Raw genomic sequence first — 57671 nt, forward strand, 5'->3', positions numbered from 1 at the left:
AATGCTGGGACAGGTTACCCAAATGGGAAAAGGAGCCGGAATTGATTTCAACTTCGGAAAAACATTGATCACCAATACATTCAGTGCTCATAAATTGCTTCATCTGGCTAAAAAGCATAACAAATCCAATGAAATGGAAGAGGCATTATTTATCGCTCATTTTATTGAGGGCAAAAATGTAGGAGATACTGAAGTTTTGACAGCTCTTGCTGAAAACTTAGGGATTGACAGAGAAGAAGCACTGCAGGCTATTACAACAGATCAACTGGATTATGAAGTCAACCAGGATATTCAGGAGGCAAGAAACAATGGCATTTCCGGAGTTCCTTTCTTTGTTCTGAACGGTAAATATGCTGTTTCCGGAGCTCAGCCTGCAGAAGTATTTGAAAATGCACTCCAGCAGACTTATAAAGAGACGGTGAGCCCGTTTAAGGATCTTTCCGGTGAGAACGGAGCTTCCTGTGATGCAGACGGATGCAGTATTTAAGATATCAGAACCCCAAAATAAAACTATTTTGGGGTTTTTAATTAGGTATATAATTGAATATTTATATATTTGAAAAACTTCAATGAAATCCTTTAAGATTTAAGAAAATGAACATTAACATTTTTAGATATGCCTCAATTATTTCTTACCTGTTCATTATTTTAATGGGACAAATGATAGGATTACCATTTATTTTTTGGCTTCTATTTACTGCTTTTGATTTCTGGAATATAGAGCAAATTTTTGCTGTATTAGGGCTTTTAGGTGCTATACTTAATGTTACAAGATGGAAAAATAAAGTACCCATAACAATCTTAAGTTTTATGATGATGCTTTCACCAATTATGAGCAGGATAATGCAAACTCCTATAGAAAAGTTTAATTATTTTGCATTCAAGATTCCTTTGTTTCTGTTTATTGTATGTTATTTAATATTTATCGTTCTTAATGCAAAAAAAGGAAAACCTGTTGTATCTTTGTAATACAGTGTCAATAGCTGTATAAATCTGATTTCTCAATGATAAAAATTAACAACAACACCCATTACTCAATTGATGATACCCTTTTTGTTTTTGCATTAGATTCCGAAGCAGGAACTGTTTTCGACGATAAAAACAAATTGATTACCGGTATCGGAAAAGTAAATGCGGCGATTGAATTAACCAAAGAAATTCACACAAGAAAACCTAAGCTGATCGTAAATTTAGGTTCTGCCGGAAGCAAAGGATTTCACAAAGGAGAAGTCGTATGCTGTACAAAATTTATTCAACGTGACATGGATGTAAGAGGGCTTGGTTTTAAACTATATGAAACTCCATTATCAGGAGTACCACCTGTACTGGAATATGGTCTTAAAATGGATACTTTGAAAGAAGGAATCTGTGGTAGCGGTGATAGTTTTGAAATGAACCACTCCGAAACAGATTACAATATTGTAGACATGGAAGCCTATCCGCTGGCATTGATTGCCCAAAAAGAAAACATTCCGTTTTTATGCCTGAAATATATTTCTGACGATGCAGGAAGTGATGCTGCTGATGACTGGAGTGTACAGGTACATCTGGCTTCCGAAGCATTTAAGAAAATTCTTTTTTCATAACATTTATTCTTATCATTATGAGTTCAATTATCATTAATAAAGCCTCCGCCGAAGATGTAGAAATTGTACAAAATTTAGGAAGACAGACGTTTTCCGAAACTTTTGCAGAAAATAATACGGAAGAGGCTATGAAAAAGTATCTGGAAGAAAGCTTTAATACGGAAAAAATAAAGTCAGAGTTGAATAATCCTGATTCATTTTTCTATATTGCCTGGGAAGAAGACAATCCGGTTGGTTACCTGAAAGTCAATTCCGGAAAGGCACAGACCGAACTTCAGGATGATACCGCCCTTGAAATTGAAAGAATCTATGTAAAGAAAAGCCATCACGGTAAAAAAGTGGGCCAGCTTCTTTATAACAAGGCTTTGGAAACAGCTGAGCAACTTAAGAAATCTTATTTGTGGCTTGGGGTTTGGGAAAAAAACCTGAGAGCTTTACAATTTTACAGAAAAAACGGATTCGTTGAGTTTGATAAGCATATTTTCAGGCTTGGGGAAGAAGAACAGACGGATCTGATGATGAAAAAAGTATTGGAATAATTTTCTTCAAAATAGGAAGATTGTATGTAACCACTGATTACGCAGGGTTTCACAGATGATTATGCAATACAATCCTTTATACTTTCCAAATACCAAAATGAAGCATTCAGAATTTGTAAAACATATTAATCACTATTATCCTTTATCTGAGGAAACGATTAAAGATTTACTGGATATCTGTACAGAAGAATATTACCGCAAAAATGATCTTCTGCTGGAATCCGGTTCTATGGCGAGATATTATTACTTTCTAAAGTCGGGAATAATAGGATATTATACAGTAGATGAACAGGGAAATAATATCTATAAAATTTTCTTTGAAGAAAACAGCTTCATAGCCTCTACAGCAGCCATTATTAAAAACGAACCCAGCGATTTCAATATGATTGCACTGGAAGACTGCTCAGTAATACAATACCCCGCAAAAGCTTACCGTGAGCTGCTGGAAAAACACCATGATCTGGCTCTTTTTCACCTGCATTATCTGGAAAAAAACTGGGTGGTAAAAAAAGAACCTTTGGAAGTCTCTCTGAAGTATGAAACAGCAAAAAAAAGATATTTGCAATTGCTTGATAATGCATCTCTTTACAACCGATTGAAACAGCATCACATCGCTTCTTATCTGGGCATAACACCTACACAGCTTAGCCGGATCAAAAAGGAAATTAGCGGAGATAAGCACTGATTAAATTTACCATCCATTTTTAATAATCACCCATAAAGTGATTTATTTCATGTTTCTGGGATATATCCTGTTATTATGTTAAATTTACATTATATCACAAATAAGAGATATAATTTAAATATTAACCAGACATGAAGTTACATCACACGTATTTCTATCATCCTGATTTTGTAGAAAATAATACAGCTGTTATTGAACATTTTGAAAACCAGGAAATTTCAATGCAAAAAATCCAGAATGCCTTAGGCAGGGCAGAACGTTTTATTGTTCCGCAGAATTCTTTTGAAACAACACTTTCTATGGGAATTGAAGCTGCAAGAGGGGTTCTTAATGAAAGTAATATTTCTATTCTCGATATAGATATTATTATTTTTGTAAGCAGCTCTCCTGAACATCATATTCCCTGTGATGCCATCCAGATCCATCATGCATTAGAGGGAAAACCGGATACCTTATGTTATGATATTAATGCCAACTGTATTGGAGCATTTATAGCGCTGGATCAGGTATCAAAATATTTAAAAGGAACGCGGTCCGGAACAAAAGCTTTGGTAGTTTGTGCCGAAAAATTTTCGGGGATATTAGATCCTGCTAATCCTACGACAGCTTTTGGTTTTTCAGATTCTGCTTTTGCCTTCATCGTAGAAAATGATGGAGACGACACGTCAGGGTTAATAGATGTATTATATCATACAGACAGCAGCTTTTGTAATACCGTGCTCTACCCACCTAAAGGAAGTTCAGGTCATCATCATGGCGATCTGACAACCTGGGATCGTATTTTCGACGGAATGGGAAGTGTCAATTTTGCACTGGAAAATATCCCTCTGTTCTTAAAGCGCAATCAGATAAGTCTGAAGCAGATTGACTTGTTTTTATTTTCACAGTTTTCTATCAAGAATATCAATATTATCCGCGATTACTTTCAGTTGCCGGAGGAAAAAATTCCTTTTTACTCTAAAGAGCTTGGGTATACCGGAGCATCCAGTCCATTTTTAGCTTTAGACCAATATCAAAAAGAAGTAAAATCATTGAAAAAAGGAGATTATATTCTTATATGGACACTGGGAACAGGCTATCAGGCAGGATTAATGCTTTGGAAATATTAATCATTGACTGATCTAATTTTATGAAAAGAATTAACAAAAGCTTCAACATAGGTTGAGGCTTTTCTCTTTTTTATGCTACAATTTTGCTCTGTCAAAGATGCATTGGTACACAATATGTTTTAAAAAATACAATACCAGTGATTATCATTAATTAAAATTTTTTTCAGCATGAAGAAGCTTATCAACATTGTAGTTGTACTGACAGCACTTGTACAGTTATCAGCCCAAAAAATTATTCATCAGGAAATTTTCAGTCCGAAAATGAATAAAAAAATCAAAACAGTGATCATCACTCCCAATTTACAACCTAATACCAGATATCCGTCCGTTTATATTCTTCACGGCTTCAGCGGTAATCCGGACAGGATTATCAAGCAGGATATTCCCGATCTGGTTAAAAAAGCTCAGCAATTTAAAACCATTTATGTCCTTCCGGATGGAAACTACAGTTCATGGTATGTAGACAGCCCGATTGTTAAGGATTCCCAGTATCAGACCTTTATTGGAAAAGAGCTGGTAGAATTCATTGATAAAAACTATCCTGTGAAAGCTGAGAAAAAATTCCGCGGGATTTTAGGATGGAGTATGGGAGGCTATGGAGCTACCAACATCGGGGTTACGTACAACAAGACATTTGGAATCGTTGGAAGTTCATGTGGAGCACTGGACTTCAACTCGTTCGGGGAAGGATATCAGAAATATATGGTGAATAAAGTCTTAGGACCACTCGAATCCATCAATCCCAGTTTCCTTACCGACAGCAAAATAAAACTGATGGCAGGAGCAGATCAGCAATATATTTTCGACTGTGGTACAGAAGACACTCAAATGATTACTATGAACCGGAATTTTCATAGAAAGCTGACTGAAATGAAGATCCAGCATCTCTACACAGAATCTTTAGGCGGGCACGTTCCGGAATACTGGAGCAGATCATTATCTGAACAGTTGTCTTTGTTTGACAGATTTTTTAAACAGTAAATTACTCCACAAAAGACACAAAGTTTTTAACCAAATAAATTTTTAGAGCAAATTTTTATGCGGAATAAGTACGCATAAGTTTTGCTAAAATCTTTGATTTTCAACTTAGTGTGAACTTTTTTTGCAGCATCATTTTAAACTTGCTTCATTGAACTAAAATGTATTAATATATAAGCTTTTGTGACTTTTGTGGTTTGTAAAGTTTTAAAATTTATAAAAAACCTTTTTGAGCAATGCCCAAAAAGGTTTTCGATTGATTGATGTTCAAAAATGCCAACTAACCAGGCATTCTATTAAAAATGTTGAAAGTTTTTCCCCAAATGCTCCTCTATCACAAAGAACGGATCTTCCGTAAGGGTGTGTGCTCTCATATCGATAAGACTTACTTTGCTCATCATACGAAGCATGATCCTTCTTTCACATGGCTGTTCTACACCGTCAATATTTCTTATTCCCGCACGGAAGGCCGATCTTCCATGGGCACATAAGTGATTATTTACCAGAATAACATCTCCTGCCTGAGGCGTAAATCCTGAATAAATCAAATGTCGGGCTTCTTCCCAGAATTCATGCAGTGTATGCTGCGCTTCATCAGACTGTCTGATGCTGGAATTGAAAAGCTGTTCAGCAGCATCGAATCTCATGAAAGGAAGGCTGTAATTGCCATACAATACAGAATCCAGGGTTTCTTCTTCACTGTTTCCCGTTTCCAGGTTGGCGTCTTTCGGAATTTTATAAATAGGATCAAAAAGAGCTCTGTACTTTTCCCCGATAGACTCATGAGAACGGATGGAATATAGCGTTGAAGGAACCTGCTCTTCGTTTCTCACATACATAAAGCTTAAAAAATCAGCCTGATGTTTCAGAAAAGCGTCTTCCGTATGGACGTATAAATCTGTAGAAGATCCTGATCCGGTTTGCGTTTCCTTCATTTTTTCATCAGGAATGATGGCATGGATCAGTCCGCCGCCTTTACGCTGTGAATAATATTGTACCGGTTTTGATGGAAGTGCGCCATGGATAAGGGCACATGCAAAGCCATATAAATTAAATTTTGAATAATCGGCCGCCTGCCAGTTGGGAGGAGTAGAGCCTATATTCTCCTGATCGATATCCATGAGTCCGGTAAAGATCAGTGCACCATATTGATTTTTTGAAAAGTCACTCGCAAAATCAGCCGCTATATTTAAAATTCTCTCTGGTAAAAAATAAGACGCCAGCTGATGTACATGTTTTATAAAATCACGGTTTTCATAAGTGTCATACTTTTTCTGAAGATGCAAAGCTGCATCTTTTATCATTCTTCTTTCCTGAGAGGTGACTTCTATGACCGTAGGAAGCAGTTTTACAGCTGTTAAACAGTCTTTATCTAAAATTTCTGTAGAATTCATTAAAAAAAATTTGGTGTTAAGTAATAATTTTTATCTTTGTTTTTAATTATTCTAAATAACAATAGCCGAGTCAAATTTAGTAATAATTATGTAATCACCAAATAAAATATAATAAAAAATGCAAAATTTAAAAACCTGACTATCAGATATATATAATCATATATCGAAAAAACCACAACAACTTAAAGATTTAAAAAATCACATTACAAAACATTTATGAACAACAATTTAATATCCCTCGAAGAGTCTTCAACTGCTGCTTCACCTCGCATTTCGGGGAATTTTGGGAATATTTTTCATCCTGACAATTATGATCATTATCGTAATGCTGTCAGCAGTACTTTAGACCTGGTTCAGGAATTTCTTTACAGGAACAACAAGCCTTTCAGTGGTATAGAAGCCAAAACAATGAAAGGAATGGTACAACAGATTGATCTTAATCAAAAACTTTCCAACTATAATGAACTGCTGGCTGAAGTAGATGAAATCTATGTGAAACATGCCACCGCTTTTCACCTTCCACAATATGTAGCGCATCTTAACTGCCCTGTAGTCATTCCGGCATTGGCAGGAGAAATCCTTGTAAGTGCCATCAATTCTTCTCAGGATACTTATGATCAGAGCGCGGGAGGAACATTTATGGAAAGAAAGCTGATCGACTGGACTGCGGGTCAGATTGGATACAATACCAATGAAAGCGATGGCGTTTTCACCGCAGGAGGATCACAGAGCAACCTAATGGGATTGGTGATGATGCGTGACTGTTTTTCTCAGAAAAGATATAACCACAATATTAAAATGGATGGTCTGCCAGCGGAGGCAAGCCGTTTCAGGATATTTGTTTCCGATAAATCTCACTTCAGCAATCTGAAAAATGCTTCCATTATGGGATTGGGTGAGAAAAGTATTGTTAAAGTTCCGACCGATGAACGTTTCCGTATGGATATTTCTCTTTTAAAAAAATACATTAAGAGGGAAGAGCAGCTAGGAAATATTCCTATCGGAATCGTAGCGACAGCCGGAACGACAGACTTTGGAAACATTGATCCACTGGATGATATCGCCAATATTGCAGAACATTATAACATCTGGATGCATGTAGATGCCGCTTACGGTTGTGCTTTATTATTAAGCGAAAAATACCGTGATCTTATCAATGGCATTGAAAGAGCCGACTCTGTAACGATTGATTACCACAAATCATTCTTCCAGCCGATCAGCAGCAGTGCTTTTATTGTGAAAAACAAAAAAGAACTGTTGATTCTTAAACACCATGCAGATTATCTGAATCCTAAGGAAATGGACGAAGAAGAAATTCCTGCACAGATCAATAAATCCATTACGCAAAGTACCCGAAGATTTGATGCGTTAAAACTTTGGTTTACCCTAAGAATGATGGGGAAAGAACAATTGGCAGAATATACAGATACCGTGATCGATCTTACCAAAGATGCTGCAGCGATGATCTCTGAAGATGCTGATTTTGAACTCCTTTCAGATTCCGACTTGAGTGTTCTTGTTTTCAGGTATGTAAATCCGGAAATCAGTGATCTGAATGCCTTGAATCAATACATCAAGATGAAATTGTTCTATAGCGGAGAAATCCTTGTAGCCAGTACAAAAGTGGATGGGAACTTCTATCTGAAGTTTACCTTCCTGAACCCGATTACGACTACGGAGGACATTCATCAAATTCTCACCACAATCAAAAATCATGGAAAAGACTTTAATTCAGAAAAATAGAACAGGAGAAAAAGCCCGGGAAATTACTTTCAGGATTCTGTTGAACGGAATGCTGAGAGAACTGGGAAACGGAAAATTCTATCAGGGCGTTCCGAAATATGATCTTCTTACGGCAAAAGCTCTTCAAAACAGCGATTATTCATTGTTTATGAGATTTGAAATGAAGAAAAGTGGACTGTTTTTATTTGCTCCGGTTTCCTATCGTTCAGAAACTCTTTTTCATGAATACGGACCTGTTTTGTGGGCGGTTGATCATCAAAATCAGGAAGTTTTTGAAGTGAATGATCAAAAACTTACTGAACTGGTTTACAGAGAACTATCTGAGACTACCAATGAAACGGGTTTCAGAAACTTTGTAGAAAGAATTCAAAGCAGTCTAAGAAATCTGAAACTGACGACAGAAGCCTGTCTTCAGGACGATCAGTTGTTGACCTATTCTTTTCTTGAATCTGAGCAAATGCTTCCTGCAGGCCACAATCTGCATCCTTTCACCAAATCAAGAATGGGATTCTCTGAGGAAGAACAGCTTTTATACGGTCCAGAATTCGGGAAAGGATTTCAGTTGGATTATTTCCTGATCCATAAAGACTGCATCACGGAAAAATCTCTTCCGGGAATCTCGGCCAAAGAAATCTTCGAAAAATGGACTTCTTTACCGGAAAGCTACGATTTTGAAAACATCAATGACTTTTACATCGTTCCATGCCATCCATGGGAGGCACAATATCTTTTATCAACAGCAGAATACCCTGAAATGCTGGGTTCCGGGAAAATCATTCACATCGGACCATTAGGTGAGGATTTTTATGCAACATCCTCCATAAGAACGGTATACAATCCTGATTTCAGCTGGATGTTAAAATTCTCTCTGCATGTTTTAATGACTGGTTCTGTGCGAACAAACAGCTTAAAAGATCTCAACAGAGGATATGCTTCCGCTATCTGGTGGCAGCAGGAAAAAGCCTCATTTGAAAATGACTTTCCGAATTTTAAACTATTGCTGGAGCCTTCCACATTAAGCGTTCATTATGAAGGGAATAATATGGACAGCCTGAATATTCTGCTCCGTGAAAATCCTTTTTCCAATGAAGATAAAGTGATTCTATTGGCAAGGCTTTGCCAGGATGAATCTAAAGATGGTTTCAATTTTACGACGCACTTCTTTAAAAATGTTGCCAATCACCTGGGTGTAGATGCAGAAAAAGCAGCTATAATCTGGTTTGAAAAGTATGTAAACCTATTGCTTTCTCCTTTGAACAGATTGTACAATCAATTAGGCATGGCTCCTGAAGTTCATCAGCAGAATCTGCTTGTACAATTGGATAATCAATTGCTTCCTCAATCTATTTATGTGAGAGATGGACAAGGTTATTTAATCAAAGAAAGTTTCAAAGGACAATATGAATCTTTGATCAAAGATTATCCTGAAGTGGAAGACCTTTTCATCAGGGATGAGCGTCTTCTGGATATTATTTCTCACCATCTTCTCGTAAGCAATCTAAGTGCTCTGATCGCTTCAATAGGTAAAACAGGATTGGTGAAAGAAAGAAGATTAATCCATATTCTGTACAGGGAATTTGAAAATCTTCATGACAGTGAACCTTCATCTTTAACGGATTATGCTTTGAATCAAAGATATTGGGCCGTAAAATCAAATCTTCAGTCGGCAGTTGCTGATGTAGACGGCGGTGTAAATGCTTCTTCAATTTCTTATGCTAAAGTTCCGAACCTTCTTCACAAACATTTCTTTTCGGATCAGTTAATCAATCCGCAGGGAACAGAGGTTTTCTTCAAAAGGTATTTCCAGAAAGAGGATGTTACTATGAGTATGCGTCCTATAGATCTTGAAAATGACCTTGAAATGCTTCATGAATGGTTCAACCGTGAACATGCCGTAAAAATCTGGCAGATGAACTGGCCTATTGATGAGCTGGAAACCTATTACAGACTGATGCTTCCAAGTGATGAAGCCCACAGTTACATCATCGCAGGAAACGATGAGCCTTCCTGCAATATAGAGGTGTATTGGGCTTGCAGAGATATCGTAGGCGATTATTACGAAGTATTGCCAACAGATTACGGAACGCACCAGTTTATTGCACCGACTGATCCAAAGAAAAAATTCGTCTCTCCATCCACCCAATCTATGGTTGATTATGTTTTTGCACAGCCACAGGTAGGAAAAATGGTAGGCGAAGGATCTGTAGACTCGCTTGCTTCTATGATGAACAAAGCCCACGTAGGCTTCAAAGTAGAAAAAGTAATTGAAATGCCTCATAAAAAAGCCAATCTGAACTTCTGTTACAGAGAATGGTACTGGGAAAAATTCCCACAGAATAAAGAGGTACAAATCACCACAAACATCACAAAAAATGACTAACGAAGCCGTATACAATGTAATAGGCATCGGTATAGGCCCTTTCAATCTGGGGCTTGCCGCATTATCCAATCCGATTCCGGAACTGAAAACCCTTTTCCTGGACCAGAGAGATGGTTTCGACTGGCATCCGGGACTAATGATCGACCATGTAACCCTGCAGACTCCATTTTTATGCGACTGCGTATCCATGGCCGATCCAACGAATCCTTTAAGCCTTTTGAATTATCTGAAAGAAACCGGAAGACTGTATAAATTTTTTATCAGAGAAGATTTTTTTATTCCGAGAAAAGAATATAACCGTTACTGCCAATGGGTCATCGAACAGCTTCCACAATGCCGTTTTTCTACTCAGGTAGTGGATATTACGTATGAAGACGGTTTATATCATGTGACTACGATTCACACCAAAACCAAAGAAACTACGATTTTCAAAACGGAAAGACTGATTTTGGGAACAGGAACACAGCCTCATATTCCTTCTTTCATTCCGAAAGATGATTCCAGAATTATTCATACGAGCTCTTATCTGTACAGAAAAGAGGAATTATTATCTCAGGGAAAAAAGATTGCGATTATTGGTTCAGGGCAGAGTGCTGCAGAAGTATTTTATGATCTTCTTCAGAACAGAAATGAAGAAACACATCTTGGCTGGTATTCCCGTCCCGACAGGTTTTTCCCTATGGAATATTCTAAACTGACACTGGAGCTTACTTCACCAGATTATGTAGACTATTTCTACAACAGAAGTGAATCTGCAAGGAAAACCATTTTAAGCAAGCAGCAAGCTCAGTTTAAAGGAATCAATTACGATCTGATCAATGATATCTACGATTTTATTTATGATCTGAATATCGATAATGCGGATCCTAATCTTACAATTATTCCTAACAGCCAGCTGAACAGAGTAGACAACAGCAATCCGGATTTCATCAATCTTGAGTTTACCCAACTGGAACAGGAAGTTCCTTATGATCAGGAAGCTGATTATCTGATTCTGGGAACAGGATACCGTTATCATGAACCTGCATTCTTAAAGAATATTCAGGATAGAATAAAGAGAGATTCCAGCGGATTGTTTGATGTCAACAGAAATTATTCAATAGATCACAACGGAGGAGAAATCTATGTTCTCCACGCTGAAGTACATACCCACAGCTATATTTCTACAGATCTTGGAATGGCTGCGTACCGTAATTCCTACATCATCAATGATATTCTGGGAAGAGAGCATTATAAAATTGAAAAGAAAATTGCTTTCCAGGATTTCGATGTTGAAAAATATGCTGATTTACCAACTGCCAAAATTTAATCAAAAAATGAACACCAACTTAAAAAATACAGTAAGCCAGGAAAACTGGAATCAGGCCAACAGAAATCTAATGGCCAAAACCATCGCAGAACTGATGCACGAAGAGCTTCTGAAACCTGTCGTAACCTTTGAAGATCAGGACGGATATACAGTTTTCACGCTCGAAACAGGATTTGAAAATATTTCATACAGCTTCCGCGGGCAGGAAAGAATGATGGATTATTGGCACATCGATAAAAACAGCATTACAAAAATAGAAAACGGTGAAGATTTATCTTTAGTAGATGTGGCGGCTTTCTTCCTGGAAATGCAGTCTGTTTTTGATTTAGATCCTTATACTATTGCAAGATATACGGAAGAATTACTGCATACGCTGTATTGTGATGCTTTAATTTTATCCAAAGGAGTAATGTCTTCAAAAGACCTTGCTGATGCGGATTATCAGACGGTAGAGCACAATATGACCGGACATCCTTGGGTAATCGTGAACAAAAGCCGATTGGGTTTTTCTCCAAGAGACCTGAAAACATTTGCCCCTGAAGCAGATAAGAATTTAAAGGTAATCTGGCTGGCTTCCCATAAAAGCAGATCTTCATTCCAGTCTCTGGAACATATTGACAGAGAGCAGTTTTATCGTTCCGAAATAGGAGACCTGTTGTATAATGATTTTCAGCAACAACTGATCAGTGAAGGGAAAATTGTTGAAGATTATCATTTTATTCCTGTACATCCATGGCAGTGGGAGCATAAGCTTCAGATTCATTTTTCCGGGGATATTGCTTCCGGACTTTTAATCCAATTGGGTGAGGGTAGTGATACGTACAGTCCGCAGCAGAGTATCCGTACTTTATTCAATGTAGATCATCCGAAGAAAAGATATCTGAAAACAGCTGTTTCTATTCTGAGCACGGGAAATATCAGAGGATTATCGCCTAAACAGATGAAAATTGCTCCTGCCATTACAGATTGGGTAAAAGGTTTAATAAAAGATGACGCCTATCTGGAAAATAAAGAAACGATTTTCCTGGGAGAAGAAGCTGCTATTACTTATCTGCACCCTCAATACGGAGCTATTGCCAGCGTTCCTTATCAGTATAATGAATTCCTCGGAGCATTATGGAGAGAAAGTGCTGAAAACTATCTGAAAGAGGATGAACAAATGGTGACGATGGCTTCTTTACTGTACGTAGATGAAAGTGGAGTTCCATTGGTTCAGGCATTTGCAGAAAAAGCAGGAGTGAGTATCAAAGAATGGATTGAAAGCTACCTTGATGCCTATCTTACGCCTTTGCTACATATCTATTACACGCATTCATTATGTGTAACACCACACGGTGAAAACATTATGGTGGTTTTGAAAAACGGAGTTCCGAAGAGAATTGTCATCAAAGACTTTGTGGATGATATTGTACTTACTACAGAGGCCAGAGAAAAACTTCCTGCACACCTTGCAGATGGTTTGATCCAGTCTTCCAACAAAGAAAATATTCCGCTATTTATTTTGCTTGGAGTTTTTGATGCCTTCTTCAGATATCTGTCGAATGCTTTGCATACGTATTCCGGTTTTAAAGAAGAAAAATTCTGGGAATTGGTTCACAACTGTGTAGAAAACTATAAAGCTGAGAATACCCACCTTCAGGAACGATACGAAAAGTATGACCTGTATGTTCCGGCATTCAAAAGATTCTATATCAACAGTCTGCGTCTGAAAAATAACGGTTACAGTGAAAATAAAGCATTTGCCATTCCGAGAAAAGACGGAGCACTGCCCAACCCGCTGTATCAGATTGCCAATAGAAATCCAGTAGCAGCAGTATGAGGAAATTCCTTCATATCTTAAAAGAAGGAGCGGTTTTTGCCTATGGGGCTGTCGCCGGGAAAAAAGTCGAGCTGACTTCCGGAAGCATCAACCGTTCCATCTTTAGCCTTGCCATTCCTATGGTGATGGAGCTTGTAATGGAGTCTGTCTTTGTAAGCGTCAACCTGTTGATTATTGCCAGATTAGGAGATAAAGTTCTGGGTCTTGTAGGGATCACAGATAACTATATCAATTTTGCTTATGCTATCGCAGTAGGCCTTGGTATCGCAGCAGCAACACTTATTGCAAGAAGAGCCGGTGAAAAGGATAGGGAAGGAATGGGCAGAACGGCTCAGTATATTATCCTGCTTGCCCTGTTTTTTGCCCTGCTTATTGGTGGTATTTCCTGTTATTTTTCCCCTGAAATTGTTGATTTTCTGGGAATCAATGCCAGTACGGTAACCGAAGGAGTTTCTTTCTCGAGACTGGTCTTCCTGAGCATCGGACTGGTGATTCTCCGCTTGTCTGTGAATGGCCTCTTCAGAGGTGCCGGTGATGCAGATATTGCCATGAAATCACTTTGGATCTGTCATATTTCCAATATCATCTTTGCGGTAATCCTTGTTTTCGGATTAGGATTTATTCCTGCTTTTGGATTGATGGGATTGGCATATGCTACAGTTTTATCGAGAACATTAGGAGTTTTATACCAGGCGTTCATATTCGCCACAGGAAAAACCAGTATCAGCATCAGAGTTCCTTTTCAGCTTGATATTCCATTGTTGCAGAAGATTCTGAAACTCGCCTTTGGAGGATTGGTTCAGTATATCATTCCAACATCCAGCTGGCTGATTATGGTGAAGATCATCTCCACTTTCGGAACAACCGCTCTTGCAGGATACATTATTGCCCAGCGTATTGCTTCCGTAGCTACGATGCCTGCCTGGGGAATAGGAAACGCAGCAGGAGTGCTTACAGGACAGAACTTAGGTGCCGGAGAGCCGGAACGTGCTGAAAAAACAGTATGGAGAGCCGGAACTATTAACATGACATATCTGGTACTTGTAGCCTTATTCTGGCAGGTTGCAGCGGAATATGTGGTGAAATTTTTCACTACAGAAACGGAAGTCGCAAGATATGCAGTTCAATACATCCATGTGGTATCTATGGCTTATCTGCTGTTAGGATTTACCATGGTAATCAGCCGTGCATTGAATGCAGCCGGAAACATCATGCAGGTTACCCTGCTTTATATCGTCATGTTTTATGTGATTCAGCTTCCTATGGCTTATCTCTTGGGGGTAAAGCTTCATTGGGAACTGACAGGAATATTTACCGCTATCGTTTCTTCGGAAATTGTCTTAGCAGTGTTATTCCTGATAATTTTTAGAAATGGAAAATGGAAAACTATAAAAATTTAAAATGAACACTACAGAAGAATTTTATGAAATTATCGCCTCTGCCATCGCTATAAAAAAAGAATTGGTAGATGAAAAGCTTACGTATCAGGAAATCCCGGAATGGGATTCTATGTCTCATCTTTTGATCGTAGAAGCGCTTGAACAGTTTTATCAGATCAAATTTGATTTTAATGATATTCTTGAGATGGGAACCGTCGGAAAAATTCGCGAAAAAATGAAAAAATACGATGTATTCGTAGAAAACTAAGCTTATGAAAATTTTAGAAAATGTAATTGCCAATAAGAACCTGGGGTTTACAGATGCTTCCACCGGTACAACAATACCGGTGGGAACACTGTACCGGTCTTTAGGCTTAAACCCCGTAGAAAAAGGCCTGCTTTTTTTGTACAATGATAATCAGCTTCCAAGCATTGAAGTGCTCCTCAATTTTTATGGAACAGCACATACCATTGCGTTACTGGGACAGAAACTTCATGAGGAATTTAAAGAACGCATTGAGGCAGAATATCGTCCGAAATACATCTTTGATCCACAAAGGGAAACCATTGAAGGATATTCTCTGAAAGCATTCTCAGACAACATCAGAATCTTTGCAAAGGATGATTACAAAGCTGAGATTGTCATTCATACGGACATTAAAATACTTCTGAGTACTTCAGGGACAACAGGTGTTCCGAAATTGGTTAAACTCTCAGATGAAAGTCTTTATCAGAACGCATTGAGCATCCTTCAGTACATGCCGATTCAGGGAACGGATGTAGTTCCTTTAAACGTTCCAATCAATTTCGTATACGGATTCTCTATTTTCACGACCAACTGTATGCGTGCCGGAAGAATTGTCTGTACGGATAAAGACATTATGCAGAAAGCATTCTGGGACGAAATGGAGGAGTACGGCTACAGTACTTTGGGCGGAGTTCCTTTTCTCTATGAAAATCTGAACAGAATAGGCTTTTTCAGAAAAAATTCTCCAAGTCTGAGATATTTTACCCACACCGGAGGCGTGATTAACGCGGAATTGAGAAAAACTATTTTCTCTTATTGTCAAGAATTTAAAAAGGAATTCTTTGCACAATACGGACAAACAGAAGCGGGAGGAAGAATGGCTTACCTAACCACAGAAGGATTGCTGGAAGAAGAAACATCAATCGGAAATGTGGTAGATAGAGGAAACTTCAAAATTGATCCTGAAACGGATGAATTGCTGTTTTCGCATGCCAGTATTTTTGGCGGTTATGCCAATACACTGGAAGATCTTGCTACGTATGAGCAGCCTTCTGTACTGCATACCGGAGATACTGCCAGAAAAGGTGAAAACGGAATTTATTGTATCACAGGAAGAATAAAACGTATCATGAAACTTTTCGGAATACGTCTTAATCTGGATGAGGTAGAATTTATCCTTAAAAATGAAATGCAGGGTAATACTTTCGTATGTCTGAATGCCAATGATAAAAAAATCGTTGTGCTGTATAACAATCCGGAAATTGATCCTCAGATCATCACCGAAACCATTAAAAATAAACTGCGTATTAATCCACAATATGTACGCACAGAACTTATAGAAACATTTCCTTTATCACAAAACGGTAAAATAAACTATCCACTGTTACAAAACTTACAGCATGAAAACATCTAAAACCCTTATATTACTTCTTGGTCTTGCTTTATCTTCCAATTCGCTTTCTGCACAGCAGGGCGACAGAGTTCATGGCAAAATCATGCTGTCTGAAAAAGCACCGGTAAAAAATGCTGTTTTAAGACTTGTCAATACGTCTTATCAGGCAAAAACCAATAATTTAGGAGAATATTACTTTGAAAATGTGCCACCTGGAGAATATACCCTTCAGGTGGTTTTAAATGACATTGAACTGATGAGGGAATCCATCCACATTCAGAAAGATGTCTATGAAATCCCTGCGATCTACGCTCCTTTACACAACAATGTGATTGAAGGAATTACCGTATATGCAGTGAGCAGAAATAAATTTCTGGATAAAGACAGTACTTCAGTGGCTAAAATGCCTCTGAAAGTTCTTGAAAATCCACAGGTTTATACAAGCATCAACCAGCAGATCATGAAAGAACAGCTTACTTACGATATTTCGGAAGTATTGAAAAATGTTCCGGGTATGGTAAAAATGCAGGGAAGTCCGGGAAGAGGCTCGGGAGACGGAAGTTTCTACTACAGCCTTAGAGGTTTCCCTACGAAAGTATCGATGGTAGACGGTGTTCCTGCAACCACCAATGGTGAGATCGATCCTGCAGATATTGAACGTCTTGAAGTCATCAAAGGACCTTCAGGAACGTTGTATGGAGGCGCGGTAACTTCGTTTGGAGGCCTGATTAATGCGGTAACCAAAAAACCGAAAGATTATTTCGGAGGAGAAGCTTCTTATCTCATGGGAAGCTACAACCTGAACCGTGTTACCGCTGATGTTTACGGCCCGATTACAGAATCCAGAAATATGTTATTCCGTTTAAATGCAGCGTATCAGTATCAGAATGGTTTCAGGGATTCCGAATTCAGAAAATCATTTTTTGTAGCCCCAACTGTAAGCTACCAGGTCAATGAAAGGTTGAAATTTAATCTGGGAGCTCAGATTTATAATTATGAAGGAACCAATACTCCGATTATTTTCCTGACCAGAACAAGACCCTACGTTGCTCATACACCAGATGAACTTGGATTCGACTGGAAAAGATCTTACTCCAACAATGATATGACTTTAAAAGCTCCGTCTATCAATGTAAAAGCAGAGGCTAATTACAAAATTTCGGATCATTGGACTTCGCAAACGTTGCTTTCAAGAAACTTCAGAAAAACGGAAGGATTATATCAATACCAGTTTATCAGAGGGACAACCAGTGATGCCCTGCTGGAACGTAATGTACAGTGGCAGAACTCTGAAGCTTCTTCTACAAGTGTTCAGCAGAACTTCAACGGAGAATTTAATATCGGAAAAATTAAAAATAAAGTGTTGATAGGATTAGATTATTTAAATCAATCGATCAACAATAATCATTCTCCGATTGTAGTGTATGATTACATTGATGGGACAAATCCTACGGGGCCGGTAGTGGCACCGGTAACCGGAGTTTATGGTAACATATCCAGAGATCTGGCTCTTCAGAAAATTCAGACTGCAACTCAGGCTGCTATTGTGGCAGGTAAAACGCCTTTGGTAAGAAATAGCACTTCATCCAACCTTTACGGAGCTTATATTTCAAACGTAACCTATATTACAGACCGTTTGATTACGCTTTTAAGCTTGCGTATGGATCATTATGAAAGTAAAGGACAGCTTAATCTGAATGATAACAAACGTACCGGTGATTTCAGTCAGACCGCATGGTCTCCAAAAGTAGGAATTGTATATCAGATCGTTAAAGATCAGTTATCTGCCTATGGTAATTATATGAACGGCTTCAGCTATACAGCTCCTGTTACCCAGCAGTTACCGGACTATAGCGGAGATATGAAACCACAGATGGCCAATCAGTGGGAAGTAGGAATCAAGGGAAATCTTTGGAGAAACAAAGTGAATTTCACGGTTGGATACTACGATATCCTTGTCGATAATATCCAGAGAGGAAGTGGTGTAATCCGTGACGGAAAAGAATACAATATTGTTGTTCAGGATGGGAAGCAAAGAAGTAAAGGGATTGAAATCGAAACCATCATGAACCCTGTTCAGGGATTAAATATCATGGCCGGATATAGCTACAATCACAGCAGATATGAAAAGGCTGATCCCGCTGTAGATGGGCGCCGTCCGGAATCTGCAGGTCCCGCCAATGTATTCAATTCATGGATCAGTTATATTCTTCCGATCAAAGGACTTCAGGGACTAGGAGTAGGTTTTGGAGTAAACCGTGTCGGAAAACAGATTACCGGAAATAAAACCGTTACCGGACAATTTGCATTTCCTGCCTATACTTTGGTGAATGCTTCCATTTCTCTTGAAAAAGAAAGATACAGATTAGGATTTAAAATGAATAACCTGGGCAATGCACAATATTTTGCAGGGCAGGGAGTGGTAGTCGCTCAGATGCCTCGGAATTTTGTTGCTGAGGTAAGCTTTAAATTTTAAGAATGAAGCTGAAATTTAGAAAAATTGCCTATCAGTTACATCTATGGCTCGGACTCGCGTCCGGGCTTATAGTTTTTATTATGGCCGCTACCGGATGTATCCTCTCTTTTGAAGAAGAATTAAAACATAGTGTTCACCCCAACAGATATTTTGTTGAAAATATCGGCAGAAACAAACTTTCATTGGCTGAGCTCACGGAAAAAGCAGAAAAAGCACTTCCCGAAGGTTTAAAAGTCAAAAGGGTAGTGATTCCTTCAGATCCTGCACAAACCTACGTGTTCCGAACCCTTAAAATGGATAATGAAGCGTTAACGTATTGGGGAACCTATCTTTATTATTACCGCATATATATTGATCCCTATACCGGAAAAGTACAGGAAGTGGAAGACGCTAAAAAGGATTTTTTTGAAATTGTGCTGGATCTTCACAGAAGACTTTTGCTAGGTGAAAAAATCGGAAAAACAATTACCGGTTATTCCACACTGATATTTGCTGTGATTCTTCTATCAGGGCTTGTGATATGGTATCCCCGTAAAATGAGCAAAAGCATGCTGAAAGGAATGTTTTTCATTAAAATATCGGCCAACTGGAAAAGAATCAATTATGACGCTCATAATGTCTTAGGATTCTATGCCATCATTCCTTTACTTTTAATCTCTTATTCTGCATTGATATGGAGCTTTGAAGATGTAGATAAATGGGTAAAGAATACATTAAATGGAAACATGCCTATAGAAAAGAAAGCCAAAAGCGTTATCCCTTCTAAAGAATTTTCAAACCGGCAAAACATTGTCAATCTTATTGGAAACACTGTGGAAAAAGGACTTCAGGATAAGAAATCAGCCTTTATCAATTTTCCGAGATCGGAAGAAGGAACCTGTTATGCTGAGCTGACTTATGACGGAAGACAATATAGGAATGAACATTTTAATTTTGATCAATATTCAGGAGAAGTTTTAAAATCTCAATCATATAAAAATAAAAATATCGGATATGGAACCGCATTAAGAGAAAGAAATTATGATCTTCACACCGGAAGCATCCTGGGACTGACCACCAGAATTATTTATTTTCTGACAGCCATTATCGCAACTTCACTTCCCATCACCGGTTTTATCATCTATTTAAACAGAAAAAAGAAGCAACCGAAGCATAAGAAAAACAAAATAATTTTTCCTTCTCATCATTAATAAAAGCCTCTTGAAGGGGGCTTTTACTTTTACTATAATTTAAAGTGGGTTAAACTTAATTGAACCACAAAAGTCACAAAAGTTTTAAACATGTAATTTTTTTAGAACCAGACTTTATATATGATAAGTACACCTAAGTTTTGTATAAATCTTTGATTTATCTTATGTGAGCTTTTCTGCTCCATTATTTAAAATTTACTCAATAGCTAAAGCATTTTAAAATAAAATCTTTTGTGACTTTTGTGGTTAAAAATTATTTAAAATTATCTTGTAGGTTTTTAATTATCCAAGCAATACCTTTACATTTTTTGAAAACACTTCAATCCCTTTATTCATCTCATCAAAATTAAGATCTCCGAACCCCAGACGCATTGCCGTAAGCCCTTTATTCTGATATAGCAAAGTCTTTGGAATGAAAAGATTGTCTTTTGCACAGTTCCTGCTCAGCTGCATCAGATTCAAAGGGATATTCCATTCCAGCCATATGGCCAGCCCTCCGGAAGGTTTTTGAAAAGAGACAAAATCACCCAGATTCTCTTCCAGCAACAAAGAAAAATAATCACGCCTTTCCTGGTAGACTTTTAAGGACTTTTTCAGATAACGGTTGATTTCCCCTTCTGCAATCATCTCTCCAAGCGCTCTTTCCATGAGAATATCACCTTGACGGTCAATAATTCCCAGATATTTACGCATTTCTGTCATCAGATTCTCAGGAGCCACAATAAATCCTGTCCTGAATCCCGGAGCCAGAGATTTTCCGAAAGAACCGATATAGATCACCATTCCGTTGGTATCAGCACTGGCAAGGGGAAGAATAGGGCTTTTATCGTAGTGAAATTCATAATCATAATCGTCTTCCAGAATAATAAATCCGTATTCATTGGCAAGTTCCAGAAGCTCGAAACGTCTTTGAGCACTCAATGCAACCGTAGTAGGATAGTGATGATGCGGCGTAAGATAAAGCATCCTTATTTTCTGCTTTTTACAGGCTTCACGAACGCTTTCTACGATAATTCCTTCTTCATCAATCGGAATCGAAACAATATCAACACCAGCTTTCACAAAGATCATATTGACTGAAAAATAGCTCAAAGCTCCTACTAATACGGTATCACCTTTGGAAAGAAGGATCTCGGAAACAATATAAATACTCATTTCCGTACTTCGGGTGATCAGCAGATTATTCTTGGAAATAGGAAGCCCCCGGGAAAGATTGAGGTATTGGGATAAATGTTCTTTAAAAAATTCACTTCCGTCATGATTATAATGTCCAAAAGCTTTCTGGCTGGATTTGCGTTTCAGGATAGAACTGTAAAACCGTGAATGCTGTCCGATTTGCGTTAAGCGGATATCCGGTACCCCATCATTAAAGACATATTCACAATTGGAATGCTCGAAAGGATTATCTAAAATATTGGATGTTTTGAATGAAAAACCAGTCGAAACAGGGTAGTTCTGAAGGTTATTTTGCTTAAAATCATTCAATTTAACGGGTTTTTCCTGATCTTTTCCAATGACAAATGTACCTTTATTCGGAAAACTCTCCGTCCAGCCCTGGGCTGATAATTCATCGTATACGGCAACCGCTGTATTTCTATGGATTTCCAGCATTTCACTGAACGTTCTTGTTCCCGGAAGCTTGGTTCCAAAAGGCAAAAACCCCCGCTGAATTGCATTGATCAGCTGATTAGCGATCTGTAAATAGATAGATGTTTCTGATTTTCTATCAATTTTTATAAAACTTTCGTAAGGAATCTTAACCGGACTATCCATAATATCAAAACTGGCACCATACAACCATCCGGCAATATACTACTTTTGACATCAAAATAAAAATCTATGGAATTTCATCATCTGTTAAAAAGAATTGTACAGGAAGGAAGTACCCACGCCAAATGGCTGAACACTCTTTCTTTTATGGAAAATGCCGGTGCAAGAAAAATATCAAAATGTGAACATCCAACATTAGTTTCTCAGATTCAGCTGAAACATGCTGCTGAAGAACACCGCCACGCCTATTATTTAAAAAAGCAGATTGGGAAAATAAACCCTGAACTCTGCAAAACGTACGAAAGCAAAGAACTTCTGGCTCCTATCGCAACAAGCCAATATCTTCACTCATTGGATATTAAAGCCTGCCGTTATCTTCAGGAAGCTTTCCAACTTAATAAAACAGATATTAAATATGCTGCCTATCTTTTCGTAACCTATGCTATTGAAGTCCGTGCAGATGAACTTTACCCTGTTTATCAACAGGCACTTACCGAAGCTTCTTCTAAAATTATGGTAAAATCTATTATCCTTGAAGAAGAAGGACATCTGGAAGAAATGATTCATCAGCTCAATGAATTCTCACCAGACTGGAAGCACCATGCAGATCATATTCTGGACATAGAAAAAGAACTGCATAAAGAGTGGATTAATGCGATTACAGAAGAAGTAGCTCAATTAAATTATGCTTAGCAATACTTTACGTTTTCAGGAATACCTTGATAAACGAAAAGAGAAGGGAACCTTAAGAAGTTTAAGGCTTCAATCCGATGGAATTGATTTTTATTCCAATGATTATCTGGGGTTTGCAAAAAGTAAAGACCTTCAACAATTACTGCTGCAAAAGATTATGGATAATCCCCAACTGCTTTCGGGAAGCACAGGTTCAAGGTTAATTAGCGGAAACAGTCATATTGCAGTTTCCGTGGAAAATGAGATTGCGCAGAAACATCATTTTGAATCGGCATTGCTTTTCCCATCCGGATACAATGCCAACCTGGCTTTGTTTTCAACGCTTCCCAGTCGTCATGATGTCATTATTGTGGACGAACAGATTCATCGGTCAGTACATGATGCATGTCAACTTTCGAATGCTAAAAAACTGAAGTTCAGGCATAATGACTCTGAAGATCTTGAAAATATATTGAAAAGACAAGAAGGTCATTGCTATATTGCCATAGAAAGCTTGTACTCGATGGAAGGAGATTTTGCTCCTGTTCAGGAAATCGCTTTGCTTGCCAGTCAATACAAAGCCTCTCTGATTGTAGATGAAGCCCATGCATTTGGGGTTTTTGGATATGGATTGATTGAAAAATACCGCTTACATAATCATGTTTCGGCAGCGGTTATCACTTACGGTAAAGCTCTTGGAAGCCACGGAGCAGCAATTCTTTGTAATGAAACAGTGAAATCTTATCTGGTCAATTTTGCAAGTCCTTTCATCTATACCACATCAGCACAGGATTTTCAGTGGATGAGCATCAAAACAGGATATGAATTTTTAGATCAAAATCATGAACTGGCTGAAAAACTTAAGAATAACATCAAAGTTTTCCGAAGCAGAAAATTACAGTCTCCATCGGCAGAAACAAGTCCGGTTCAGGCTATTGTGATCCCGGACAATCAAAGACTGAAAGAATTACAGGATATTTTATCTGAAGAAGGATTTTTGACCTATGCTATATACAGTCCCACAGTAAAAGAAGGAAGCGAAAGATTGAGAATCTGCCTCCACAGCTTTAATACAGAAGAAGAAATTATGAAACTGACGGGAATTATTAAAGAGTTTATTTAAAGCAAAAAGATTCAAAACCCGTAACACGAATCCCGAACCCCGCATCACGAAAGACATGAAACTATTTATAACAGGAATAGGAACCGAAATAGGAAAAACAGTATGTTCAGCTGTTTTGGTTCAGCATTTTAAAACAGAATACTGGAAACCCATACAATCAGGCGATCTGCATTATACTGACAGCCATAAAATTGAAAAATGGACAGATACCAACGTCTGCCATCCGGAAACTTACCGTTTACAGCTGGCTGCATCGCCGCATCAGTCTGCAAGAGAAGAAAATATCACCATCAATCTGAATGATTTTCAACTCCCAAAAACAGCAAATCCACTCATTGTAGAAGGAGCCGGAGGCCTTATGGTACCCATTTCAGACACTACATTTATGATTGATCTGATTGAGGAATTAAACATTCCTGCAGCACTGGTTGTAAGAAACTACCTGGGCTGTATCAACCATAGCCTTCTTTCAATCTTAGCCTTACAACAGAGAGAAATTCAGTTGGAATACTTAATTCTTAACGGAGATTTCCCCGAAGATACAGAAAGAGTAATCTGCAGTTTTATCGAAAAAGAAACAAAAATTATAAAGATCCCGGAAATCCGAAACATAGATAAGGAATCTATACAACATGCTGCAAAGCAATTAGTAATAACAAAATTATGATAATGGATACTACAACAACACTGAGAAACAACTGGACTAAAGAAGAAATAGAAGAGATTTACCACCTTCCTCTAATGGAACTGATCTATAAGGCAGCAACCGTACACCGCGAATGGCATGATCCTTCCGAAGTACAGATTTCAACACTATTATCGATCAAAACCGGCGGATGTCCTGAAGACTGCTCCTATTGTGGGCAGGCAGCCCGTTATCACACCAACATCAAAGTACAGGCCTTATTACCTACAGAAACGGTAATTGCTCACGCCCAAAAAGCGAAAGATTCAGGATCATCAAGATTCTGTATGGCAGCAGCATGGCGTGAAGTTCGTAATAACCGCGATTTTGACCGGGTGATTGATATGGTAAAAGGAGTAAACGAACTTGGCCTTGAAGTTTGCTGTACATTGGGTATGCTTACCGAAGAACAGGCCATCAGGCTTCAGGAAGCCGGATTGTACGCTTACAATCACAACCTTGATACTTCTGAACAGTATTATGAAGAGATCATCTCTACCAGAACTTTCGACAACAGGATCAACACAATAAATAACGTAAGAAAAGCAGGAATCACAGTATGCTCCGGAGGAATCATCGGACTAGGCGAAACTCACAGAGACAGAATTTCAATGCTTTTAACGTTAGCAACAATGCCAAAGCATCCGGAATCCGTTCCAATTAATGCATTAGCAAGGGTAGCAGGAACTCCGTTAGCAGATAATGAAAAAGTAGATACCTGGGAAATGGTAAGAATGATTGCCACAGCAAGAATCGTAATGCCATCTTCCATGGTGAGATTAAGCGCAGGCCGTATAGAAATGACTGAAACAGAGCAGGCATGGTGCTTTATGGCAGGAGCCAATTCCATTTTCACGGGAGAAAGAGAAACTTTACTGGTAACGCCTAATCCTGGAGTTTCTGAAGATATGCAGATGCTGCAGACCTTAGGATTGAAACCTATGATGAAAAAAGAAACATGCTGTTAGTAAATTATAAACGATAAATAATGAGTGATGAGCTGGATTATTGGTATTATAGCGCTTATTATAAAACTGGTTTTTGAACTTTTATAAACTTCTCTATAAATTGGAAAACGCAAAGGCGCAAAAGCTTTTATAGTAAGTAATATTTTAAGGTGCAAGGATTTTATCTCCGATAAAATTGATTATGTACAAATGATACGCCTCAACTACTAACAAGCGTTGTACTTGCTGAAAATCTTACATTGAGCGAAGTCGAAATGTTCTTGCGTCCTTAAATATCCCACGCAATTTATGATAAAACTTTGCGTCTTTGCGATTAATCCAACATTTACGCCAACATATTCAACTAAATTATTGTTAAATCCACCTCCATCACTCATTACTTTTTAGATCAATATATGAATACATTAACCAAAGAAATCAGTTTGCAGAAGAGAGATAAGGCGGTCAACTGGCATCCGTATACCCAAATGAAAACAGCTGATGATGCCATTCCTATTGTAAAAGGAAAAGGAATTTATCTGTATGATACCGAAGGAAAAAAATATCTGGATGTCGTTTCATCATGGTGGGTAACATTGCACGGCCATTCTCATCCTTATATTGCACAACGTGTTTTTGAACAGTTGAATACACTGGAACAGGTGATTTTCGCAGGATTTACCCATGAGCCGGCAATACAGCTTTCAGAAAATCTGCTGAAACTTCTGCCTGATAGCCAGGAAAAAGTCTTTTATTCAGATAATGGTTCTACCGCAGTAGAAGTTGCATTAAAAATGTGTATTCAATATGCATACAATAAAGAGAAAAAGAAAACAAAGATTTTAGCTTTTAAAAATGCCTATCACGGAGATACTTTCGGAGCCATGTCTGTAAGTGGAAAAAGCTTCTGGACAAAACCTTTTGAAAGCATGCTGTTTGAAGTCGTTTTTATAGATACACCCAATGCAGAAAATCTGGAAAGCCTGCAGAAACAGATTAAAGAATTAGCTGATGAAGTGGCTTGTTTTATCTATGAGCCATTAGTTCAGGGGGCTGCCGGAATGCTGATGTATAAAGCCGAAGACCTTAGCCAGCTGATGAAGTTCTGTAGAGAAGAAGGCGTTCTCATGATCCAGGATGAAGTTTTTACAGGGTTTGGAAGAACAGGTAAACTTTTCGCAGCAGATTATCTTACGGAAAAGCCGGATATCATGTGTTTTTCAAAAGGATTGACAGGAGGAACCATGCCCATGGGAATCACTACCTGTTCCAATGATATCTATGATGCTTTCCTTTCTGAAGACCGTTATAAAACCTTATTTCACGGGCATTCGTTTACAGCGAATCCTTTAGCCTGCACCGCGGCTCTTGCCAGTATGGAATTACTATTGACAAATGAAACTCAAATGAATATCAACCGCATCACTCATCAACATTCAGAGTTTGTGAAAGCACTTGCTTTGCATCCTCATGTAGAAAAGGTTCGTCAGATCGGAACTATTTTAGCGTTCGATTTCAAAACCGGGAATGATACTTCTTATTTTAATGAAATAGGGAAGAAGCTTTACAATGAATTCTTACAGAGAGGGATTATCATGAGGCCGTTGGGAAATGTAATATATCTGGTTCCGCCATATTGTATTACTTCCGAAGAATTGGATTTTGTTTATCAGAATATTACGGAGGTACTGGATCAGTTTACACAATAAGCGATCCCTTCCGGTAATAATTATTTTTAATTTTTTAATGTACCTTATAGGTTTTCACAACCTATAAGGTTTTTATGTTGAATGTAAGCACCTGTATTTTTAAATTTCCTGTTCTGATTTCTTCAAAATAGTTATCAATTCTTTTAATTCATCTTTACTGAATTCCAGTAAGTTCTGATTAAAATGATTGGATGGAATTTTTATATAATTCACCCAGGAAGAAAGTTTTTCACGGTAAACACTTCCGAATTCAATATTACTCATCGTTACAAACTTATATCTGGTTTCCTGGCCAGCTTTTTCACTTTCTTTCTGTTCCATATCCTGAAGAACCTGAATCAGTTTTCTCAATTCATTTTTATCAATGGTAAGGGTCTTTTTGGAGATTTCATCAAAAGTTTCATATTCATACATGATTCCCAGAAGAGTATCCGAAGAATTTTCGGAAATATCTTTCGTTACAATCTTTTGAATATTCAGGTTTTTAAATTTACCTAAATTACTGATTTTCTTCTCAATTAATGTTCCTTTTCTTGAATTGACAGTAAGTCCGCGGGATGTGGTGTTGGATCTTTGAATCGTTGGTGGAGGCGCTATCTGTGCAGTTACCCATGTGCCTATTGCGCAGGAGATCAAAATAATGATTCGTTTCATTTGTAAAGATTTTTATTAGTTTTTATGTCCTTAAAATTACATTGTAATTTTCAACAATATATAAAATATTTAAAAATAATTTTATCCCAATTCATTTCCCCATGAATGCAATTCCAAAAGAATAGGACCCAGCTTCCGGCCTTTTTCAGTCAGTTTATAATAGACTTCCGGTGGGAAATTATAAACTTCAATCCTTTCAATAATATGATCTTCTTCCAACTGTTTCAATTGCTCTGACAGTACTTTCTTGGAAACACGGGGCATAGAACGCCAAAGTTCCGCAAAGCGTACCCGGTCTTCTTCAAAAAGGTTGTGCAGGATCAATGGTTTCCATTTACCTGAAAGAATATTCAGACTTCGTCTTAATCCACAGTTTTTAAATTCTTCAAAATTCATAAGTCAATTGAATATTTATGGTTAACTTTTTGGTAACCTTCGATTGTTTTGCTGTTATTAGGTAATACATTTGTCAAACAAAAATACCCAAAATGAAATTACAATTATGGCGCAATGCGACATTACTGCTTAATATTGACGGAATTTCTATCCTGATAGATCCGATGCTTGGTGACAAAGGTTTCAGAGGAAAAATGCCCATGACAGACAGTGAATTACTAAATCCTCTCGTAGACCTGCCTTTTGATAAAGAAGAATTAAAGAAAAAGCTGGAAAGAGTAGACGCAGTTGCTGTTACCCACCTTCATCCTGATCATTGGGATGCTGCTGCTATTGAACTCCTGGACAAGAATATTCCGGTCATCTGTTCCGATGTTATTTCAGGACAGATTGCAGAACAAGGCTTCACCAATATCATTGTTCTGAAGGATCATCTTCAATGGAATACTATTGAAATATCTAAAACCAAAGGCCGGCACGGAACCGGGGAAATCGGAGAGAAAATGGGAATAGTGAATGGTTTTGTCTTTAAAAAAGACAATAAATCCGTATACATCGCAGGAGACACGATCTGGTATGATGAAATTGCTGCAGAAATTGACAAACATCAGCCGCAGCACATCATTGTAGCGGGTGGAGCTGCTACTTTTTCCGTAGGAGATCCTATTATTATGACCAGTGAAGACATCGTAAAAGTATGTGAATCTGCTCCGGAATCCACTGTTTGGGTAACGCATCTGGAAGCCCTAAGCCACTGCAGGGAAGACAGAAAATTTATTCAGAAAAAGATCCTTGAAAACGGATTAGCGGGAAGATGCTTTATACTTGATGATGGTGAAGAGGTAAGCCTGAAATATCTATGAAACAAATAGGTTTTATGGCTTATTTTTTGAATATTCCCTGATAAATAATTGGTATGCTGTCAGTTTTTCTCTTAAATCTTGATTGGAAAGAATTATTATTGGGACACGAAGAATGGTCTTTTCTTTTAGAGATCATTCTTCGTACCATGATTATGTTTCTGGCTATTATTATCGGACTTAGAATTTTAGGAAAAAGAGGGGTAAAACAGCTCTCAATCTTTGAATTGGTAGTCATTATCGGCCTGGGATCAGCAGCAGGAGATCCTATGTTTAATAAGGATGTCGGAATTATTTCTTCCCTTATAGTTTTTATTGTTATTATTCTCCTGTATTCTATTGTGACCCATTTTATCGGAAAAAGTAAAAAATTTGAAAATCTGGTGGAAGGAAAGTCCATCTGCCTGATAGAAAATGGTGAATTCTCCATTAAAAACTTTCAAAAAGAAAATCTCGGGAGTGACGAATTCTTTGCAGAACTCAGGCTAAAAGGAGTTTCTCAGCTTGGCCAGATTGAAATGGCCATAGAAGAAATATCAGGAGAGATCAGCGTATTCTTTTTTGAAAATGAATCTGTAAGATACGGGCTTCCTATTATGCCAGACTCATTAAATAATCCGTTACAATATATTCATGAAGACAAACATTATTCTTGTATATTCTGTGGGTATACAGAGCATAAAAAAGCAGGTAATGCCGGAAGCTGCCCAAGATGCCAAAAAGAAGAATGGGTAGCGTCCAGCAATAAAAGAAGGGTGACCTGACCTTTAACTTTCCTAATCCTCAACACATTTATTTCTTGCCGCCTTCATTCCAAAATACAGCATCAGCAGTACGGCACAGCTTAACAGATAGAATGAACTGTTCCAGGAAATATCCCAATCATGCAGTTTTCCAAACAACGGAGGCCCGAATGCAGCAATCAGATAACCTACAGACTGTGCCATTCCTGATATTTTAACCGCATTGCTGCTGTTTTTCGTTCTCGTGGAAAAAAACAGGATCGACAGGCTGAAAGATAATCCATTTGATATTCCGATAATCACAGCATTCACATAAATCCACTGAGATTTCAGAAAGACAAACATCATGGTACTGATGAACATCATTGCACATATGAAAAGGATCATAAGTCTCTGATCTTTCATTTTACTGGCAATAATCGGACAGCAGAATGTCACAGGAATCATCGTAATCTGAATAACAAAGAAGACCCAGCCCGAGCTTTCTCCCTGCATATGAAAATCGGCAAGAAAGGAAGGAAGCCATGCTACCAGGCAATAATAAAATAAAGACTGCAATCCCATAAAAATACTGATATTCCATGCCTGGGCAGATTTGAACATATTAAAATCTGAAGTACTGAGTGCCGTTTTAGATGGAGCCGGATTTCTTTTGTTAAATATGAATTCCAATGATAGAACCAGGAAACCCAATGCGGCAATCACCAGCCAGATTCCCAGAGAACCTTTCCATCCCAATCCAGTCAGTTCTCCTATTTTCACGCTGAATCCGGAAGCTAAGGCTGCGATAAGATTCATCGATACAGCAAAAATTCCTGTCATAAGACCTATCTGCTTCGGAAAATTATTTTTAACGTATCCGGGAGTAACCACATTTCCAATGCATATTCCCAAACCAATAAATAGAGAACCCAAAAACAAAAGCCATAGAGATCCGGTGATTCGCAAAAATAATCCGAAGCTTAAAATAATCAGGGAATACATCAGAAGCTTACTGATTCCAAACTTATTGGAAAATCTGCTCACCAGTACGGAACAGGCGGCAAACATAAACAGGGGAATAGAAGTAAGCAGACTCACCTGAAAATTATTCAGTTTCAAAGCCTCCCTTACTTCTCCAAGTACAGGAGCAACCGCCACAATCGGCGAACGGAGATTGCTGGAAATAAGTATAACTACCAGAACATTAATAATTAATAAAACATACGAAGCATTCTTTTTTACTTCACTCTTCATCATAATAAAAACTTTTGTACAAAATTAGCACAGTAATTTTGTTTAATTTTGCCAAAGTTTTAACCTGAAACGACATGAATGCTAATGACAGTATAAAAATAGATGACCTCAAAAAACCATATTTTGTATGGTTTGAAGAAAACTGGATTCATGATAACGTACTTCATCACCACCAGAAAGGCCAGCTCGTATATGTGGAGAGCGGTTTTCAGTATATTACCATTGAAGAAAAAATCTATCTCCTTCCCCAGAATCATGCAGTATGGATACCTCCCAATGCTGTCCATAAAACCAATTCCCATTCTGAAAAAATCAAACTGATGATCATGTTTGCGGACATCAGCACCGAAGAAGCTTTTTATCATAAAGTGAACGTATTTTCTGTTCCGCCTGTTTTGAAGGAAATGATAAAATATGCAGAGAAATGGTCCAAGCTGATGACTTCGGATCATAATGAAAGCCTGTTCCTGAAAGCAATGTTCAACGAACTTCCACGGTTTGTAGAACATTCCCTGACTCTTCATATCAGTCTTCCTAAAGATAAACGCCTTGCTAAAGTCATAGAACATCTCCACAGTTGTTACCGAAATGAGATCAAAATGGAAGACCTGAGTGATACAGTTCTTCTGTCTTTCCGTACACTGGAACGTATTTTCAAAAAGGAAACAGGTCTTACCCTGAGCAAGTATCAGCAAATGCTTCGTATCATCAAAAGTCTGGAGCATTTGAGTTCCGGGAATCTTACGATTTCAGAGACAGCTTATGAAGTAGGATATAAAAGTGTCCAGGCTTATACCAGAAGTTTTCAGTCTGTGATGAAGTTCAGGCCAACTGATTTTATGAGAAACATTCAATAGGTTTTTAACCTTTATAATGACAGTTTGAATATATTAAAAAGGGGAATTATTAACAATATAAAACTTCTTGGTTTCCTTTAAATAAAAGCAGTGATCAGGCTCAAAAAAGGAAATATTTCACATTTTTATCATTTTTCCACTTCAACAGTCAATATTCAATTATGATATTGTTAAAAATAAAAAGGTCTCCACGAATGGAGACCTTAAAAAAACACAAATGATGAAAAAAAATTATTTCGATTCACAAATATAAACAAAAATCATGTTATGCAAAACATCATAAGGTTATTTTTTTTAAAAATTATTGATTTTATATAAAAATAGTTATTTCCTAAATCTTTCCTGATTTCTTTGAGATTCCGAAATTAGTAATATAAAAACCTATCCTAATAAATATAATTCGCCATCTGAAGAATTGTACGCATGTTTTTTAACCAAAATAAAGAAATAGCAAAAAGTGAATTATTATCAGAATACGACCTTGCCTAGCTAATATTCAAACAATTGTTTAACTATTTTTGTGATCCCGCTCATAAATTCTGTAAGTTTTTTGTGCTAATTTGCTCAAAAACGCCGTCATATGAGTCCAAAGATACTAAAGGGAGTTCCTGCACAAAAATCCGGAGGTTTCCATGATACGGAAAGCAGAAAAGTGTTTCAGCAGCATCTGATTCCGGAAAAATTTGAAATATTAAAAAAAAGATTTTTTTCAGTTAATCAATGGGAAAGCTACAGCGGGAAGGCGTTTGCGGCATTTAAACTGTATAATTTTAATGGTGATCCTGTCGACCGCGGACCTCTGATAGGAGATTTTATCCGGATTGATATTCCGGGGCCGGGAGAATCTGAAGCGAAAGGTTATGATTGGGTAGAAATAGCAGATATCTGTTTCTATGAGGATAGTTTTTCCGAAAGTATATCCATCACATGCAGGCCATCGATAGATCCTCAGAATAAGAAAAGCGTTCACATTGCTCATTTTTATAGTTCTGCAGCCACCTCAACGTTTATGATATCCAGAAATACCGATTATTTAAAAGCAGCTGTATACGGGCGAAATGAAAAACCTAACGGAAATGCCAAGTTTCTGGATGTTATCAGAAATTTTGCGATTGCTATAGGCGGAATGATGGGAATTGCAAAAATACAATGGAAACAGCTTACTGATAGTTTTCTGGATTTTGATTAAAACGGCTGTCCCTTTTTTGACTTAGATCAAAGTTTTGTGTTGACTGTTCGGAGACCTTTGCACCCGAATATTTTAAACAAAATTTATGAGTACAACATTAGAAAAAGGACAGACTATTAATTTCTATCAGGCAACCGCTCCTATTATCATTTCGGTATTGGGAGTTTATCTTACCATAGGAATTGCTTTGGGAGTAGTTCCCGGGTTTGTTCAGAACACTTTAGGTTTTGACAGTATTATTGTAGGTCTTGTCATCGGACTGCAATCATTGTCTACACTTTTAACCCGGGCCTATTCCGGAAAAATTACAGATACCAGAGGTGCCAAGAAAAGTAAAATGTCGGGAGTAATATTAGCCGTTGCTGCCGGGATTGTTTATGTAATGGCTGTATTATTTCAGGCGCATCCTTTGCTGGCCCTTTCCTTCCTTTTAATAGCAAGAATTATTCATGGGATTGGCGAAAGCTTCCTGGTTACCGGCGCATTAACCTGGGGAATAGGCCTCGCGGGACATTCCAGCTCAGGCAAAGTAATGACCTGGAATGGTATCGCGATGTATGCAGGAATTGCAATCGGAGCTCCGATAAGCATCTGGTTAAGTAAAGAATACAATATCCTGCCTGCTTTTCTTCTTATTGCCTTACTTCCGCTGGTAAGCTGGCTTTCTACAGCAAAACTTCCTTCTGTGGCCGTGGATAAAGATCATGTACGAACTCCTTTCTACAAAGTAATTGGTGCCATATCCGGTCAGGGACTCAGCCTTGCTTTTTCATCAATGGCATTTGGATGTATTGCTTCTTTTATTGCCTTGTTTTTCTCCCAAAAAAACTGGGGTGATGCTTCACTGCCCTTTATGGTTTTTGGAACATGTTATGTGCTGACCAGAATTTTCTTTGCTTCTTTTCCGGATAAATACGGTGGTTTTACAATAGCCTTAATCTCTCTGATTATCGAAGTGGCCGGACAAATGCTGATCTGGACCTCTGCATCCAAAACATTGGCCATTATCGGGTGTGGGATGACAGGTGCCGGATTTTCACTGGTTTTTCCGGCTTTGGGAGTTCTTGCCATTCAAAAAGTAAAACCGCAGATGAGAGGAACAGCATTAGGAGCCTATGTAGCATTTGTTGACCTTTCATTAGGTCTCGCAGGCCCCATTGCAGGATTAATTGCAGGCTGGTTTGATTACCAGACCGTTTATCTCTTCGGAGGCATCAGCTGTATAGTGTCTATCATTATTTTACTGTTTAATAAAAAATAAAAAATGGAAAATTCTATAATAATTCAGGCAGAAAAAACGAAAAAAATCCGTTCTGCATTTATCGTTAAAAACAAGCAATATCTTACGCCGCATCTTATCCGTGTAATATTTGATATTGATGATAGCCAGGCTGAATTGCTGTCTCATGTACGCTCCGGTTCTAATAATAAAATTTTTATCCCGGCTGAAGAGGGAAGTACTCCTCTTGTCAGAACCTACACCAACAGGAAGATTGATCTGGAAAACCGGGAATTAAGCATTGATTTTGTCGCCCATGGTGACAACGGACCAGCTTCTGCCTGGGCATTAAAAGCCAATCCTGGTAATGTATTGGAAGTAGGGATGAAAGAAAGTAACAGACCTTTAATTCCTGATGCGGATTTTTACCTGATTGTGGGAGATGCAACCGCACTGCCTGTTATTTGCGCCATCGCAGAACAGTTTCCATCCTATGTAAGAGCAAAAATAATATTGGAAGTGGCAGGTAAAGAGGATGAGCTTATGCTTTGTTCTGCAGCAGATATTTCGGTTGAATGGCTGTACAATCCTCATCCCGAGCAGGGAAGCAGGCTTGCCGAAGTGGTGAAATCTGTTCAGTTTCCATCAGGTGTATTGAAAGAATATGTTTACATCGCTGCAGAATATACTACTGTACATGAGCTTCGCACCTATTTTAAAACAAACCTGAAATGGGACACCCATGCCCTATACGCCTGTTCCTATTGGAGAGCAGGGCAACCGGAAGGAAAAACTGCTGAAAGCACTTAAGAAGCAGGAACAGCAATAAGTTTTTAACATATTTATTGCTACATTTGCGGTGACTGATTTAAATAAATGGAAGACGTATTAGTTTCATATATTAAAAGCAAAATATCAATAACAGATGAAGAATTGAAAGTTATTCTTTCTTATTTCAAACCTGTCAAATTAAAAAAGAACGAGCTTCTCGTTACCAATGTTCATTCTCCCAAAAAAACATTCTTTGTTGTAAAAGGTTGTTTACGGATATTTTACATTAATAAGGAAGGGCAGGATTCTACAAGATATTTTGCTTTTGAAAATCAGTTCGCTACAGCGCTTCATACCTTTATTACTTCGGAACCTTCTGATGAACTTCTTCAGGCAGTAGAAGATTCGGAGGTTTATTATATTACCCATCAGGATTTTTATCATTTATTGGACATTATCCCTCAATGGGAAAAATTTTACAGAATTTATATTGAAATTGCCTGTATTGCCAACACTAAAAGGCTGATGTCTTTTATGGTGCAGGATGCTCTTGAAAAATACAAACAGTTACTGGAAGAAAATCCGATTATTGTACGCCGGCTTTCCAACAAACTGGTGGCTTCCTATCTTAATATCTCACAGGAGACACTGAGCAGACTGAAGTCAAGGCTCTGATTTTTGTTTGATCAACCGAACATTTTTACGAAGAGTTATTATTTATTTAAACTGCTTTTAAACTGGCTAAAATTCTCAAAAAATTAATACTAAAGCCCATTCAGAAAAAATTTAAGCCCTATATTTGCACTCATGTTAAAATGGTTCTCTATATTATGTTCAATGATGTATGTGCTGGCTACTACCAATGCGGGGGAAGTACTTAAAGTGCCTATGTTTGTGGAACATTTCATGGAATACCACGGAAGTCTTTCAGAATTTGTAATGGAGCATTATGATAACCACAAAGAGGATTCAGACTGGGATACCGATCAGAAACTGCCGTTTATCAATCCACCTATCGTACTTACCGTACACGCACAGCTTCCGGAGCTTTCATTCGAAATAAAAAAGCCTAAGGAAATTACTGTTTCAAAGAAAAGCAGTATTTACAAGGAAAAAGACTTTTCCAACCAATACCTTTCTCAGATTTTCCAGCCACCGCGGCTTTCTTAATTGACTTCACATTAAAAATTAATGCTTTATGTTCTTACCTAAAGCAGTGAATTCTTGTTACATATCAATTAATTCGTAATGCATTGTATTAATGCTTAACCCTTACCTGAGAAGTTACAAACGTTTATTTTGATACTTTAAGTTTTGGTAGAATTTCAGCTTTTATAAAGCATTCCGGATTACCATTAATCGTTTTTCCATGTTAAATAAAATTATTGAGTTTTCTGTAAAGAATAAACTCATCATTGCTCTGCTTACAGTGGCTCTCCTCCTTTTTGGAGTTTATGAAACCACTAAACTTCCCATTGATGCCCAGCCGGACATCACCAATAATCAGGTTCAGATCATTACGACTGCTCCTTCATATGGTGCAGCAGATATAGAACGTCTGGTTACATTTCCAATTGAACAGGCTACCAGCAATATCAGCGGAATCACAGAATTGAGAAGCTTTTCACGCTTCGGACTGTCATTGGTGACGGTAGTTTTTGATGATAAGACTGACGTGTATTGGGCCCGACAGCAGGTTCAGGAGCGTTTACAACTTGTTCAGGACAATATTCCTGCCGGAATCGGTAAGCCGGAATTAGGTCCTATTTCAACCGGATTGGGAGAGATTTTCCAATATGTGGTAAGAGCCAAAAAGGGCTACGAAAATGTATATGATGAAACGGAGCTCAGAACGATCCAGGACTGGGTAGTCCGAAGACAGCTTTTGGGAACAAAAGGGGTAGCTGATGTCAGCAGCTTCGGAGGAAAACTGAAACAGTATGAGATTGCCATCAATCCTAATCAGTTACAGGCATTTAATATCAATATCAATGATGTTTTTGCAGCTCTCGAAAAAAACAATCAGAATACCGGAGGGGCTTATATTGAAAAGAAAGAAACCGTTCTGTTTATCCGCAGCGAAGGGCTGCTGGGAAGTACAGAAGATATTGGAAATATTCAGGTGGCAGAAACCAAAGAAGGTATTCCGGTACATATCAAAGATGTAGCGTCTGTCAAGATCGGTTATGCAACAAGGTATGGCGCCATGACCTATAATGATACAGGAGAAGTATCAGGAGCAATTGTCCTGATGCTGAAAGGAGAAAATGCCAATGTCGTGATCGGAAATATTAAACAAAGACTGGAAAAAATCCAGGAATCATTACCGGAAGGAGTCGTAATTGAGCCTTTTCTTGACCGTGCTAAAATGGTAAACAATACGATCAGCACTGTAAAAACAAACCTGATGGAAGGGGCTTTGATTGTGGTTTTTATTCTGGTTTTATTTCTGGGGAATTTCAGAGCTGGATTACTGGTAGCATCAGTTATTCCTTTGGCCATGCTTTTTGCCATTATTATGATGAATATTTTCGGGGTAGGAGGAAATCTGATGAGTCTCGGTGCGCTGGATTTCGGTCTTATTGTGGATGGAGCCGTTATTATTGTGGAAGCCGTACTGCATCAGCTTGCGCATAAGAAGCATTTTGGAAAAGATAATATGCTCAGCAAAAAAGAAATGGATGATCAGGTTTCAGGCTCTGCAACTAAAATGGTTAACAGTGCGGTTTTCGGACAGATCATCATCTTAATTGTATATCTTCCGATTTTTACCCTTCAGGGAATTGAGGGCAAAATGTTCAAGCCTATGGCTCAGACCGTTGCCTTTGCCCTGATCGGAGCATTTATACTTTCCCTGACTTATATTCCAATGATGAGCGCTCTGGTATTAAGCAGAAAGAAAAAAGAAAAAGAGACTATTTCAGACCGTGTGATGAGCAAGGTGGAAACCGGGCACCAGAGACTTCTGATGAAAGCGCTTAAATTCAGAAAAACTATCATCATTGGTGTATTAGTCCTGTTTGCCGGTGCTGTTGTTACCCTTTCCAGGATGGGTGGAGAATTCATTCCCTCTCTGGAAGAAGGTGATTTTGCCGTCGAAATGAGAATTCTTCAGGGAAGTAATATTAATGAAACCAAAAAAGCGACCACTCAGGCAGCGAATATCCTTTTAACACAGTTTCCAGAAGTACAAAAAGTGGTCATGAAAATTGGAAGTGCAGAAATTCCCACGGAACCGATGGCAATGGATTCCGGAGATATGATCATTGTTTTAAAGCCTAAAAAGGAATGGACCTCTGCAACATCATTTTCTGAGCTTTCTGACAAAATGAGCAAAGCATTAAGCGTTATTCCGGGACTGACAACCAGTTTTCAGTTTCCTGTACAGATGCGTTTCAATGAGCTGATGACCGGAGCAAGACAGGATGTGGTCTGCAAGATTTATGGTGAAGACCTGGACAGCCTTGCCACCTATGCAAAAAAGATGGGAAGCATCATCAACACCGTAAAAGGTGCCCAGGATCTTTATATTGAACCGGTAGTAGGCGCTCCGCAGGTTGTGATTGATTATAACCGTTCGGAACTGTCCCGGTATAATATTTCGGTGGCAGAAATCAACAGGGTGATCAATATGGCTTTTGCAGGGCAGACCGCAGGTGCTTTGTATGAAGGCGAGAAAAAGTTTGATATCGTTGTCCGAATGGATAATGAGCATAAAAAAGATATTACCAGCATTCAGAATCTTTTGGTTCCTACTTCTTCAGGAGAACAGATTCCCTTGTCACAATTGGCGAAAGTGGAACTTAGAAACAGTCCGAACCAGATTCAGAGGGAAGATACCAAAAGAAGGATTATTGTAGGTTTTAATGTAAGAGGAAGGGATGTTCAGAGTATTGTGGAAGAACTTCAGCAAAAAGCAGGTAAGGACCTGAAACTATCACCGGGATATACCATTTCTTATGGAGGTGCTTTTGAAAACTTAAATGAAGCCAAGGCCAGATTGGGAATCGCTGTTCCTATTTCGTTGGTGATGATTTTCCTGTTACTATTCTTTGCTTTCGGTTCAGTAAAACACAGTTTGTTAATCTATACTGCGATTCCATTATCTGCGATAGGAGGTGTGTACTTTCTGGCGTTGAGAGGAATGCCTTTCAGCATCAGCGCCGGGGTAGGATTTATTGCTTTATTTGGAGTTGCAGTACTTAATGGAATTGTTTTGATATCAGAATTTAACCGATTGAAAAAGAACGGAATAAACAACACCAGCAGAATTGTACTCATAGGCACAAAAATCAGGCTTCGCCCGGTCTTAATGACGGCTTTTGTGGCTTCTCTCGGATTCCTTCCCATGGCAATCAGCAACGGTGCAGGAGCAGAAGTACAGAGACCTTTGGCAACGGTGGTGATCGGAGGATTGATGCTTGCCACCCTTTTAACCTTGTTTGTCCTTCCAATTTTATACGTCCTGTTTGAACATATTAATAAAGATAAAATGAAATTCTCAAAAAAAACCAACTATAAAAAATTGTCTGTTTTCATATTGTTAATATCCTTTGGAACTTATCAGGCTCAGGAAAATATCACTTATGAACAGGCTTTGGAAAAAGCATACCAGCAGAATGGTACTCTTAAAAATTCAAAATTAGTCTCAGATTATCAGGAAAAACTGAAAGCCAGTTATCTGGATATTCCACAGACAGAAATTACCGGAGGATTTGGGCAAATTCAGGGAGAAGAAACCGATAATTCATTCGGGATCTCACAGAGATTCAGTTTTCCTACGGTGTATTCAAAAAGAAAACAAATGCTGGATGCCGAATGGTCTGCCAGTGTCATCAGTCAGAATCTTACTAAAACACAGCTTACCAAGGAAGTGACAGACGTTTTCTACAGGATACTGGTGCTTCAGGAAAAGAAAAAAGTGCTTGAATACATCAGCCAGCTTTACAATAATTTTGCAGACAAAGCAGGATTAAGATTAAAAAAGGGAGAAGCCAATATTCTGGAAGAATCCACCGCTGAAATCCAGAAAGAACAGATCAATGTACAGTTGAATACGTTAGAAAACGACCTGAATATTGCAAAGCTTCAGCTTCAGTTATTACTTCAGTCAGAGGTTCCGTACCAACCAGTTGCCGATCGCCCCACTGTGAATATCGGACTTCAGATTTCAGAAGAAATGGTAAAACAGCATCCTGAGCTTCAATATCTGCAGCAGCAGATTAAAGTAGGTGAGGCCGAAGTACAGCTTGAGAAAAGCAGATTGCTTCCGGATCTTCTTATAGGATACACCAATCAGAGTATGAAAAACATCAATAACAATCGTTTCAATTCAGTTCAGGTGGGCGTAGGAATTCCACTGTTCACCAAAGGACAGAGAGCTTTGGCAAAGGCAGCACAGGCAAAAATTGCCATCTCCGAAAATCAGTATCAGAGAAAAGAAATTGAGCTTAAAAACAGATTGAAACAACAGTTGAATAACTACATGAACCAACAACAGATCATCGAAAATTATGAACAAAAACAGCTTCCAAAGTCTGAAACTATTCTAAAAACGGCTCAGAAACAGATGGAAGTGGGGGAAATAGATTATCTGGATTGGGTCATACTGGTGAATCAGGCCGTAAAAACCAAAGCAGATTATATTGATCAGCTGGAAAAGCTTAATCAAACGGGAGCCGAACTTCAATTCCTAATTTCAAAATAATACATCATGCATTTCAAGAATATATCACTATACAGCCTTGCTTTCATCCTTACTTTATCTTCATGTTCCGGTAAAAAAGACGAAGAAAAAACAGTTTACGAAAACACCCAATTTTCCAAGAACGACAAAAATTCCGTTCATCTTACAGAAAAACAGATTCAGTCTGTAGGGTTAACAACAACCAGTATTCAGAACAGGAATATGGAAAAACTGGTGAAATTAAATGGAAAGGCAGAAATTGCACCATCTCACATCAGTTTGGTTTCCAGTATTATGGGTGGACATATCAAGTCTATCAATGTGATCAATGGAAGTCATTTCAGCAAAGGACAAGTGCTTGCAGTAGTAGAAGACCCTCAGTTTATACAATTACAGCAGGATTATCTGGTTACCAAAGCTCAGCTCGAAGCGGCAAGATTGAATTTCAACCGTCAGAAAGATTTGAATACAAGCAAAGCCAGCAGTGACAAAACCCTACAAACTGCCCAGGCAGAGTATTCTACTTTGAATGCTACCTTAAAAGGTCTTGAGGAAAAGCTGAGAATCATCGGAATCAATGCCAAAGGCCTGAGTACCGGAAATATCAGAAGTAAAATCAATATCTATGCTCCTTTTACAGGTTTTGTAAGCAAAATTCTGGTGAATAACGGGCAATATATCAACCCTGCAGATACTTTATTTGAGCTGATCAATCCGGCAGGGTTACTTTTAGAGTTGAAGGTTTTTGAAAATGATGTGAATGATGTAAAAGTGGGTCAGGAAATTTTGGTGTACAACAATCAGAATCCGGATGTGAAATCCAATGCAAAAATTGTCAGCGTAGTTCCCAGTATCGAAAACGGTGGTTCTGCAACCGCCATTGCCAGATTATCTTCTGTGAACAGGGAATTTGTAAAAGGCATGTATGTAAATGCTGAAGTCAATATCAGCGGCCGTTACACCCAGGGACTTCCCAACGAAGCGATCGTTTCTTTTGAAAACAAAAATTATGTTTTTGAAGACCTTGGAAAATCCAATTACAAAGTGATTCCAGTAGTGACCGGAATTTCTGACGATCAGTTTACGGAGATTGTAAAAGCCGATGCTTTAAAGGATAAGAAAATTGTGCAGAAAGGGGCTTACAGTCTTCTGATGATGCTTAAAAACAAAGCAGAATAAGTAAAGTGAAACCACAAAAGACACAAAAGCTTTTATTTTGTAAAACTTTAGCCCACTTAACTAAGCTGAAAAATAATGATGTAGAAAAATTTCACATAAGCGAAAATCAAAGATTTTCAAAAACTTAGGTGTACTTATTAAGCTTAAGCAAGGTTCTTATGAAAAGAAGTTAAGTGTCAAAAACTTTTGTGACTTTTGCGGTTAGAATAAAACAGACAAGAAGAAAAGATCAGTTATTCAGCTGATCTTTTTTATTTCAAACAATTTAAAAAAATGACATTTGACATGTTTTCAATAATTAAAATACTATTTAACGCATAATTCATTTTAAAATAATATTTTTAGGAAGTGAATAGTTGTAAAGGATTTTTAGATGAACAATAAAAAACTTTATCAAAACTTTATGACACAAAAACCTTTGCACAATTTCCATATTCCGGTAATGGGACTGGCTTATACCATAGACAGCCCGATTCGTGTTGCCCAGTATGGAATTTCTTCCGTCATCTCTATTATTGATGATGAAATCCTGGAAAAAATGAAGAACTTTTACAACAAAAAGTTCAATCTTGACTATTTCGGAATCTCAACAAAAACAGAAGATTACAGAGCAAAAAGAGTTACCGCTTATCTGGATATGGTAGATGATATCGTGAATGAAAAATTTGAATCTTTCAAACAGGAAATCAGCAAAAACAAGGAAGCTTTGAAGGAATTCATGGCTATGCTTCCGAATACATCAGACCTCAAAAACAGCCTTCAAAATCTTATCAATCAAAAAGATAACTGGAGTTCCAATATTAAAAACTTCATTGAATCGAATTTAAAACCGGGAAGTATTGATGTCAATATCATGACGAAAGTAGATAAAGACAACTATCAGAATAATGAACAGCTTCCTGTGATGTATAACGATGCTCATGCCTCACTGCGAGGATTTGCCAAAAGCAAATTATCATCATCAATGGTTCTTTCTGCAGGGATGAATCCCCGTTTGTATAGCTATATGGAGGAGTTTGATGATTTTTTCCCGGACGAAAACGGAAACATCAAAAAGAAAATTATCCTTAAAGTAAGCGATTTCCGTTCTGCAATGATTCAGGGGAACTTTCTGGCCAAAAAAGGATTATGGGTTTCCGAATACAGAATAGAATCCGGATTGAATTGCGGAGGTCACGCTTTTGCCACTGAAGGAATGCTTCTCGGGCCTATCATGGAAGAATTCAAGCAGAAAAAAAACGATCTGATACAATCAGCTCACGCCTTAATGACAGCTGCTTTGGAACAAAAAGGAAAGTATGTAGTTTCCGAACCTTTAGAAATGAAAATTACCGTTCAGGGTGGAGTAGGAACTGCTGAAGAACATGGGTTTTTATTGGCGAATTATAATGTGGACAGCGTAGGATGGGGTTCTCCGTTTTTGCTGGTACCCGAAGCAACATCGGTAGATGCAGAAACCAGAAATTTACTTTTACGGTCAAAAGAGCAGGATTTCTATCTGAGTAATATTTCGCCTTTAGGAGTGCCTTTCAATACAGTAAAAGGAACATCCAATGAACGATTAAAGTTTGAAAAAGAAGCAAAAGGTAAATACGGAAGCTCGTGTCCCAAAAAACTTCTGGCATTAAGCAAAGAATTTTCACCCGAAGGAACCTGTACCGCTTCCAGAAAATATCAGGATATCAAACTCAAAGAGCTGTACGACAATAAGGAAACCCTTACAGAAAAGGAATTTAATAAAAGAAAATCCGACATTACGAATAAAGCGTGTCTGTGTGTAGGACTTGTGAATGCTGCATACATGGAGCAGAATCTTGAAATCAAAGGGGAAAAGCAAGGCGTTGTCATATGTCCGGGACCGAATATTGCCTTTTTTGATAAGGAAGTTTCTCTTTCGGAAATGGTAAAACATATCTACGGAAACTCCAATATTCTTTCAGACAACCAACGTCCGAATATGTTTATTAATGAATTGAAAATGTATGTGGATTATCTGAGAAAGGAAATCACCGAATCCACTGCACAGATTACCCATTCGCAGACAAAAAAATGGAATGCTTTCAGGAAAAATGTTCTTGAGGGTATCGAATATTATCATGAGCTTTTTAAAGCATCACCATTCTTCAGCAACGGTTTGTCAACCATTCATCATCAGTTACAGGAATACAAACTTCAGCTTATCGCTATTGACATTCCTCAGGTTGAAAAATAACCGTATTTTTAATTGATAGATAATAAAAACAGCTTTTACATGGCTGTTTTTATTTTTTTTACTAATGAAATCACATGTATTTTTGTTAGAAGCGGCAAAGGCCTAAGAACATTTCAACTTTAATCAATGTAAGATTTTCAGAAAATGATATGTTAAGAGATTCTATAGATTTTTTGCAAAAAACATAAAAATAAGCAGTATTCAATTTTATCGAAGATAAAATTTTTGCGTCTTAAAGCAGTTAGCTTTAAATTATTTGCGCCTTTGCGCTTTTCCAACACATTCAATTAATCAAAAAAACTGGAAACATCAGCATTCCCATTTATAATAACTATGGCCGGAATGGTCATTTTGAATATTTTCCAGGCTTAATATTCCCTACCTTAGAGATCACTTAGTAAAATTATTTTTATGGAAAAAAGAAAAATCAAAAACACCGATTTAACGATTGCACCCATCAACTTAGGAGGAAATGTTTTTGGATGGACGCTGGACGAGAAACAGTCTTTTGATATACTGGACCGCTTTGCTGAAGCAGGATTCAATTTTATTGATACTGCAGATACCTATTCATGGTGGGTGAACGGAAAAGGCGGACAGTCTGAAGAGATCATCGGAAAGTGGATGAAAAGCCGTTCCAACCGTAATGATATCGTTCTGGCAACCAAAGTAGGTTCAGAAACAAAGGAACATGGCTATGATATCAGCAAAAAGCATATTTTACAGTCTGTAGATGAATCGCTGCAAAGACTTCAGACCGATCATATTGATCTTTATTATACGCACTTTGACGATAATATTACTCCCGTGGAAGAAACACTTTCTGCTTATGATGAGATCATTAAAGCTGGAAAAGTACGTTATATCGCGGCTTCCAACTTATCACCGGAACGTTTGAAGGCATCATTTGAAGCTGCAGAAAAGAATAACCTTCCTAAATATGTTGCGTTACAGCCTCATTACAATCTCATGGAAAGAGAGGGTTTTGAGCAAAATTATGCTCCTCTGGCAGAGCAGTTTGATTTAAGTGTCTTTCCTTATTGGTCTTTGGCAGCAGGTTTCTTAACCGGTAAATACCGTGATGAAGCAGATCTGGCAAAAAGTGCAAGAGGTGAAGGCGTAAGAAAATATTTAAATCCTAAAGGACTGGAAGTATTAAAAGCGCTGGATCAGGTAAGTGCAAAGCATCATACAACACAGGGGACAGTTTCTCTGGCATGGCTGTTATCCAATCCTCTGATTACAGCACCCATTGTAAGTGCTACCAGTGCTTCCCAGCTTGAAACGGTATTCAATGCACCAAAACTTGTTCTCGATCAGGAAGATATTGAGCTGCTTAATAGAGCGAGCAACTAATTTTTTCGACTTTCATTATAGATTAAAAATTAAATCCGTTCAGCAATGAACGGTTTTTTTTTGAGTAGACGATGATAACCACCCCGTCAAAAATTCAAAGAATTTTTGCCACCCTCGGGAGGAGGGGGAATTGAGGTTTCCGATTGTTATATTCTGTTATTACTATTAATCGGAATATTCTTTCAGAAGCTGTCTGTAGCTCATTAATATGGAAGATTTTGAGATAAAACCGATGAAATCATTATTCTCACTTACTACAGGGAGATTCCATACTCCCGTATCATCAAAGGTCTGGAGAATATCCAGGGGTTTATTTTCACGGTGAAGAACGGCAGGTGGAGCTTTCATGATCTGGGTAACCGTCTGGGACGTTTCAATTTCTTTGTTAAAAAGATAAGGCCTTATATCATCCAATGTCAGAACTCCTTTCAATTTTCTGTTCTCATCCACAACAGCGAAAATATTTTTATTACCGTTCTTTACCATTTCAAACAGTTCTGTAACAGAAGCATTTTCATTGATTGTCTGTGAATATTGATCAATAAAATCTTCAGTTCTTAAAGCGAACAGCAGGTTCTTGTCATGTTTATTCGTAAAAATTTTTCCTTCATCAGCCAGTGATTTTAATTCCGGAGAAATCGGGGAAAACCATTTGGCAATAAGATAAGATATAATGGATACAATCATGAGAGGAATAAATAAATCATACCCGAAGCTAGATTCAGCGATCAGGAAAATCGCAGTAAGAGGAGCATACAAAACACCGCTCATTGCTCCTGCCATTCCTACCAAAACGAGATTGGTCACCGGAACATCTGTAAACCCTAAATGCTGGCATACCAAGGCAAACAGATAGCCCAGAGTTCCGCCTGCAAAAAGAGACGGAGCAAAGTTACCGCCGTTTCCACCGCTAAAAATCGTAAACGAAGTGGCAAAAGCCTTTAAAAGTAATACCAGGACAAGAAATATGATAATGGTCCAGTCTCCGATCTCAAAATACCTGAAAAAACTGTTTTCAATAATGGAGTAGGTGTTTCCATTCGTAAAAGCTTTTACCGTTTCATAACCTTCCCCAAACAACGGTGGAAAAAGAACGCATAACAGGGAAAGTACGGCGCCTCCAAACATGGCTTTACGCATTCTCGAAAGCTGCAGTCCTTTTATAAAATGTTCTACTTTTTGAGAAATAATCACAAAATAACGGGCATATAATCCCGTAACAATCCCTAAAATAAGATAGTACGGAACATTTTTATAGTTGAAGGGATCTCTGGTATAAAACCTGAAAAGAACATCTTCCTGAAGTAAAATCCTTGATAAAAGACTTCCGCAAACCGCAGCTACAACCAACGGAATGAAATCCGTAAAAACCACTCCGGTTAAAAGAATTTCAAAGGCAAACATAATCCCTGCAATAGGAGCATTGAAAGCAGACGCAATCCCGGCAGTAGCTCCGGCAGCCAGTAACAACGTACGTTCTTTATAACTTAACCTGTAGGTTTGTGCATAGTTGGAACCGATAGCAGCTCCGGTAACGGCAATAGGGCTTTCCAATCCTGCAGAACCTCCCAATCCTACGGTAACAGCACTTTGTATTACCTGGGAATACATTTTAACAGAAGCCACAATACTGGAATTCTGTGCAATTTCGTATAAAATAGCCCCGATTCCTTTACGATCCTGACCTTTAAACAAGGTAAGAACAATCATCGTTGTCAGAACGATTCCTAAGAAAGGAAAAACAATATAGAATAAAATCTGATATTCAAAATGAACTTTATTGGTAATGAAATAATGAATATTGTGTACCAGCGTTTTCAGGATAACTCCCGCCAGACCCGCCGTGCAGCCTACCAGAATTCCGGAAAGAACAAGAAATTGGTTTCTGCTCAGTCTGTTGTTCAGCCAATGCAGAATAAGCTCATAACTGCGTGCTTTTTCCAGTCCGTATTTCTGGAAATCTCTTTTAAATTTAAGGAAACTGAGGTACTTTTTTTTGTTGTGAATTTTCACCGTCGAAATATTTTACACTATCATCAGATTGATACAGTTCTGTAAATTTATGAAATATATCACAAAAAATATAGTAAAGAGCCTTTTTCAAACTATAGCGATGACTGTTTATTTCTATTAATCTTCTCTTATTTCTTTTGCTTTTCCTGAAAAAATAAGCCCAACAGCCAATGCTCCAATGATTCCTGCTCCTGCCAGGATCAAAGGTTTTTTAGAAACAGATAATAGTGTTTTCCCATCAATTCCCATATTTCCTGAGGAAGATTGGCGGACATTTCCACCTGTATTTTCTGCCTTATTGGCTTTCTTCATTATCATTCTCATTCCTGCAGAAGATACATAACGGATGATTCCCGGAAACATTTCATATAAATTTTTAAAAACAACAGCTGACCAGTCCGGATAAGAGGCTTCAGTTGGATTTTTAGCTGTTTTTACAATTGAAGCTGCCAGTTTACGAGGATCAAACGATGGAGGAGGTGTGCTGAGCTTTATTCCTGAATAATTGGCAGCATGTTCTATTCCTGATGATTTCTGAAAACCGGGATAAAGCGCACAAATATGAATATCAGGAAAATCTGAAACTTCACCCTGCAGGGTTTCTACCATTCCGCGAACGCCAAATTTCGAGGCCGTATAGGCTGTTCCATAAGGTGCCGGCATCCATCCGCCAATAGAGATATTATTCAGTAAGACTCCTTTTTTCTGCTTTTTAAAAACAGGAAGCACTGCATGTGCCGAATGCATATACCCCAAAAGGTTGGTTTTCACAATCTGATCGCTGATATCTACCGGAATTTCTTCAAACTTTCCAAATGCAAGCACTCCGGCATTATTCACCCAATAATCAATTTTCCCGCTGAATTCCAAAGCTTCTCTGACAAGATTCTGAACATCTTCTGCAACGGAAGTATCGGTAGGAACAGCAATCACTGTAGCTCCCAGTTTTCTGCATAATTCTGCGGTTTCTATAAGTGCTTCCTCTCCTCTTGCTGCCAATACCAGATCAGCTCCCTGTTCGGCAAAAGCTTCTGCCGTAGCCTTACCAACTCCGCTTGAAGCACCGGTGATGACGACTGTTTCTCCAAAAAACGGAGGCCTTCTTTGATTTTTCATAATATGATAGATTTAAGTGTTTTGTTTTTTTATCATGACCCGTTTCCTGTATTTCTTTTCGGAAAGAGAATAAGCCTGATGGATGGGTTATTGGTGATGAATAGCCGGAACCAGTCCATGGCCAGCTGAATTTTATTTTTAAACCCTACCAGAGGAATGATGTGAATGAAAAGCCATGTGAGCCACGCTGTAAATCCATTAAAAGAATGCTTCGGAAGATCTACTACCGCGTTGTATTTTGATATGATGGCCATACTTCCTTTATCATTGTACCGGAATTGTTCCAGGACTTTTCCGTCTTCTATCCGTTTAAAATTGGAAGCGAGATTTTTAGCCTGCTGAATGGCAACCTGAGCCAGCTGAGGATGTCCTTTGGGATATTTTTCTTCTGTCAGCATCAGACATATGTCTCCCAATGCATAAATATTGGTAGTTCCGGTTACTTTATTATAGTCATCCACCAATATTCGTCTGCCTTTCCCGATAGTTTCTTCCGGCAGGCCGGGGATTTCTTTTCCAATGACTCCGGAAGTCCAGATCAGGGTTTCTGTTTCAATAGAATTTCCGTCGCTGAGAATGACTTTACAGTCTTTATAATCTTTTACAGATACATTCAAAAGGATTTTCACACCTAATTCTTTCAGCTTCTCATAGGCCGTTTTCTGGGCCAGCTGACTCATAGGCGAAAGTAAAGTAGGTAAAGCATCAATAAGATAAAGATTGGAAAGTCCCAGTTTGATTTCCGGATATTCTTTCTGGGCAATATATTTTCCCATTTCCGCAAGCATTCCTGCCAGTTCTACTCCTGTAGGTCCGCCTCCGGCAATCACGATATTCTGAAGTTTCTCGGCTTCTTTAATGTCTTTATTTCTAGCGGCTTCTTCCAGAGTCAGCAGAATATGATTCCTCAGATAGAGGGCTTCCTCTATATTTTTCATCGGAAGCGAACATCTCTTTACATTTTCCATTCCGAAAAAATTGGACTCTGTCCCTAATGCCAGTACCAGATAATCATAACTGAGGATTCCCGTATCAGTTTCTATGGTCTTATTTTCAGGATTTACCCTAACCAGGCTGCCCATGTGAAACTTCACATTTTTATTGTTTGAAAACAGTTTTCTGAAAGGATAACTGATATTGGAAGCTTCTATAAACGAAGTAGCTACCTGATAGATAAGTGGCGGGAAAAAATGATAATTGTTTTTATCAACCAGAGTTATTCTGAACCTTTTATCATTTCTGAGAGATTTGATAAGGTTGATGCCCGCAAATCCTCCTCCTACGATTAGAATATGCTTTTTCATAGTATGTGATTATTTCAAATGGTGTACTGAAATTCATTCAATAACAAGACCAAAGGAGCTGCGAAATAAATATTTAACATAATATTCAAAATGCTGAAATAGTTATTGTTCCGGCAGCTGGTACGGATTTCAGTGTTTAATTACAATTTCCTTTTTAACATTTCTATGGAGGGCAGCATGATGTTTGTACTGTAAAAATCATCCAACACTTTAAATATTCAACATATGAAATCAGACATTTTAACAGAAAAGCACCGGCTGGGAATAGGGGGTGTAGCAATAGGAACAGCTTTTGAAAACATTACGGATGAACAGGCTCAGGAAATTCTACAGACAGCCTGGGAAACCGGAATCCGGTATTATGATACGTCTCCATGGTACGGATTAACCAAAAGTGAGCGGAGATTCGGAGATTTTCTTAAAAATCAGGACAGAGATGATTTTATTTTCTCAACCAAAGTAGGGAGACTTTTTCAACAGGTTCCGGAATCTGAAGTTCCTCCAACGATGTGGAAAAAACCACTTAACTACGACTTCTTCCATGATTATACGGCCGACGCCGTAGAAAAATCCATTGAAGACAGCCTGGAAAGAACCGGATTGAGTCATATTGATATTGTTTATATTCATGATCTGTCTGAAGATCAGGTAGGGGACCGTTATCCTTATTTTCTGAAACAGGCAATAAACGGAGCTTTTAAAATTCTTTCTGAACTTCGCAGTCAGGGAATTATAAAGGCATGGGGAATGGGTGTTAATAAAATAGAACCTATTTTAGACTGTATTGAATCTGCTGATCCTGATATCTGTCTGTCGGCCACGCAATATTCTATTCTGGAGCATGAAGATGCTGTGGACCGTCTTCTTCCTGCAGTGAAAAAAGCAGGGGTAAAACTGGTTTCGGGAGCAGGGTACAATTCAGGCTATATAGCAGGAAGAGAACGCTATAATTATAAAGATGTAATTCCGAAAGGAATGCATGAAAAGCGAGCCAGGATGACTTCCATTGCCGAAAAATACAATATAAGCCTTATTGATGCCGCACTGCATTTTGTACTGGCCGCTGATGAATTCGCTTCCATTATTCCCGGTGCTAGCCAGCCTGAGCAGGTGAAAGATAATATGAATGCCTTGCAAACCAATATTCCTGCCGAATTCTGGAAAGAATTAAAAAATGAGGGACTGATTTATGAAAAGGCGCAGGTTCCTGGGTAAATAAAGGTAACCATTATCGTTAATTAACTCAAAGGTCCGATTCTTTCCTGAATCGGGCTTTTCTTTATACTACCTTCGCTTTACGGATTATTTTTGCCAACAAGCCTGGAAAAAATCGTTTTAGGTAAACAGCCATCACTTCTTTACCGCCTATCGCTTTCTGTCTTTTCTGTTTCTCTATGGCATAAAGCATTTTTTTCGCGAAGATATCTACAGGCATGCCATTCTTCGTAGCATCATCCATTGTGCCCTGTAATGAACCATCTCCGGTGACTGCATTAATAGAAATATCGGTCTGTATAAAACCCGGGCAGATCATCGTAATCTTAATATTCTGGCTGAATAATTCTGCCCGCAACGCATCAAAAAAACCGTGTAAAGCATGTTTTGCACCTGCATATCCGCTTCTCATAGGGGCTCCAAAAATTCCCATAAGACTGGATACAACAGCAATCTGTCCTCCTTTATTTTCAATCATATAAGGTACAACTGCTTTAGTAAGTGCTACAGTTCCGATATAATCAGTATCGATTAGTTGTTTGTCCACTTCAATATCTGTTTCCATGGCTAACGACCGTTGTGACAATCCGGCATTATTAATCAGAATATCAATCTTTCCAAACTTCTCAGCTGCCTTCGCTGCAATGGCTGGCATTTCTTTATAATTTTTAAGATCTAAAGGAATGACCGCATACCGATCTGTACTTAGGCCGGCATTTTCAGCCACGGAATAAAGCTGTTCTTCTTTTCTGGAAGAAAGAATAATTTTTGCATTGCTGTTCCTGGAAAGCTCTTTCACTAAAGCTTCTCCAATGCCTGACGATGCACCTGTGATCCAAATGACTTTATGATCAAAATAACTGCTCATGTTCAATACTATTATTTAGTTTTAAAGTCCGCAATATATTTTCCCGCTTTCATTCCGGAGAAGATGCAGCCTCCTAAAAATGTTCCTTCCAGAGCTCTGTAGCCATGCATTCCGCCGCCGCCAAAGCCTGCAGCTTCTCCGGCAGCATAGAGTCCTTCAATAATACTGTCATCCTCTCTCAGCACCTGACCATTCAGATTGGTTTTTATTCCGCCTAACGTTTTACGGGTTAAAATATTAAGACGTACAGCAATCAAAGGTCCGTTTTCAGGATCTAAAATTTTGTGGGGAGCCGCTACACGCCCGAGTTTATCTCCTAAGTAATTCCGGGTGTTCCGGATATAATTTATCTGGGTATCTTTTGAAAATTTATTGTTGAGTTCGCGGTCTCTGGCTTCAATCTGTGATTTTATCTTTTCATATTTAAGGAGATTATTTCCTGCCAGTTCATTCATTCTTTTAACCAGATCTTCCAGGTTATCTGATACAATAAAGTCTTTTCCGTGCTCTTTAAAAGCCTCTACCGGTCCCGGAGCCTTTTTACCAAAAATCCTTTTCAGAAAAAGAACATAATCTTTATTGGTGATATCCGGATTCTGTTCCGAACCTGAAAGAGCAAATTCTTTTTTAATAATTTTCTGGGTAAGAATAAACCAGGAATAAGAAAATCCGGTTTCCTGGATATACTGTAAAGTTCCCAATGTATCAAAACCGGGAAGAAAAGGAGCGGGGAGACGTTTTCCTTTTGCATCAAACCATAATGATGAAGGCCCGGGCAATATGCGGATTCCGTGATCGGGCCAGATAGGATTCCAGTTTTGTAACCCTTCCGTATAGTGCCACATCCTGTCCGGATTGATGATATGAGCTCCGGCATGTTCTGCAATGCCTATCATTTTTCCATCCACATAAGCAGGAACACCACAGACCATATTTTCAGGTGCTTTTCCCAATCTTTCCGGCCAGTTTTTTCTTACCAGCTCATGATTGGCACCAATTCCTCCTGAAGCAATGATGATATTAGGAGCTGTATACTCAAATGCAGAGATGATATTCCTGTTCGTTGCAGCACCTCTTTCCTGGTTATCATTTTCCAGAATATCTCCTTTAAGGCCTTTAATTTTGCCGTCTTCCTCTATCAATTCAGTTACCCGGTGTCTGAATTTCATCTGAAGCAGTCCTTTTTCCTGAGCTTTGTAAGCTTTTTCTACAAAGGGTTTTACCACGCCTGTGCCTGTTCCCCAGCTCACATGAAAACGGGGTACGGAATTTCCATGGCCCGTTGCCGAACCATCGCCACGCTCTGCCCAGCCCACCATAAACATCAGCCTGATTCCCAGTTTGGAAATGTAATCATACTTTTCACCGGCAGCAAATTTCAGATAAGCTTCAGCCCACTGGCGGGGCCAGTAATCTTCCGGACGGTCAAAACCAGCGGTACCTTTCCAATCCTGCAGTGCCAGCTCATAAGAATCTTTGATTCCCATTCTTCTTTGCTGGGGAGAATTAATCAGAAATAATCCTCCAAAGGACCAGAATGCCTGTCCGCCGATATTCTGCTCTGTTTCCTGATCCAGAAGCAATACTTTTTTTCCGGCATTGGTAATTTCCATCGCCGCGGTAAGCCCTGCCAGTCCGGTTCCGATAATAATTGTATCAGGCTGGAATTTTTCTTCCATTGTTAAGCGTGTTTTGATTCAACAATACGTTAGATAAATGTATAAAATTATTCGGAATCGGGTTTAAAATTAAAAATTTAAATAACCCTGCTTTGAGTAATCAGCCCTGAACTCTGAACTTTTCAACTTATCTTTGTGAAAAATAGAAGAATGAAGTATTTGTTTATCATTACCTGCCTGGTTTGTTCCATATTCAGTCAGGCACAGCAAAAACAGGATCCATGGAAAGACAGCCAGCTGATGGATCCGGCGTTACTGGCTTCCAGAATTGAAAATCAAAAAACAAAAGATCTGGTCATCATTTCAGTAGGACCTGAAGCTATTGTGAAAGGTTCTGTAGACATCGGACCGACTCATGAACCTGAAAATCTGGAAAAACTGAGAAATTATCTTAAAGATATTCCTAAGAACAGAGAAATTGTGATCTATTGCGGCTGCTGTCCTTTTGTAAAATGTCCTAATATCCGTCCTGCATTTGCATTGTTAATGGAAATGGGCTTCAAAAATGCAAAGCTTTTAAATCTTCCGAAAAACATCAAAACAGATTGGCTGGATAAAAATTATCCTACAAATGATTAATATGAAAAACTCTTTAACAATATTATTTTTCATACTGTTTTCAGGATATATTTCTGCCCAGAACACCATAGAAGTAGGGAAGAAAGCTCCTGAAATAACAATGACAAAGGCAGATGGAACTTCATTTTCTCTTTCAGCATTAAAAGGGAAACTGGTTCTGATCGACTTCTGGGCAACCTGGTGCGCACCCTGCGTAGAAGAACAACCTCAACTGAAAACAATGTATGATAGCTATTCCGGGCAGGTTAAAAAAAATCAGTTTGAAATAGTGGGCGTTTCTTTAGACAAGAATAAGGAAAGCTGGCAGAAAGCAATCGACAGGTTTCAAATCAACTGGATACAGATCAGCGATTTAAAATTCTGGAAAAGCCCTGTAGCAAAGCTGTATGAAGTAGATGAGCTTCCCTTTAATGTTATTATTGACGGACAGGGAACGATTATAGCTAAAAACCTTCATGGCCAGGAACTGGAACACTTTATTAAGAAAAATTTGATACAGAATTAAAACAAGTTATTTTTCCGGTTATAATATAAAAGAGTGGTAAGTTGTTGTACCACTCTTTTTAGTTGAAAAAGATAGAAGCATTTGTGTCTTAGAATCGTTTTATAACCATGTAAAATATCTTATGAAGACAGATTACTGATTATGAGGGAATTCATTATTATGTCTTATCTGAATGTAAATATACTAAATTGTATTTATTAAATCACTTTATATTGAAATATTAAAAAGATTTAATATTGCATACAATAGATCTCAACAATAAAAATTACAATCTGTGCTGAAACTAAAACTTTTATACCTTTTTCAAAGTTGTTGATATACAAAATGATAAGTGTATGTTTTCGCATACTAATTTTGTTTCTATGAAAAAGAGTTTTTACCTTCGTTTGGCACTTTCAGTGATATTACTGATGCATAGTGTGATTTCTATTTTCAGTGGGGATGTGAATGATTTTGGACATGCGTATCTGGACAGATTGGGTTTCAGCCCTGCAGGAATTTATATAGCATGGGCCATAAAACTGACTCATCTTTTATCAGTGCCTTTACTCTGGATTGACCAATGTATCAAGCCTGTAGCGGTCTGTAATATTCTCATTTTCATTTTCGGGATTTATTATGTTCACTGGCAAAATGGTTGGTTTGTAGTAGGAGGCGGAACCAATGGGATCGAATTCAATGTACTGCTGATCTTCTGCTTTTTCAATCTTATGTACCCTGAAGTTTCTTTACATTTTATGAATAAAAATAAGAGTTAACCTATTCCAGAATCTTTGCCACGTAAGATGATTCAGAAGAAACAGTTTGTAGATTTTTGGCTTCATTTGATAGACTTATATGTTTATATTTGGGTTAACAAATCGTACTTTGTACTTTTAAATCATCATCAGCTTGAAATCAGACAGTCAATCTAAATGGCGGATTCATTTGCTTTTTTGGATCTTGTATTATACGCTGGAAGTTTACCTTGACTTTTACTGGTCCAGGTATCAGTTTCCTGATTTCAAATGGCAAATAAGGCTTCAGAATGCCCTTATGCTGGAACTCTGTTATTTTTTGGTTAAAATTCCGTTAGCCTATGTGTTGCTGTATGTATATGAAAAGGTTAATCTTACATTTGTTTTTAAATATATTCTCTATATTTTCATTGTAACAGCAGCTGTTTTTGGCCACCGGTTCGTAACACATTTTATCATATATCCTGATATTTACGGTGTTATTGAAACATTGGACGGCAAGCAGGTTTCCGGATTTATCAATGGTTATGTGGCTTTCAATTCTTTTATGGATCTTATTTTTATGACAGGTCTTATTTTCGGGGTTGAAATTACCCGGCAGAAAAATATACTCAAAGAACAGATCTCTCAGTTAAAGTCTGAAAAACTGGATCAGGAACTTACCATGCTGAAAGCACAGATCAATCCCCATTTTCTTTTCAATACCCTCAATAATATCTACGGAATGGCTCTTAAAAAAGCAGACGAAACTCCCGATGTTATCCTCCAGCTTTCCAAAGTAATGCGGTATAATATTTATGAAGCTGCAGAAAAAAACATTTCTATAGCCAAGGATATTGAAAATATTAAAGATTTTATACAGATTCAGAAGATCCGACACCGTCAGCTGACTGTGAATTTTGCTGAAGATATTGATAATTCTTCACAGGAAATTTCACCCCTGATATTGATACAGTTTGTAGAAAATGCCTTTAAACATGGCGTTTCCGAAAGCCTGGGAGAAGCATTTATTACCGTTGATATTCATTTAAAGAACGGAAATCTTACTTACCTTGTAGAAAATTCCAGACAGGAAAAATCTCATGAAAATTCCACAAAAATAGGCCTGAAAAATATCCGGAGACAGCTTGAACTTCTTTATCCAAAACATACGCTTTCCGTGGAAGATAAGAGCAACCGCTATACTGTAACTTTAACCATTGATTTTCATGACACCATCAGCCTCTAAAAAATACAATTGCATTATCGTAGAAGACGAACCTATTGCAGCAGAAATTCTTGAAAATTTTATATTACGGGATCAGGAATTGAATCTGGTAGGAAAATGTGCAGATGCAGTATATGCCAGCAGTCTTTTAAGTATTCATGATGTAGATTTAATGTTTCTTGATCTTCATCTTCCGGTAGTAAAAGGCTTTGATTTTCTAAGGAAAGTAAAAAATCCTCCTTTTGTAATTGTTACAACAGCGTATCATCAATATGCAGTAGAAGGCTATGAGCTTGATATCACGGATTATCTGATGAAACCCATTCCCTATGACCGCTTTCTGACTGCTATTGATAAATTCAAGCATTTAATGGAAGCAGAAGATGCATTACTCGAAGTTTCTGAACGTGATTTTATATTTCTGAACAGTGGTAAAAAGAAGGTTAAAATTATTCTCCAGGATATTATTTACATCGAAAGTTTAAGAGAATACATTAATATTCATACAAAAACGGAGACTCTCACTTTTAAAATGCCCATCAGTAAAATAGAAGAAGCTTTAAACCCCAAAATGTTTACCCGTATCCATAAGTCCTATATTATTTCCCGGTCAAAAATAGAAGTAAAATCTGCCAATATTATTCAGATCAATGGAAAAAAGCTTCCGGTGGGGAGAACTTATAAACCATTGATAGAGCTTTAGTATGAGTATTTTAATTTAATATCCTTATTATTTTATTTTTTCGTCCATTATTAAACCTGTATTTGCAATACAGACTTTTCTCAAAAAGAAGTTGGTAGATAAAAATTGCCCATTTATAGCTATTTTTTTCCGGTTCATATTCATTTGTACATCTTTGAAACTGTAAATAATAAATATTTGAATTATGAAAATAATCGGAATTTCAAAACTAATGAGCAGATTCTTTTTAATGTTGGCTTTAGGAAGTATTTTCT

General features: G+C 38.0%; 50 protein-coding genes (2 of these 50 running past the window's edge). 40 read left to right on the forward strand and 10 right to left on the reverse strand.

Features of this window, described 5'->3' with window-relative positions; genetic code table 11:
* From LIV57_RS07335 to LIV57_RS07365, 7 genes are all read left to right on the forward strand, one after another.
* Positions 1 to 487, forward strand: the 3' portion of a protein-coding gene (locus LIV57_RS07335; RefSeq protein WP_227942091.1) for a DsbA family oxidoreductase. It extends 215 nt beyond the left edge of the window; only the last 487 of its 702 coding nucleotides appear in the window; its start codon lies beyond the left edge, outside the window; its stop codon occupies positions 485 to 487.
* 107 nt (positions 488 to 594) lie between these two features.
* Positions 595 to 969, forward strand: a complete 375-nt coding sequence (locus LIV57_RS07340) for a hypothetical protein (RefSeq protein ID WP_227942092.1) — start codon at positions 595 to 597, stop codon at positions 967 to 969.
* A gap of 35 nt (positions 970 to 1004) precedes the next feature.
* Complete coding sequence (locus LIV57_RS07345; protein WP_227942093.1) at positions 1005 to 1586, forward strand: nucleosidase; 582 nt, start codon at positions 1005 to 1007, stop codon at positions 1584 to 1586.
* A 17-nt stretch (positions 1587 to 1603) separates the two neighbouring features.
* The gene (locus LIV57_RS07350) at positions 1604 to 2125 is read left to right on the forward strand and encodes a GNAT family N-acetyltransferase (RefSeq protein WP_227942094.1); all 522 of its coding nucleotides are present in this window, start codon (positions 1604 to 1606) and stop codon (positions 2123 to 2125) included.
* Between the two features lie 97 nt (positions 2126 to 2222).
* A complete protein-coding gene (locus LIV57_RS07355) occupies positions 2223 to 2810 on the forward strand; it encodes a Crp/Fnr family transcriptional regulator (protein ID WP_227942095.1) in 588 nt (195 codons plus the stop codon).
* A 131-nt stretch (positions 2811 to 2941) separates the two neighbouring features.
* Positions 2942 to 3919 carry a 3-oxoacyl-[acyl-carrier-protein] synthase III C-terminal domain-containing protein gene (locus LIV57_RS07360; protein ID WP_227942096.1) on the forward strand — a complete coding sequence of 326 codons (978 nt, stop codon included), beginning with the start codon at positions 2942 to 2944 and terminating at the stop codon, positions 3917 to 3919.
* Between the two features lie 168 nt (positions 3920 to 4087).
* A complete protein-coding gene (locus LIV57_RS07365; protein WP_227942097.1) occupies positions 4088 to 4900 on the forward strand; it encodes an alpha/beta hydrolase in 813 nt (270 codons plus the stop codon).
* Positions 4901 to 5193: 293 nt separating this feature from the next.
* Here the strand turns inward: LIV57_RS07365 and LIV57_RS07370 are convergent, their stop codons facing one another.
* The gene (locus tag LIV57_RS07370; protein WP_227942098.1) at positions 5194 to 6291 is read right to left on the reverse strand and encodes a TauD/TfdA family dioxygenase; all 1098 of its coding nucleotides are present in this window, start codon (positions 6289 to 6291) and stop codon (positions 5194 to 5196) included.
* A 216-nt stretch (positions 6292 to 6507) separates the two neighbouring features.
* Here LIV57_RS07370 and LIV57_RS07375 point away from each other — a divergent pair, with 216 nt between their 5' ends.
* Genes LIV57_RS07375 through LIV57_RS07415 form a run of 9 tightly spaced genes read left to right on the forward strand, consistent with a single transcriptional unit; the run spans position 6508 to position 20227 of the window.
* Positions 6508 to 8034, forward strand: a complete 1527-nt coding sequence (locus tag LIV57_RS07375) for a pyridoxal phosphate-dependent decarboxylase family protein (RefSeq protein WP_227942099.1) — start codon at positions 6508 to 6510, stop codon at positions 8032 to 8034.
* Positions 8006 to 10414, forward strand: coding sequence for a GNAT family N-acetyltransferase (locus LIV57_RS07380; protein WP_227942100.1), 2409 nt, complete (start codon positions 8006 to 8008; stop codon positions 10412 to 10414). Before LIV57_RS07375 ends, LIV57_RS07380 begins: the two co-directional genes overlap by 29 nt.
* Positions 10407 to 11723 (forward strand): lysine N(6)-hydroxylase/L-ornithine N(5)-oxygenase family protein, encoded by a 1317-nt coding sequence (locus LIV57_RS07385; RefSeq protein WP_227942101.1) that lies wholly within the window; start codon positions 10407 to 10409, stop codon positions 11721 to 11723. The genes LIV57_RS07380 and LIV57_RS07385 overlap by 8 nt, the downstream gene beginning before the upstream one ends.
* A gap of 7 nt (positions 11724 to 11730) precedes the next feature.
* Positions 11731 to 13542 carry an IucA/IucC family protein gene (locus LIV57_RS07390; protein ID WP_227942102.1) on the forward strand — a complete coding sequence of 604 codons (1812 nt, stop codon included), beginning with the start codon at positions 11731 to 11733 and terminating at the stop codon, positions 13540 to 13542.
* Positions 13539 to 14942, forward strand: a complete 1404-nt coding sequence (locus LIV57_RS07395) for an MATE family efflux transporter (RefSeq protein ID WP_227942103.1) — start codon at positions 13539 to 13541, stop codon at positions 14940 to 14942. The genes LIV57_RS07390 and LIV57_RS07395 overlap by 4 nt, the downstream gene beginning before the upstream one ends.
* A gap of 1 nt (position 14943) precedes the next feature.
* Positions 14944 to 15189, forward strand: coding sequence for an acyl carrier protein (locus tag LIV57_RS07400; RefSeq protein WP_002979498.1), 246 nt, complete (start codon positions 14944 to 14946; stop codon positions 15187 to 15189).
* 4 nt (positions 15190 to 15193) lie between these two features.
* Positions 15194 to 16582 (forward strand): AMP-binding protein, encoded by a 1389-nt coding sequence (locus tag LIV57_RS07405; protein ID WP_227942104.1) that lies wholly within the window; start codon positions 15194 to 15196, stop codon positions 16580 to 16582.
* On the forward strand, positions 16569 to 19037 hold the full coding sequence (locus LIV57_RS07410; RefSeq protein WP_227942105.1) for a TonB-dependent receptor: 2469 nt from the start codon (positions 16569 to 16571) through the stop codon (positions 19035 to 19037). The genes LIV57_RS07405 and LIV57_RS07410 overlap by 14 nt, the downstream gene beginning before the upstream one ends.
* A 2-nt stretch (positions 19038 to 19039) precedes the next feature.
* Positions 19040 to 20227, forward strand: a complete 1188-nt coding sequence (locus LIV57_RS07415; RefSeq protein WP_227942106.1) for a PepSY-associated TM helix domain-containing protein — start codon at positions 19040 to 19042, stop codon at positions 20225 to 20227.
* A gap of 282 nt (positions 20228 to 20509) precedes the next feature.
* Here LIV57_RS07415 and LIV57_RS07420 read toward each other — a convergent pair whose 3' ends face one another.
* A complete protein-coding gene (locus LIV57_RS07420) occupies positions 20510 to 22000 on the reverse strand; it encodes a PLP-dependent aminotransferase family protein (protein WP_227942107.1) in 1491 nt (496 codons plus the stop codon).
* 66 nt (positions 22001 to 22066) lie between these two features.
* On the opposite strand from LIV57_RS07420, the gene LIV57_RS07425 reads away from it, so the two are divergent.
* The 5 genes from LIV57_RS07425 (at position 22067) to bioA (ending at position 27133) form a co-directional block, all read left to right on the forward strand.
* Positions 22067 to 22690 (forward strand): hypothetical protein, encoded by a 624-nt coding sequence (locus LIV57_RS07425; RefSeq protein ID WP_227942108.1) that lies wholly within the window; start codon positions 22067 to 22069, stop codon positions 22688 to 22690.
* Complete coding sequence (locus LIV57_RS07430; protein ID WP_227942109.1) at positions 22683 to 23792, forward strand: aminotransferase class I/II-fold pyridoxal phosphate-dependent enzyme; 1110 nt, start codon at positions 22683 to 22685, stop codon at positions 23790 to 23792. The genes LIV57_RS07425 and LIV57_RS07430 overlap by 8 nt, the downstream gene beginning before the upstream one ends.
* A 55-nt stretch (positions 23793 to 23847) precedes the next feature.
* Positions 23848 to 24459, forward strand: coding sequence for a dethiobiotin synthase (bioD, locus tag LIV57_RS07435; RefSeq protein ID WP_227942110.1), 612 nt, complete (start codon positions 23848 to 23850; stop codon positions 24457 to 24459).
* 2 nt (positions 24460 to 24461) lie between these two features.
* Positions 24462 to 25445, forward strand: a complete 984-nt coding sequence (gene bioB / locus LIV57_RS07440) for a biotin synthase BioB (protein ID WP_227942111.1) — start codon at positions 24462 to 24464, stop codon at positions 25443 to 25445.
* Positions 25446 to 25840: 395 nt separating this feature from the next.
* Positions 25841 to 27133 carry an adenosylmethionine--8-amino-7-oxononanoate transaminase gene (gene bioA, locus LIV57_RS07445; RefSeq protein WP_227942112.1) on the forward strand — a complete coding sequence of 431 codons (1293 nt, stop codon included), beginning with the start codon at positions 25841 to 25843 and terminating at the stop codon, positions 27131 to 27133.
* A gap of 99 nt (positions 27134 to 27232) precedes the next feature.
* On the opposite strand, the gene LIV57_RS07450 is transcribed toward bioA, so the two are convergent.
* Positions 27233 to 27787 carry a hypothetical protein gene (locus tag LIV57_RS07450; RefSeq protein ID WP_227942113.1) on the reverse strand — a complete coding sequence of 185 codons (555 nt, stop codon included), beginning with the start codon at positions 27785 to 27787 and terminating at the stop codon, positions 27233 to 27235.
* Positions 27788 to 27868: 81 nt separating this feature from the next.
* Positions 27869 to 28183: a winged helix-turn-helix transcriptional regulator gene (locus LIV57_RS07455; RefSeq protein ID WP_227942114.1), complete on the reverse strand. Its 315-nt coding sequence runs from the start codon at positions 28181 to 28183 to the stop codon at positions 27869 to 27871.
* 92 nt (positions 28184 to 28275) lie between these two features.
* Here LIV57_RS07455 and LIV57_RS07460 point away from each other — a divergent pair, with 92 nt between their 5' ends.
* Positions 28276 to 29046, forward strand: coding sequence for an MBL fold metallo-hydrolase (locus LIV57_RS07460; RefSeq protein ID WP_227942115.1), 771 nt, complete (start codon positions 28276 to 28278; stop codon positions 29044 to 29046).
* Positions 29047 to 29099: 53 nt separating this feature from the next.
* The gene (locus tag LIV57_RS07465) at positions 29100 to 29807 is read left to right on the forward strand and encodes a DUF421 domain-containing protein (RefSeq protein WP_227942116.1); all 708 of its coding nucleotides are present in this window, start codon (positions 29100 to 29102) and stop codon (positions 29805 to 29807) included.
* Between the two features lie 12 nt (positions 29808 to 29819).
* On the opposite strand, the gene LIV57_RS07470 is transcribed toward LIV57_RS07465, so the two are convergent.
* On the reverse strand, positions 29820 to 31025 hold the full coding sequence (locus LIV57_RS07470) for a CynX/NimT family MFS transporter (RefSeq protein ID WP_227942117.1): 1206 nt from the start codon (positions 31023 to 31025) through the stop codon (positions 29820 to 29822).
* Positions 31026 to 31096: 71 nt separating this feature from the next.
* Between LIV57_RS07470 and LIV57_RS07475 the strand changes: the two genes are divergently transcribed.
* The 10 genes from LIV57_RS07475 to LIV57_RS07520 all read left to right on the forward strand — a co-directional run bounded on the left by LIV57_RS07475 (position 31097) and on the right by LIV57_RS07520 (position 45491).
* Complete coding sequence (locus LIV57_RS07475) at positions 31097 to 31879, forward strand: AraC family transcriptional regulator (protein WP_227942118.1); 783 nt, start codon at positions 31097 to 31099, stop codon at positions 31877 to 31879.
* Positions 31880 to 32459: 580 nt separating this feature from the next.
* On the forward strand, positions 32460 to 33068 hold the full coding sequence (locus tag LIV57_RS07480; RefSeq protein ID WP_227942119.1) for a hypothetical protein: 609 nt from the start codon (positions 32460 to 32462) through the stop codon (positions 33066 to 33068).
* Positions 33069 to 33153: 85 nt separating this feature from the next.
* Entirely contained in the window at positions 33154 to 34329 is a 1176-nt protein-coding gene (locus LIV57_RS07485; protein ID WP_227942120.1) for an MFS transporter, read from the forward strand.
* Positions 34330 to 34332: 3 nt separating this feature from the next.
* Positions 34333 to 35097: a siderophore-interacting protein gene (locus LIV57_RS07490; RefSeq protein WP_227942121.1), complete on the forward strand. Its 765-nt coding sequence runs from the start codon at positions 34333 to 34335 to the stop codon at positions 35095 to 35097.
* A 66-nt stretch (positions 35098 to 35163) separates the two neighbouring features.
* A complete protein-coding gene (locus LIV57_RS07495) occupies positions 35164 to 35733 on the forward strand; it encodes a Crp/Fnr family transcriptional regulator (protein WP_062669523.1) in 570 nt (189 codons plus the stop codon).
* Positions 35734 to 35865: 132 nt separating this feature from the next.
* Positions 35866 to 36228 carry a hypothetical protein gene (locus LIV57_RS07500; RefSeq protein WP_227942122.1) on the forward strand — a complete coding sequence of 121 codons (363 nt, stop codon included), beginning with the start codon at positions 35866 to 35868 and terminating at the stop codon, positions 36226 to 36228.
* Between the two features lie 199 nt (positions 36229 to 36427).
* Positions 36428 to 40765, forward strand: a complete 4338-nt coding sequence (locus tag LIV57_RS07505; protein ID WP_227942123.1) for a CusA/CzcA family heavy metal efflux RND transporter — start codon at positions 36428 to 36430, stop codon at positions 40763 to 40765.
* A gap of 6 nt (positions 40766 to 40771) precedes the next feature.
* A complete protein-coding gene (locus LIV57_RS07510; protein ID WP_227942124.1) occupies positions 40772 to 41923 on the forward strand; it encodes an efflux RND transporter periplasmic adaptor subunit in 1152 nt (383 codons plus the stop codon).
* A 403-nt stretch (positions 41924 to 42326) separates the two neighbouring features.
* Positions 42327 to 44135 (forward strand): hypothetical protein, encoded by a 1809-nt coding sequence (locus LIV57_RS07515; RefSeq protein ID WP_227942258.1) that lies wholly within the window; start codon positions 42327 to 42329, stop codon positions 44133 to 44135.
* A gap of 411 nt (positions 44136 to 44546) precedes the next feature.
* Positions 44547 to 45491, forward strand: a complete 945-nt coding sequence (locus tag LIV57_RS07520; protein WP_227942125.1) for an aldo/keto reductase — start codon at positions 44547 to 44549, stop codon at positions 45489 to 45491.
* A gap of 165 nt (positions 45492 to 45656) precedes the next feature.
* On the opposite strand, the gene LIV57_RS07525 is transcribed toward LIV57_RS07520, so the two are convergent.
* From LIV57_RS07525 to LIV57_RS07535, 3 genes are all read right to left on the reverse strand, one after another.
* Positions 45657 to 47504 (reverse strand): chloride channel protein, encoded by a 1848-nt coding sequence (locus LIV57_RS07525; protein WP_227942126.1) that lies wholly within the window; start codon positions 47502 to 47504, stop codon positions 45657 to 45659.
* Positions 47505 to 47621: 117 nt separating this feature from the next.
* Positions 47622 to 48620 carry an SDR family oxidoreductase gene (locus LIV57_RS07530; RefSeq protein WP_227942127.1) on the reverse strand — a complete coding sequence of 333 codons (999 nt, stop codon included), beginning with the start codon at positions 48618 to 48620 and terminating at the stop codon, positions 47622 to 47624.
* A 32-nt stretch (positions 48621 to 48652) separates the two neighbouring features.
* Complete coding sequence (locus LIV57_RS07535; RefSeq protein ID WP_227942128.1) at positions 48653 to 49924, reverse strand: NAD(P)/FAD-dependent oxidoreductase; 1272 nt, start codon at positions 49922 to 49924, stop codon at positions 48653 to 48655.
* Positions 49925 to 50149: 225 nt separating this feature from the next.
* Here LIV57_RS07535 and LIV57_RS07540 point away from each other — a divergent pair, with 225 nt between their 5' ends.
* Positions 50150 to 51139 (forward strand): aldo/keto reductase, encoded by a 990-nt coding sequence (locus tag LIV57_RS07540; protein WP_227942129.1) that lies wholly within the window; start codon positions 50150 to 50152, stop codon positions 51137 to 51139.
* Positions 51140 to 51203: 64 nt separating this feature from the next.
* Here LIV57_RS07540 and LIV57_RS07545 read toward each other — a convergent pair whose 3' ends face one another.
* Positions 51204 to 52007 (reverse strand): SDR family oxidoreductase, encoded by an 804-nt coding sequence (locus LIV57_RS07545; protein ID WP_227942130.1) that lies wholly within the window; start codon positions 52005 to 52007, stop codon positions 51204 to 51206.
* 11 nt (positions 52008 to 52018) lie between these two features.
* Complete coding sequence (locus LIV57_RS07550) at positions 52019 to 53686, reverse strand: FAD-binding dehydrogenase (protein WP_227942131.1); 1668 nt, start codon at positions 53684 to 53686, stop codon at positions 52019 to 52021.
* A gap of 150 nt (positions 53687 to 53836) precedes the next feature.
* Here LIV57_RS07550 and LIV57_RS07555 point away from each other — a divergent pair, with 150 nt between their 5' ends.
* The 6 genes from LIV57_RS07555 to LIV57_RS07580 form a co-directional block, all read left to right on the forward strand.
* Complete coding sequence (locus LIV57_RS07555) at positions 53837 to 54265, forward strand: rhodanese-like domain-containing protein (RefSeq protein ID WP_227942132.1); 429 nt, start codon at positions 53837 to 53839, stop codon at positions 54263 to 54265.
* Between the two features lies 1 nt (position 54266).
* Entirely contained in the window at positions 54267 to 54770 is a 504-nt protein-coding gene (locus LIV57_RS07560; RefSeq protein ID WP_227942133.1) for a TlpA family protein disulfide reductase, read from the forward strand.
* Between the two features lie 362 nt (positions 54771 to 55132).
* A complete protein-coding gene (locus LIV57_RS07565; protein ID WP_227942134.1) occupies positions 55133 to 55528 on the forward strand; it encodes a DoxX family protein in 396 nt (131 codons plus the stop codon).
* Between the two features lie 169 nt (positions 55529 to 55697).
* Complete coding sequence (locus tag LIV57_RS07570; protein WP_227942135.1) at positions 55698 to 56735, forward strand: sensor histidine kinase; 1038 nt, start codon at positions 55698 to 55700, stop codon at positions 56733 to 56735.
* Complete coding sequence (locus LIV57_RS07575) at positions 56716 to 57417, forward strand: LytR/AlgR family response regulator transcription factor (protein WP_227942136.1); 702 nt, start codon at positions 56716 to 56718, stop codon at positions 57415 to 57417. The genes LIV57_RS07570 and LIV57_RS07575 overlap by 20 nt, the downstream gene beginning before the upstream one ends.
* Positions 57418 to 57601: 184 nt before the next feature.
* Positions 57602 to 57671, forward strand: partial view of a hypothetical protein gene (locus LIV57_RS07580; RefSeq protein WP_227942137.1) — the beginning only. The gene runs 359 nt beyond the window's last position; only the first 70 of its 429 coding nucleotides appear in the window; the start codon lies at positions 57602 to 57604; its stop codon lies off the right edge, out of view.

The organism is Chryseobacterium sp. X308 (genome assembly GCF_020733145.1).
Lineage (GTDB): Bacteria > Bacteroidota > Bacteroidia > Flavobacteriales > Weeksellaceae > Chryseobacterium > Chryseobacterium cupriresistens.

Excerpts from the sequence above, each read along its gene's own strand:
- bioA (WP_227942112.1), top strand. The coding sequence starts at position 25,841 with ATGAATACATTAACCAAAGAAATCAGTTTGCAGAAGAGAGATAAGGCG.
- LIV57_RS07345 (WP_227942093.1), top strand. The coding sequence starts at position 1,005 with ATGATAAAAATTAACAACAACACCCATTACTCAATTGATGATACCCTT.
- LIV57_RS07475 (WP_227942118.1), top strand. The coding sequence starts at position 31,097 with ATGAATGCTAATGACAGTATAAAAATAGATGACCTCAAAAAACCATAT.
- LIV57_RS07485 (WP_227942120.1), top strand. The coding sequence starts at position 33,154 with ATGAGTACAACATTAGAAAAAGGACAGACTATTAATTTCTATCAGGCA.
- LIV57_RS07480 (WP_227942119.1), top strand. The coding sequence starts at position 32,460 with ATGAGTCCAAAGATACTAAAGGGAGTTCCTGCACAAAAATCCGGAGGT.
- LIV57_RS07470 (WP_227942117.1), bottom strand. The coding sequence starts at position 31,025 with ATGATGAAGAGTGAAGTAAAAAAGAATGCTTCGTATGTTTTATTAATT.
- LIV57_RS07565 (WP_227942134.1), top strand. The coding sequence starts at position 55,133 with ATGAAAAAGAGTTTTTACCTTCGTTTGGCACTTTCAGTGATATTACTG.
- LIV57_RS07365 (WP_227942097.1), top strand. The coding sequence starts at position 4,088 with ATGAAGAAGCTTATCAACATTGTAGTTGTACTGACAGCACTTGTACAG.
- LIV57_RS07535 (WP_227942128.1), bottom strand. The coding sequence starts at position 49,924 with ATGAAAAAGCATATTCTAATCGTAGGAGGAGGATTTGCGGGCATCAAC.
- LIV57_RS07340 (WP_227942092.1), top strand. The coding sequence starts at position 595 with ATGAACATTAACATTTTTAGATATGCCTCAATTATTTCTTACCTGTTC.
- LIV57_RS07385 (WP_227942101.1), top strand. The coding sequence starts at position 10,407 with ATGACTAACGAAGCCGTATACAATGTAATAGGCATCGGTATAGGCCCT.
- LIV57_RS07405 (WP_227942104.1), top strand. The coding sequence starts at position 15,194 with ATGAAAATTTTAGAAAATGTAATTGCCAATAAGAACCTGGGGTTTACA.
- LIV57_RS07380 (WP_227942100.1), top strand. The coding sequence starts at position 8,006 with ATGGAAAAGACTTTAATTCAGAAAAATAGAACAGGAGAAAAAGCCCGG.
- LIV57_RS07520 (WP_227942125.1), top strand. The coding sequence starts at position 44,547 with ATGGAAAAAAGAAAAATCAAAAACACCGATTTAACGATTGCACCCATC.
- LIV57_RS07375 (WP_227942099.1), top strand. The coding sequence starts at position 6,508 with ATGAACAACAATTTAATATCCCTCGAAGAGTCTTCAACTGCTGCTTCA.
- LIV57_RS07395 (WP_227942103.1), top strand. The coding sequence starts at position 13,539 with ATGAGGAAATTCCTTCATATCTTAAAAGAAGGAGCGGTTTTTGCCTAT.
- bioD (WP_227942110.1), top strand. The coding sequence starts at position 23,848 with ATGAAACTATTTATAACAGGAATAGGAACCGAAATAGGAAAAACAGTA.
- LIV57_RS07510 (WP_227942124.1), top strand. The coding sequence starts at position 40,772 with ATGCATTTCAAGAATATATCACTATACAGCCTTGCTTTCATCCTTACT.
- LIV57_RS07530 (WP_227942127.1), bottom strand. The coding sequence starts at position 48,620 with ATGAAAAATCAAAGAAGGCCTCCGTTTTTTGGAGAAACAGTCGTCATC.
- LIV57_RS07460 (WP_227942115.1), top strand. The coding sequence starts at position 28,276 with ATGAAATTACAATTATGGCGCAATGCGACATTACTGCTTAATATTGAC.
- LIV57_RS07425 (WP_227942108.1), top strand. The coding sequence starts at position 22,067 with ATGGAATTTCATCATCTGTTAAAAAGAATTGTACAGGAAGGAAGTACC.
- LIV57_RS07575 (WP_227942136.1), top strand. The coding sequence starts at position 56,716 with ATGACACCATCAGCCTCTAAAAAATACAATTGCATTATCGTAGAAGAC.
- LIV57_RS07515 (WP_227942258.1), top strand. The coding sequence starts at position 42,327 with ATGACACAAAAACCTTTGCACAATTTCCATATTCCGGTAATGGGACTG.
- LIV57_RS07455 (WP_227942114.1), bottom strand. The coding sequence starts at position 28,183 with ATGAATTTTGAAGAATTTAAAAACTGTGGATTAAGACGAAGTCTGAAT.
- LIV57_RS07550 (WP_227942131.1), bottom strand. The coding sequence starts at position 53,686 with ATGGAAGAAAAATTCCAGCCTGATACAATTATTATCGGAACCGGACTG.
- LIV57_RS07410 (WP_227942105.1), top strand. The coding sequence starts at position 16,569 with ATGAAAACATCTAAAACCCTTATATTACTTCTTGGTCTTGCTTTATCT.
- LIV57_RS07415 (WP_227942106.1), top strand. The coding sequence starts at position 19,040 with ATGAAGCTGAAATTTAGAAAAATTGCCTATCAGTTACATCTATGGCTC.
- LIV57_RS07545 (WP_227942130.1), bottom strand. The coding sequence starts at position 52,007 with ATGAGCAGTTATTTTGATCATAAAGTCATTTGGATCACAGGTGCATCG.
- LIV57_RS07355 (WP_227942095.1), top strand. The coding sequence starts at position 2,223 with ATGAAGCATTCAGAATTTGTAAAACATATTAATCACTATTATCCTTTA.
- LIV57_RS07400 (WP_002979498.1), top strand. The coding sequence starts at position 14,944 with ATGAACACTACAGAAGAATTTTATGAAATTATCGCCTCTGCCATCGCT.
- LIV57_RS07500 (WP_227942122.1), top strand. The coding sequence starts at position 35,866 with ATGTTAAAATGGTTCTCTATATTATGTTCAATGATGTATGTGCTGGCT.
- LIV57_RS07360 (WP_227942096.1), top strand. The coding sequence starts at position 2,942 with ATGAAGTTACATCACACGTATTTCTATCATCCTGATTTTGTAGAAAAT.
- LIV57_RS07465 (WP_227942116.1), top strand. The coding sequence starts at position 29,100 with ATGCTGTCAGTTTTTCTCTTAAATCTTGATTGGAAAGAATTATTATTG.
- LIV57_RS07540 (WP_227942129.1), top strand. The coding sequence starts at position 50,150 with ATGAAATCAGACATTTTAACAGAAAAGCACCGGCTGGGAATAGGGGGT.
- LIV57_RS07560 (WP_227942133.1), top strand. The coding sequence starts at position 54,267 with ATGAAAAACTCTTTAACAATATTATTTTTCATACTGTTTTCAGGATAT.
- LIV57_RS07350 (WP_227942094.1), top strand. The coding sequence starts at position 1,604 with ATGAGTTCAATTATCATTAATAAAGCCTCCGCCGAAGATGTAGAAATT.
- LIV57_RS07420 (WP_227942107.1), bottom strand. The coding sequence starts at position 22,000 with ATGGATAGTCCGGTTAAGATTCCTTACGAAAGTTTTATAAAAATTGAT.
- LIV57_RS07430 (WP_227942109.1), top strand. The coding sequence starts at position 22,683 with ATGCTTAGCAATACTTTACGTTTTCAGGAATACCTTGATAAACGAAAA.
- LIV57_RS07450 (WP_227942113.1), bottom strand. The coding sequence starts at position 27,787 with ATGAAACGAATCATTATTTTGATCTCCTGCGCAATAGGCACATGGGTA.
- LIV57_RS07495 (WP_062669523.1), top strand. The coding sequence starts at position 35,164 with ATGGAAGACGTATTAGTTTCATATATTAAAAGCAAAATATCAATAACA.
- LIV57_RS07490 (WP_227942121.1), top strand. The coding sequence starts at position 34,333 with ATGGAAAATTCTATAATAATTCAGGCAGAAAAAACGAAAAAAATCCGT.
- LIV57_RS07505 (WP_227942123.1), top strand. The coding sequence starts at position 36,428 with ATGTTAAATAAAATTATTGAGTTTTCTGTAAAGAATAAACTCATCATT.
- bioB (WP_227942111.1), top strand. The coding sequence starts at position 24,462 with ATGGATACTACAACAACACTGAGAAACAACTGGACTAAAGAAGAAATA.
- LIV57_RS07370 (WP_227942098.1), bottom strand. The coding sequence starts at position 6,291 with ATGAATTCTACAGAAATTTTAGATAAAGACTGTTTAACAGCTGTAAAA.
- LIV57_RS07390 (WP_227942102.1), top strand. The coding sequence starts at position 11,731 with ATGAACACCAACTTAAAAAATACAGTAAGCCAGGAAAACTGGAATCAG.
- LIV57_RS07555 (WP_227942132.1), top strand. The coding sequence starts at position 53,837 with ATGAAGTATTTGTTTATCATTACCTGCCTGGTTTGTTCCATATTCAGT.